Here is a 57671-nt window from a genome sequence, read left to right on the forward strand (position 1 = left end):
GGCCTCATATGGCCTTAAAATACAAAACGCCTGATGAAATTCATCAGGCGTTTTAGAAAAAAAGTGTCAACCTATATCAGGACAACACAAGAGTAAATATTATCGATGAAATGTTTCTCTGGGATTAAAAGACTCATCAATCTCTTTCATACGTTTCAAATGATTTTTATGTGCATTTCTAGCAATAAAAATAAAAATAATTACGATGATGGAAATAGAAACAAATAGAACGAGAGGTTCTTGCAATAAAGCACTTAATAGCCAGTCCATGGTATAAATTCCTTTTACTGTATTACCTAATTAGAATATTTCTGTAAGAAATTACTTAACCTAATGGTAAGGTAAATTATTTTATAGTGCAATTATTCTTCAAAATAAGTGCCCCAACCATCATAGTCAACGTTGCATTCTTTCGCTAACTCATACATCCGCTTTGTTTCGGCTTTAATCAAGTCAACATCTAACATTTGTTCGGTAATAATATCAAACGCAAATACTCTAGCACCATTTTCTAGTTCAGCTTCTTCAGGCTCCTCAACATCTAACCCTAGCTTAAATGCTGTAATTGCAGCTTTTTCTAATAACTCAAAATTTGCACTAGCGAAGTGATGCTCAATAGTATGATAAACTTCATCATTGGTACCGTCTTCAAGTAACTCAGTAATTAAATTATCGCAATGATTCATCCATTGCTGTAACTCTTCTGTCATTTTCATACCTATATACGATTTACTGTTGATTAAAAGCGTTTGCTTCTTCCGTTAATTGCTCAATTTTATTTTGCATTAATGTATGCATTTCATCAGCTTTTTTACGTAAGCCTTCGCGGCTATCTTCTTCAATTATTTGTGCAGGCAAAAACTCAATTATGACTTTCCCATTATCCCAACGATTTAAATTGATTGTTTTATGTTGGTTACTCGCACACACTGGTACTAACGGCACATTTGCTTGAGCTGCGGTACGAAAAGCACCTGTTTTAAAAGGTAAAAGCCCTCGGCCATTGCTGCGAGTTCCTTCTGGAAATAACCAAACTGATAACTTTTTAGACTTAATTTTATCAGCTGTCATGCCTATAGTACTTATAGCTTTGCTGCTATTATTTCTATCAATTAAGATATTTCCTGTTAGCCAATACATTTGCCCAAAAAAGGGGATCCATTTCAAACTTTTCTTCCCTACACTCACCGTACCAGCTTGTACGGCGTGGCTCATTGTAAAAATATCATAATTGTTTTGGTGATTGGCAATAAATACAACAGGTGTATTTTTCTCATCATAAGCATCTTTTCTAACTTCAACCGTTAAGCCAATAAGTCGACTTAATTTACTCAACGTCATTGCTGCATAATGCACATTGTCACGATGAAATGGTCTGAATAGACAAAAACAGCAAAACGCAATACTAATAAGTACAATAGCAATCGCTAAAAGAATAAGACGAACTAATGCTAACAAAAAAATCTCCAAAAGACCTGACAACACGCATTGAAAGGCGAGTATACAGAAAAATACCTTAATAGGGTAAAGCAATTCATTATTTTCACTGCCTAAACCCTGTTATAAATTTATTTATTAACATGAAACTTTAAAATAGAGTAAGTTTTCAATACATTAATTCATCTTATATTCACTTATAAATTAAATTAGAAAAAAAATTCCCACCTTAGCAATAATTCTTTAATTTTTAGCTATAGTTAATTAGGCAAAATAAATATAAAACTAAGTATAATTTTGGGAATAACATGAGAATACTACTTGCAATATTATTGATTGCCTTGTCTAGTTCTGCCCTTTCACTCGACTATTCAGTGATCGATAATGACAAAGCATTGATTGCCCAATCTCTGCTTATTGAACAAAAAATTTTTAATCAACAAAATAATGTAAAGTTTGGCAGTGTTGAACTTGCAACTACATATCAAAATCTAAATAATATTAACACTACCCCTTCTGTTGTTCCTTTAGATGCACTTGATAACTATTCTTTTATAGGTGAACTAACGCTACATAACAGCAGTCAATTACATATCAAAATGACAGCAAACTTCTCTGAGCGAGATGAGCTTAATGCAGATGTTCCTGTAAACAATATCTCTGCCCACATACAGCATCAGCAAAAAAGTAACCATTTAGGGTTAATTGGTAGTTATTCATTAACGGCATCTTGGCAGCTATCAGGTGGGGTTATACAGTCAGTACCAACTAATTCTAGTGAACTAATAAATCAAAGCGATACCATTAATAGTATCGCTTTGATAAGCACTAGTTATTCTTTTTAACACAACTTGATCACTCAACATTAAGCATATAACCCTGTCCCCATACGGTCTCTATATTTAAGTTCCTTAACCCTTTCATAGACAGTTTTTCCCTTAATTGAGACATTCTCACATCAACCGTTCGCTCAACACCATTGTATTCTCTTCCTAGCAAACGAGAATAAATCATATCTCGGGATAAAATATTACCAACATTTTGCATTAATAATTTAAGCAAATTAAACTCAAAACCACTCAGTTTAACTCGGTTGTTATTAACAAGACATTGTTGCGATTTTGGCTGTATGGTTAAAGCACCTATCGTTAATGGCACCATATCATCAGAAATAAAACTATCCTGAATACGTCGAGTTAATGCATTGATCTTCGCAGTAAAAATGGTAGAAGATATAGGTTTTTGTACATAGTCATCTATACCCAAACGAAATGCTTGTAGCTGCTCTTCTTCATCACTTTTTACTGTAAGAACAATCAATGGTCCACTATAAAAACTACGTAGCTCTTTAATTGTTGCTAATCGACTTGTTTCAATCGCATCTAAATCCATAATGATCATTTGTGGCGATTCTTCAAGAATAAGATCCTTGTAATAAGGTGTCACACTACTGTTAACTAACTCAAAGCCTAATAAGTTTTTGTTAACTAGGTTAAATAAGTAAGAACCATTCTCAATTAATAGGATTTTATTTTCATTGAAAACATGGGTCAAAGTATGATTTTGGTATTCATTGTCAACTAAATTAGTATTTACTACCATAACAACTCTCCTTATTTGATAGGACCAATAATTACTCTATTGATACCTATCGTTAACTTTCTAATTAAATAGTAAGGCAAAGTGTTAAAAGACATTGTAATAGCTTGTAACGTCTCTGTAACACTTAGTAATAGTCTGATATTTAAATATAAAAATAGAGAAGAGTTGCTCTTAAACGTTTGGTTCACCCCTTGAGAGCAGTTTTAAAAATCACACGAGCATTAACATGAACACTTTATTGTGAATACACTAATATAGGGTGAGGATTAACTTTTAAAGCAATTTTTTCTTTAATCGTTAACAACTGTTGACTATAAAAGCTCACTTTATCTTTGGCAGTATCGTTTGGTGATAAACTCGCTAAAGTATAGTGATATCCCTGCTCTGTGACACTAATATGTTCAACACAAGCATTAGCAGGATTATCTTCGTTAATTTCCAAATACTGTGGCTTAATTAACATCACAAGTTTTTGACTAGACCCATCAACAGATTGCTGCTTCTTCTTGACTAAATCATACTCAGTATCCGTTAAAGTAAGTAAACCAAATGCCGTGTCTAATTCATTTTTTTTCAACTCACAACTTAGCCATGTGCCTAATTGGAGAAAATCAGCCACTTGCCAACTATTGGGCTGTTGGCAAATCGCAGTGGGTGAATCTAACTGTAATATTTTTCCATGAGCCATAACAGCCATTTTATCGGCAAAAGTAAATACTTCATCTTTATTATGGGTGACAAAAATGGCAGTGATATTCAATTGCTTGAGTAGTTGTCTAATTTCAAGCATCAGCTCATTTCGTAATCGAGCATCAATATTTGAGAAAGGTTCATCTAACAATAATAGCTTAGGTTGTGGCGCCAAAGCACGAGCTATAGCAACCCTTTGTTGCTGACCACCTGAAAGCTGATGAATATACTTATCTTTGTGCTCAGATAACTTCAACAAAGCCAATAAGCTATCAATACGTGCTTCTTGCTCAGATAATGAGTAATCACTAATACCGAAAGCAATATTTTGCTTTACTGATAAATGTGGAAATAACGCATAATCTTGAAAAATCATCCCTACGTGACGATCTTGGGCAGGTATAAACTGTTCACTATCACTTATTAGTCGATTATCTAATTGAATACTTCCTGCACACGGTTTGGCAAAGCCAGCAATGGCATTGAGTAAAGTTGTTTTACCACAACCACTTGCCCCAACGAGACCTAAAATTTCACCTGCTGATAGATTAAGATCAAGTTGCTGTAAAATAAGCTTACTTTGTAACTTCACTGAAAGCTGATTTATTTCTAGCAAGGATGTCATTAATGTTCTCTTTTTCTGTTCAGTAGAATAATCGGGAGTAAACCAAATAATACAATTAAAATGGCACCTAATGCACCCTGCTCTAACATTTCATCAGAAATTAATTGGTATATTTGGCTACTCAATGTTTCAAAATTAAATGGGCGTAACAACAGTACTGCTGACAGCTCTTTCATAGACTCAACAAAGACCAACAACCAGGCGACAAAAACAGCAGGTTTTAGTATTGGTAAATGCACCCGTGTAATTGTTTTAGTTAATCCCATACCTAACGTTGCCGGGGCATAATCTAGAGATTGAGGAATTTGTTTAATGCCACTTGCGATTGTACCATTGGCAATGGCTGAAAAGCGCACCACAAAAGCAAATATCATCGCAAAAATAGTACCTGATAAGATTAACCCAGGTTGTTGCCATGCCAAAAACTCAGCTACATCATTCAACCAATGATCAAACGGACCAAAGGTTGATAACATTGCCATTGCTAGCACAGTGCCAGGAATAGCATAACCAAAACCAGAAATTTGTTGCGGAACATGCCTAAATTTATGACCATGAAGCCTTTGATACAAGCCAAGCACTAGTGCAATAATTACGGCAACTGTCGCCGCTATTACCGAGACTTTTACGCTATTTACCCCTGTATCTAATAATCTTGTAAGCTGCTCTACATTACTGTATTCAATGGCCATTGCTATTAACAGGGCAAAGGGTAATGCAAAACCTAGGATAACTAGAGCCCAACAAAAAATAGAAGCCAGTAGCTGTTGAATGCTTGATAATTGAATTAAATCTTTTTGCATATTAGGTCTCGCACTTTGGTGGCGTAAGCCTGCTCGACCGCGCTGCTCTAATACAATAACAAAGAGAATTAATAACATGAGAACACTTGCTAACGCATTGGCTGCGGCCATGTCTCCGTAACCTAACCAAGTATCATAAATAGCTGTAGTTAAAGTATTTACTGAAAAGTACTGTACAGTTGCAAAATCTGCCAAAGTTTCCATTAAGACTAAGCTCGCTGATACAGCAATTGCGGGTCTTGCTAACGGCAAAGCAACTCTAAAAAGTGTTTGTTTTACGTTAAGCCCCAAGAGCCTGCTCGCCCGCATTAAATTTTGATCTTGTTGCTCAAAAGCACCACGCGTTAGCATGTATATGTAAGGATATAATACTAAAGAGAGCATTATGGCTGCACCAAACAAGGTACGTATATCAAAAAACCAATAATCATTAGGACTTTGCCAATTAAACCACTCCCTTAAAGTTCGTTGAACAGGGCCAGCATAATCAAATAAATCGGTGTAAAGGTAAGCAACTAAATAGGCTGGCATGGCTAATGGAAGTAATAGTAGCCACCTAAGATGTTGCTTAAATAGAATGTTGGTTTGGCTTATTAATACTGCGCTACTCACGCCAAAAAACAGCGAAAGCAAAACGACAAAAACACCAAGCAAGATGGTGTTCTTTAAATAACTAGGAAGTACCGTTTGCCATAAATGGCCAAACAACTGAGTCGATGCATCAATACCATCAACTAGCATAATTAGCACTGGTATTATCATGACCAGTGCTATGAAGTAACTAAGAAATGTCCATTTTCTTTGATTAAACAGTGCTATCACAAATCAAATTTTGCTTTATCTAACAATATCAGCGCAGCTTTACGGTTTTTTGCAATTTCTTCAAGCGCTAAATCATCAGCTTTGAACTTACCCCATGATGCGACTAAGTCTGATACAGGTACGCCTTCACGAACAGGATATTCCATATTCGTTTGAGCATAAAGTGCCTGTGCAGGCTCTGACACTAAAAACTCCATTAAGGCTTTGGCATTTGCTTTATTTGGAGCATATTTTGCCATGGCAACACCTGAAATATTGACGTGTGCACCACGGTTATTTTGATTTGGGAAATTAATGTAAACGGCATCAGCCCATACTTTCTGTTTTTCATCTTTGAGCATTTTGCCAAAGTAATAACTATTACCTAAAGAGATGTCACACAAATTTTGATGAATAGCCTGAACTTGACCTCTATCGTTTCCTTGAGGTTTTCTCGCTAAGTTTTGCTTAACTTTCTTTAACCAATCTAATGTGTATGCCTCACCGTGTTCACTAATCATCGAGGCAATTAAACCTACTGTATACGAGTGTTTCCCACTACGAGTACAAACACGACCACGATATTTCTCATCTGCTAAATCTTCATAGTTAATATCAATTTTGCCAAGGCGTTTAGCCGAATAAATATTTCGAACACGCGTAGTTAATGCAAACCAAGTATTATCATTTGCGTGATATTGCGCAGGAATAGCTTCCTGTAAAACGGATGAATTTACTATTTGTACTAAATTTTTATCTCTAAGTTCAACTAACCGACTAATATCTGTAGTTAACAATACATCAGCAGGACTGTACTTACCTTCTCTTGCTAAACGCTCTGCCATACCTTTTTTAGCAAAAACAACATTTACCTTAATGCCTGTTTGCTCAGTAAATTGATCAAACAATGGCTTAACTAAAAAGGGCTGGCGATAAGAATATACATTGACTTCTTCTGATGCTGAAGTCAAAAAGCTAGAGACTAATAATAAGCCAACAAGAGCAAATTTAAGCATTGAGTTTTTCCACAAAGTATTGTTAAAAAAGGAGGCAAATTGTGACAAGGGCTACGCACAGTGTCAAGTTGTTTGAGAATAATTCTCATTATTGATATAAATCAAATAAACATCACTAAAATACACCAACAGCACCACTGAGTAACAACCAACAGGCAAAGAAAAGCTTTAATTTAGTTGCTGATAAATGAGTAACAATTGTTTTAGCAAATATTCCGCCCAGTACAGCAGCAGGACCAGCAAAGAGCACCACTTGCCAATAGATTTTACCTTGCAAGTGAAATACAGCAAACCACACAGAAATTGCTGAAATAATCACGGCACAAGCAACAGCCATATTTATATCAAACCGACGTATAATCAAATAAATAGCAACAATTTCACCAACACCTACACTTAGCCAAGCGGTAATTGCGCCCCCAAAAAAACCAATAAGCAATAAAGCTAAAAAGTCATACCACATCAGCTGACTTCTTTCCCTTGCACCTTTAAAGAAAAAGATAGTAACAATGATAAACAGGCCAAGTAACAATGAAAACCAACTAAAGCTAACTGTTAACGACGCAGGCGAAGGCAATGAGAAATATAAGGCCAGACTAATGGCTAAAACTGAAGTAATACTCGTTAAAGCAATTATGCGTTTAAAGCCCTGCCATAAACGTAAATCAGTTTTTTCTGTATGATAATGGTGATACCAAGTCATCGCTCCTGCAGTCATACCAAAGCATTGAATAGCAAAACTTGTCGCAACAGACTGAGCTTCAGTAAAGTTTAATTGGTTAAACATGGGGATAAAGATAACCCCACCACCTGCACCGGTAGAATTGGCAAAGATTGCCCCAACTACACCCAGCAAACTAAATAAGACATAGTCATACAGTTGCTGACAACTAAAAGGCGAGTTTATAAGAAGTCCAAGCCAGCAACAAAGAAAGAGAAAGATAAATAATGGGTTAACTAGTAGCGACGTGCGGTTATTCATATTGTGAATTAATCCGCTGAAACAAAACCTGCTTGAGATTCGATCAAAGTTTGAGCTTGTGCTGATAAAGTCGCTTTTGAAAGGTAACTTCGACTGATATTTTTCCCAACTGAGAAAAATATCACATAGCCAAGTTCTGTTGCCTTTATTTGGTTTACATCTAACCAAAGTATTTTTCGCTTATCATAAAACGATTCGGTTAATACGCCATCATCATCAATAGTTATTGTCACTTCACTATTCGCTGCTTTACTTAGCATTTGTCTAAACACCCACCAAGGCTGGTGATAATAAATACTTAATGATTCAAGTAAACCAAGGGAAATTACAAACCAAGCAGCATAGCCATTAACAGGCGTAAAGAGTAAAATAAATAAACCAAAAACGGTTAATATATTCGCTTTAAAATATGTCTTACGGTTATGTTCAACCGTGCTAGATTGAGTATAACACTCAGTAAAGTGCGCTTTATCTAAAACAAAAGAAGAAGTAAATGAATGCGTGTCAGCCATAACAGCCCATATATTTAATGATATTAGAATAATGCGGCATATTATCAGAACAATAATACTAAAGTAACAATAATTGCAGCAACAACAAGGAAAGTTATTTCATCATAACCATGGTAAGACACATATTTAAATGCTCAATTAAGGCACAAAATTGACGGTAATCTTCGCTAGAAACTGTTTTACCCTTTTCAAGGAATTGACCGCAAATAATACCAATAACTTTATTTGAGATTTTGACTGGTGCTAAAGCCATTGAGCCATCATTCATAAACTTTGCCAGCTCAGCAGTTATAAGCTCACGCCAGTGCACGTGTTTCATATCATTAATGAGTGCAGGTTGTTTCTCGTTAATGACCTTTGCCAGTACATTATCACTTAAGGTTAAATTCATTTTCACTTTAAATGAATCTTTATTACCTTGTTCATCGTAGACAAATCGAGATTTAACAGCTGTTTTATTATCGACTAACATTAAAAATGAACTTCGTTCAAAAATAAAAGCTTTACTTATATCGACTAACGCTAACTGCAAGTACTCATTAAAGTCTTTACTAACACCAATTAGCTGCGTTAATTGCATAAATGCATTGAGTAACTCTTTTTCCTTGGTAACTGTAGTAGTTTGCTGTAATGAGGCTTGTATTGAGGCAAACTCTTTACCCGTAGGCAGATCCTTTATTCTTTCAGAAAGAATGTCAGCACCATATGAAGATAATAATTTACATGCATATTCACGAGTATGTTCAATTCTTGCTTTTAATTGACGAACAGAAATGTCCATTATACTGGCAATTTCCTGCAATAAATGGTTGAAAGCTTCCTCATCACCGCCGGGTGATGCAATTATACTGCTTAATTGATCAGCAAAATATATAATCCGAATTTCATCTGTTCTGTTTTCAGGTTGATCCAATGCTTTCACAAGAATATCACTTAAATTCCAAGTGGAAGCCAGCCCTTTACTCAACTCGATAAAAGTTGTACCTAAGTGATTTTGACAATATAAATTAAACTCTTTAGGCGGTAAATTTTCTTGCGCTGCCAACTTAGATGCTTCGCTTCCTCCTACACTCCAAAAGGCAGTTTCACCTATGCGATAAAGCATAGCCGCTAAATAAACTTCTTCTTGAAGTTCATCACTGTAGCCAGGTACCATCATTTTTGCCAACATGCCTGCATAAAATGAGTTCGCCATGGATTGCGACAATTCATTATAAACATGGATATCTAAGCTTTTACTGGCCAGTAAACTATCGACAAGTTTAGCGGTTAAACAAATATTCTTTACTGATTGAATACCTAACACAACAGTCGCTCTAGAGACTGTTGTCACCTTATTTACACCAAGATGTTGAATTCCATTGGCAATTTTCAATATGCATGAGGACAGCGCTTGATCATGCAAAATTGCTTTACTTAATTTAGGCAATGACGATTTATCATCATTAGAGAATTTATCTAATAATTGAGCGGTAGAAGTAATGGCTGGAAGTTCACTGTGTGCAATTAACTCCACCCATTGTTGAGTGTTTTTTTTATCTTTAGCTGTCATTTTTCTTATTTCATTTAGCTTCAATTGTACAAAATCAGTAACTCAACACCTTGTAACTTAATTAATTCATGTACTTGTCAAATTCACTTAAAGTCTAGCGCTATTTAGTAAATATTACCTGAAATAAATCATAAAAATTCAATAATTTAAATTTAAAAGACTTGAATGGGCTCATTAGAAGTTAAAAATAATATCAAAAAATTAAAGACAACAAATGACAACGCTGTCATTTGTTGGTAAAGTGATTTAATAACTGGGTTTTATTTAGTATTTCAGATTTAATCTATAATTTAAAATGAGCTGTTTGTTAATAACAGTACGAGCTCAATCAGTTTAAAGGAACATATATGCAAGTTATAATTTTTGATGACGCTCAACAAGTGGCAGATAATGCAGCCCAATGGGTTGCTGAGTTAATTACTAAAAAAACTAACCCCGTTTTAGGGTTAGCAACGGGTAGTACGCCAATTAGTCTTTATCAACAATTAGTACTGAAATATCAAGCTGGTGAAATTAGCTTTAAAAATACCACCAGCTTTAATTTAGATGAATATCTAGGCATTGATGAAGATAATAGTCAAAGCTATCGTCACTTCATGAACGAAAACTTGTTTAATCATGTTGATATAAATAAAGCTAAAACTTTTCTTCCTACCTGCTCTCAAGGTGAAAACCCAAGAGAACAAGGCTTAAGATATGAAGAAATGATCAACAATGCAGGTGGAATAGACTTACAAATACTCGGTATAGGAGCCAATGGCCATATTGGATTTAATGAGCCAACATCAAGTTTAGCATCGCGAACAAGAATCAAAACTCTAACTCAACAAACGTTGTCTGATAATAGTAGATTATTCAGCCCTGATGAATTTCAACCAACACTGGCTATGACCATGGGAATTGCAACGATACTTGATGCTCGCTATGTGTTGCTAATGGCAACAGGTGAAAACAAAGCGAAAGCGGTAAAGGATATGGTTACTGGTGCTTTATCTGCTGTGTGCCCCGCTTCAGCGCTACAAATGCATGAAAATGCCATCGTAGTACTTGATAAAGCAGCGGCAAGTCAACTCGATGATAAGGAATATTACCTCTGGGCTGACAAACAAAATAACAAAATTAATGAAGAGTTTGGTTTATACCATAACTACTAAAAGTCACTGTAGTTTGCATCATATATTACATTTGTCTTTGGTTTAGCTAAACCTCTGTTAGTTAAGCCAAAGCATAAAACTTTCCAAGAAATTAACTGTGTTTTTTACATAAAAAAGCTATATAAATGAGGTAGGCATAGCAAATCATTTATATCTTGACGCAATTCATCATCACTTAGTCGCCCTTAAAACGCAGTCATATTGCATTTAAACTCACCTTCATGATAAGTTATCAGCAAAGTATACAATATACGCGCATGATAATAGCTTTATTGTATTGTTTTATCTAACCCATACTGTCACAGGAGAATAATAATGAATAAGAATAAAGTGACCATAGGTATTGTTGCAGCAATTGCCGTTAGCGCCATTGCCTTTCAGCAACTTAGTAGTAACCCCGAGCCAGAAATCAAAGCTGCTGAACAAATCGCTATTAATGCGCTTGTAAGCAAACCCGCGCCAAGCCAAAAAGTTATTGATAATTCGCCTCCTGCGCCTAAACCAGCTCCACAACCACAACATAATAACATCTCTGCAGAGAGTAATGATGAAGTAACGATAGTATCGCACTCTTCAGATCCCCGTAAAACTGTCACTGCCCGTAAAGAAGAAAGTGCTGTAGATCATCAAGACCCCAGAAGTCAGGCGCGTCCCCATGGTCATGAGCATAGTCATGACATAAACACAGCATCTCAGCCTCCAGGAGTACCTAACAAACCGGTCCCCAAGAAAACTCCAAGAAATCAACCGCCAGCTGGCTAACAAGCGTTAATCTCAACTTATATTAAGTTATTTTATCACTTTTCAACTCAGTACTGATATGGATGTTAGTACTAATTCCTATTCGAAACTCATGCATTTGTTCTTTTAAAACTAAAATAAATTTATAAAAATATTTCCATATTAATCTACTGTTTTAAATACAAATTACCCCAAATATTAACCATTTCTCAGAAAGTACGAAAAAATTCTTATTTATTATCACCTTGGAACTGTATACAAAATATAATATAACTAAATAGGCTCATATAGCGACATCAATGCGCAACAAGAGACGGATGTACGGGTTAGCGGCAGTTTGAACCATAAAAAAAATAAGATGTTCAAAATGCAACACGGACGATTCACCTAATCACTTGTACCTAACGAGTATAATAATAATATGAAAATATCAACTAAGAAAACGTTGTTAGCTAGCGCTATCTGCTTTTCATTGCAGATCAGCACCTCCCAAGCAGCACAAATGTGCGGAAGTAAAACCTTAGAGCGACAAACAGAAGTACCTGCCAACCAAACCCATTGCATTACTGATTACGGCCATTACTTATATGTTAATATTCCCTTTGACAATAGTGACGTTACTATCACCACATCAGGCGGGACATTCAGTGGTACAGATGCAGATATTAAGCTCTACGAAGGAGATTGGTGGAGTGGTACTGTTGAAGCTAGCAGCATAACAGCTGGCACTAACGAAGAATCACTTTCTTTTGTCTCGCGCGCTGGAGATCGATATTTCAAGATTGACGGAAACATCCAAGAGACTAGTTTAATCGTTACTGTAACTGGCGGTGATATACCACCACCTATGGGTGATTACATTGTTTACCCTACTAGCATAAGCGTTTCAGTACCTGATGCGAGTATTACTTCAAAAGCTCAATACGGCTCGACAATCGCGACAATATTAGCCGCAAGTTACAGTGACTTTGCAGACATTGCTGGTGCAGCCAATGATCCAATAACTGATGTCACAAGAGCAATCCATTTCTTAGCTAAGGCTGATGATTTAACAGATCCTGATTTAAACCAATTATTATATTTTTTAGGTTCTTATAAATATTACGCAGAGCAAATGACTGCCTCGGAAGCCTCTGCATTAAGTACTGCTTTACTTGCAGTAACTCAGATGACTGACTTTATTTCACCAGCAGGGACTGTTATTCAAGAAGGCTATGCTAAAGCGCTCAATAACTTTGAGCGCTATGAAGGCGCAATTTATTACAAAGACCATTTACCGCATTTATTAGCAACGCTGCAATACTTTTCACTGCAGAGTAACCCTTTTGGTATCAGTAATGCCGGTGATTCAACCATGGCAATACTCCTAGCTCTAGGCTCAGCATCATACTATGGTGATTCTGAAACCAAAGCCGCTTTTAATGACAACATGCTCGATGTGCTTTCTGTGCTGCGATCTTTTGCTTTCTTAGGCGAAACATCACTTGATACGCGCTGGAGTGCTGAATCTGACATCAAGTGGATTTTGCCACACAGCTTTAACGCCATGGGTAAAATTTCTTCCATTGCCACAGAAGAGGCACAAGGTCGATTTGACAGTACAGTTTTAGAAGTACGCGGCAAAGTTATTAATACTATTTCTGTTGAAACTACGGAAACAATCATCACTAAAAACTACCTTGAAAGTGCAGGTCGTGCCTGTGAAGAAGGCGATGCTCTGTTTGGTAGCTGTGTTATTCCACCAAAAGAAGAAGATATTCTTACCGTAAGTCATGATTGTTCAGCGAATATCACCATAAGAGCACAAAGCTCAATTAGCCAAGCAACCTTAGATCAATCTTGTGCTGACATGGCACTTCAAGCAACAGAATTCCACGCTTTCTTTAATACTGCTGGTAATCCTGTGTCTGGCGACAAAAATACTCACATTGAAGTGGTCGCGTTTGCAAGCCCTGAAGATTATGAAAAATATGCAGGTGAGTTTTTCGGGATTAGTACTGATAATGGAGGTATGTACTTAGAAGGTACTCCTGAGAATGACGGAAACCAAGCACGTTTCATCGCCATGCAATGTCCTGATTCATGGGTAGGCGGTTCATGTCAGTACGAAGATCAAATTTATAACCTACGCCACGAATACGTTCACTACTTAGACGGTCGTTTTATTAAAGCTGGCTCATATGGTGACTTTGATTACAACGTATCATGGTCAGAAGGTATGGCTGAATATATGGCCATGGGCACTGAACACACTCGTACGTTTAACACCTTAAAAGGTGAAACCATTCCACCATTATATAATTTATTGTTCATGAGTTATGAATACGATAATTTATATCCATGGGGTTATTTCGCTATGCGCTACTTAGGTGAAGAGCATAAAGGCGAAATCAATACCTTAGTCTCAGCACTACGAGCTGGCGATAATAATGCTTATGTCGAAGCGCTAAAAGGTGTGGCACAGCGAACAGAAGATGGTTTTGAAGCTTATATGTTGGCAAATTCAGAAACAGTTGCACCAGCCGCCGCTGCGATGCCTGAGCAAAATACCATTGGTAGTTGTGACTTAGAGCAACAATATGTTCGTCGTATTGATGCTAACAAAACTGACTTTACTTTTACCAATACAACAGATACACCGGTATCTTTATTTTGGGTAAACAGTACAACAGGCGAAACAAATTTCGGCAATAAATATGACACCCTAAATCAAGGTGACACCTATACATCTAGTTCTTGGAGTGTTGGTGATCGCATGATGTTATCTGATAACAATATGAACTGTTTAGGTGTTGCGGTTATGGCTGAAAATAGTAATACCTTTACTATTGAAGCAGACTTAGTTAAGGATGTTGTAGCAGAAGAAATCCCCGCCTTAAATCAACTGGGAAGTTGTGCTTTGGCTCAACCTCATTTGATTATGGATGAATCACATGAATTCACCATTACCAACACATCGGATACTGCTGTTCGCTTATTCAGAATAGACAACACCAAAGGTACAATTATCACCACAAGCGGTGCCAATGAATTTACACATGGTTACGGTGTGCTTAAACCTGGTGCTAGTTACACGAATGATGTTTGGTACGGTGACCGTCGCTTAATGGTGACTGACAGCAACTTAAATTGTTTAAGTGTGGGTGTTTTAAATAACCCTGTAGCTAACTTCACGGTTGACCAAGCGATTGTCGCAAGCGCTGCAGAGCCAGAGATGATCCCTGCAGCGAATACAATTGGCAGCTGTGATTTAATGGCCAAACATTTAACAGGGCCATTTGAAGCTGACTTCTCATTTGTTAACAATAGTGATAATCCTGTTCGCATACACCGCATTGATGCTGAAACAGGTGAATTAAGTGAAAGCTTTGGCTTTACTACCTTAGCTAAAGGTGAAACTTACGATAGTACTTCAACCTGGAAATGGTTTGGAAATCGTCGAGCGGCCATTACTGATGAAAACAACCAATGCTTAGGTGTTGCAGTGATGACTGAAGAAGACACTAGCAACGACTATATTATTACCAATGATATTGGCGGTGGAACGCAAGAGCCAGTAGATAGTGATGGTGATGGTGTTATCGACAGCGAAGATGCTTTCCCGAACGATCCAACAGAAACAAAAGATTCTGATGGTGATGGAACAGGCGATAATAGCGATGCATTCCCTAATGATGCTAGTGAAACCACAGACTCTGATGGTGACGGTGTAGGTAATAATGGCGACGCATTCCCTAACGATCCTTCTGAAACCAAAGATACCGATGGTGACGGAACGGGTGATAACAGTGATGCTTTCCCAACTGATGCATCTGAAACAACAGACTCTGATGGAGATGGAACAGGTGATAATAGCGATGCATTTCCTAATGATGCAAGCGAAACCACCGATTCTGACGGTGACGGCACAGGCGATAACAGCGATGCCTTCCCTAACGACTCAACAGAAACAAAAGATTCTGATGGAGATGGAACAGGCGATAACAGCGATGCATTCCCTAACGATCCAACAGAAACAAAAGACTCTGATGGTGACGGCATAGGTGACAATGCAGATCCAACACCATTTGGTGAAGTAGATTCTGACGGCGATGGATATGTTGACTCAATCGATGCATTCCCAAATGATCCTACTGAATGGGCTGACACGGATTCAGATGGCACCGGGGATAACAGTGATGCATTCCCAACAGATGCGACTGAAACTAAAGATTCTGATGCTGATGGTGTAGGCGACAATGCTGATGCCTTCCCTAATGATGCAACAGAAACTACTGATTCAGATGGTGACGGTGTCGGTGACAATGCAGATGCCTTCCCAAATGATGCTAGCGAGACCACCGATTCAGATGGCGATGGTTATGGCGATAACAGCGATGTTTTCCCTAACGATTCAACAGAATGGGCTGACTCAGATAATGACGGCATGGGTGACAACTCTGACCCTTACCCGAACGACCCAAATAATGGCGGTGGTGTAACGGTTCCTGATTGTGGTGCAGCCACTATTACCGGTGGCAAGTTAACATTAGATAACAACGAATGTGTTGCTGGTGGTCGTGGTTCTTACTATGTATGGGTAGAGGAAGATAATACTAAGCTATACATTAGCACAGCTGGTGGTAATGGTGATGTTGGTATTTACTTCAATGCTGATACTTGGGCAACAACGAGTAACGCTCAAGCTGCTAGCTCGGCAAATGGTACTACTCACGTGTTAGAGGTAACAACCAATAGAGGTTGGAGGTATATCACCTTAAATACTAATAGCAACTACGACAATGTGACATTAGCTGTAAGTTTGACCAACCCAGATGTTACTGAGCCAGTAGATCCTATTGACCCAGTTGACCCGCCTGTAACTGATATTACCAATGCCTGTGTCACATTAGCCCCTAATGACTACACGGCGATAGAATCTGGTAATGCTCTATGTACAGACAACGGTCGTAATAGTTACTACATATACCTAGACGATTCAGTAACAAGTATTGATATTAATACCGCGCACGGTACAGGTGAAGCCGAATTATATGTTGGTAACACATGGGCTAATGCTTCAACGCATACCCATAAGTCAACAACAGCAGGTACAACCTTACAAAGTATTACTGTTAACAACCCACCAATAGGTTGGTTCTATATAGGAGTAGAGAACACAGGCAACGACGTCGCAGTACAAGTCGATGTGAAATAGTTATTACAATAATAACAATGTAATTTAGTTAAAAGTATCTTCCCTTACACAAAGATGTTTAACTAACTTTTAGCGGGTCATTTGACCCGCTTTTTTTATTTTAATGAGAAGCAACTCTCTTGATTAATGTGCTTCGTATGAGAGAATGGAAACATTCATCGACGAGACCCACCTTATAAAAAACAAAAAGGAATAAGCATGTCAATCGACACCGGGAACCAAAACGCACGTAGAAATTTATTAAAAGGTATTGTAGCAAGCACAGCTGCTATCGCCGCAGCGCCAGTCATGGCTAATAATAACCATGCTCACCACCATCATATGCCGAGTAAATTAAATAAAGCATTAATTGCTATTTCAAATGAATGTGCTCAACATGGGGATGAATGTATCGCTCATTGTATGCAAATGTTTAAAATGGGTGATACTACGTTAGCAAAATGCGCTGAAACCGTAAATGAAATGATCATTATGTGTCGTGCCTTAGCAAAAATGGCCAGCTACCAATCAACACAAGTAAATGCATTAGCAAAAATTGTCATAGATGTTTGTCAGGTATGTGCTGATGAATGTGGTAAACATACTAAACATAAAGAATGTAAAGCTTGTGAACAATCTTGCCTAGAGTGTATCGAAGAATGTAAAAAACTTTTTAGTTAACATCATCAAATTCACAAATATAGTACACTGTACAAACCGCTAGATTCATGGTTCAAATTCGTGACTTAGCGGTTTGTTTTTATAATCAGCGGTGTAATAGATTGACTGATTATTAGAGAAAACTATCTAATGAATATAATCCCACTCAGTAACCTAGCCATTTCTTTCATTCCAGTGATATTGGTTATCGTGATTATGTTTCATTGGTCTTTGAAGATTACTGACTCAATTATTGCCATGGCGCGTATGGTTATTCAGTTATTAGCCATAGGATATGCATTAAATTGGATTTTCGCCGTTGAAACACCGCTAATAATTTTACTGCTATTAACTTTTATGTTGATCGTTGCAAGTTCCATTGCCTTAAGACCCATTAGCGATAAAAATACCTCAACATTCTTCCAAACATTTATCGCAATCACACTTGGTAGCGGTTTAACACTAGCATTCATTATTCTATTTGTATTAGAAACAAACCCTTGGTACAAAGCTGATACCATCATCCCGCTTGCAGGCATGATTTTCGCTAGTGCAATGAATACTGTCAGTATTACAGCTGAACGATTTAGCACGGAATTATCTCACTCAGCTTCAGTTATTAAGGCAAGAGAACAGGCATTTAAAGCAGGGCTAATTCCTTTATTTAATACTTTGCTGGCTGTGGGTTTAGTAACCTTGCCAGGCATGATGACAGGACAAATCTTTTCTGGTGTATCACCTCTTGTCGCGGTGAGGTATCAAATTGTTGTGATGTGCATGATCACCGGTGGTGCGGGCATCTCATCTGCTATTTTTTTACTGTTAGCTTGTAAACAATATCTTGCTAAAAACGATAACTAAGTCCTTCATCCATAGATGGCAAGGCAAACTAATTTAACGCTGTAGTAAGGAAAATAGACTGCTAGAAAGCAAGTTGTTATCCCGAACTGAGGTTAACTAATTAATGGACGATAGCGACTGATTTTATTTGAGCCCAACAGCGCATACCTTCCTTTAATCCTAAGTTTGCTAAAGACTTCCCTGTGAGACGAGCAATAATAAATTCATCTCCTACTTTCAAACGTACTAAAGCGATTGGAGAGTTTTCTTCTTGAATAATATCCTCTACTTTACCTGCAAGACGATTAGCAATACTGGAGTCTTCATGATTTGATAGTGCTAAGCTCACATCTTTTGCTAATATACGCACTCTGACTTCTTCACTAATCTTCTCATCATTATCACTCAGCCATAACTCACCGCCCGTAAAACCAACTTTCATCAAGTGCCATTGTCGATCTTTTTCCAAAACGGCAGCTTTAATAATAACCCCAGTACCTTGCTCAAAATAGCTACTATATTCCAATGTTGAAAAAACTTGCGTTAACTCTCCCTGAGCCTTTACTTTCCCTGCCTCTAATACCACAACATGATCGGCAAGACGTGCAACCTCATCTAAAGAATGACTAACATACAATATTGGAATATCGAAATTCTCATGTAAGCGTTCAAGGTATGGCAGTATCTCTCTTTTTCTCGCCGTATCTAATGAAGCGAGTGGCTCATCCATTAATAAAATTTTTGGTTGAACCAATAAAGCCCTAGCGATCGCTACACGTTGACGCTCACCACCAGAAAGCTCATTAGGGTAACGTGTAAGTTGTGATTTAATCCCCAAAACTGAGATGATTCTATCGAAGTTATCTTGACTGACAGTGTGTTCAGCTCGCTTCATGGCGAATAATAAGTTTTCATGAGCTGATAAATGATCAAACAAACTAGCTTCTTGAAACACGTAGCCTATTGGCCGTTTATAGGTTTTCAAACAGTAGTTATCATTTTGCCAAACTTGCCCAGAAACCTCCAAGTGCCCATGTACTGAATCCTCTAAGCCAGCAATACATCTAAGTAGCGTAGTCTTACCTGAGCCAGAATGACCAAAAATAGCCGTTACCCCTTTGCTGGGTATATCAATTTTTACGTCTAGTGAAAAATCACTTTTTACAGATGAACGATAAGCGACTTTAAAACAGGCTTTGATCATGTTACTTGGTGTTCCTGATAGATTTGAATATTATTTCACTCTCTTTATAGCACCATGACGATTTAACAGGCATTTTAACCTTAATGGCATAGTTACTTAACAGACAAAGCATGAACTTTTCCCTTTCGCTGAAAGCCATATAAAGCCAGTAATACGATAAATGAAAACAAAATCATCAATGCAGATAATGCATGTGCCTGCCCATATTCCATGGCCTCGACATGCTCATAAATTTGTACTGAAACCACTTGAGTTTCACCTGGGATATTTCCACCAATCATTAATACCACACCAAACTCCCCTACGGTATGAGCAAAGCCTAAAATTGCTGCAGTTATAAAACCAGGCTTGGCTAGAGGCAAAACAACATTAAAAAACGTATCCCATGGCCCTGCTCTTAACGTAGCAGCAACCTCTAAAGGTCTATCTCCCAAGGATTCTATTGCATTTTGAATAGGTTGAATGACAAATGGCATCGAATAAAAGATTGATGCAATAACTAAGCCCCAAAAGGTAAAAGGTAAAGTACCTAAGCCCAAGCTTTGAGTAAATTGTCCAACCGCACCATTGGGGCCCATTGCAATTAATAAATAAAAACCAATGACCGTTGGAGGTAAAACTAAAGGTAAAGCCACTACTGCGGCAATAGGCCCTTTCCAACGAGAGCTTGTTCTTGCTAGCCACCACGCAATAGGTGTTCCTATTATCAACAACAACAAGGTAACAGTACTCGCCAGTTTAATTGTTAACCAAATTGCTGCCATGTCAGCTTGAGAAAAGCTCATATTACCATATTCCAACGTTTGTACACACTCGATAAATAGACCAAGATTTCATCACTTAATGCTCATAATGAGAAGTAGTATAACCAAACGACGTCATGATGTTTTTAACTTCTGTCGAACGCATAAAAGCAATAAAATCTTGAGATACTTGATTATTTTTAGCTCGTTTTAGTATTGCTGCATCTTGTTTTATTGGCTGATAGTATGAATGGGGAATTACCCAGCTTGAACCTGATGAAATCACACCATTGTTCATTACTTGCGATAAAGCAACAAACCCTATTTCAGCATTACCTGTTTTGGCAAATTGAAATGCTTGGGCAATATTTTCAGCAATGACTTGTTTTGTTCTAACTTGCTCACTCAAAGATATATTCGCTAATACTTCTTGAGCTGCTCTACCATATGGCGCTAACTTAGGATTTGCCATAGCAAGTTTATTAAAATGTCCTTCAGCTAAAAAGGCAGCGCCATCCACAAAATAATCCTCTGTGGGAGACCACAAAACCAGCGCACCAATTGCATAAGTAAAGCGACTATTTTTTACGGTTAAGTTAGCTTTTTCCAAAGCCGTAATTTTTACTTGATCTGCTGAGAAGAAGATATGGTAAGGTGCGCCATGGCTAATTTGTGCAAAAAACTTACCCGAAGATCCAAAAGACATAACCACTTTATGACCGCTCTTTTTTTCAAAAACTTTTACGATTTTTTTCATCGGCATAATAAAGTTCGAAGCAACAGCAATATTAATTTGCTCGGCTCTAACGGGTAAAAACAGTAAGGTAAAAATAATTGCGACTAAACTACGCATAATAGACATCTAGTAAATGAAAATATAAAAAGTACACAGTAGCTATATAATAATTAAGCACTAATACGGCACGGTAAAATTATCGCTCTATACTAGGTTATCAATATAAACAGTACAAGTTTGAATAAGTTAACTTTCGCTAAAATTCCCCTATACTTATTCTAGTTCAGTGTATTTCAAAGACAGTTTAGACCAAATGATATTTTTATAAGGTAAGTACCCTTGATAAAACTCACTCTAACCTTTACCCTGCGCCACTTTAATTCCCTTATCTAATTTAGTGAAAGCCATGCCTGCTAGTATTGCCTTGATCATTGCCACCTTTTTGTGGGGTAGCTCATTTATCGCACTAAAATATGCAATCAATATATACGATCCATCTTTTGTTATTTTCTTTAGAATGCTGATCACACTTATTCTTTGTATCACTTTATGGCGTTGGGTGAAGAAGTTTACTTACCAACAGGGTGACTGGAAATACTTACTCAGTATGTCTATCGCTGAGCCATGCTTATACTACTTGTTTGAAGGCAATGCAATGAAGTACACCTCAGCTTCCCAAGCAGGTGTCTTAGTCTCATGTTTTCCTTTATTGGTCGCCATCGTTGCATATTTAATGTTAAAAGAAAAAGTCACTAAACGAATAGCCATTGGTTTTAGTTTCTGTATTGGTGGTGGCGTGTTATTAACCTTAGTATCTGAAACCTCAAGTCAAGCACCAAACCCTGCTCTTGGGAATTTTCTAGAGTTTTTAGCCATGGTCTGCGCGGCTTATTACGCCGTGAGTGTTAAACATTTATCACAACGTTATTCACCGCTGTCATTGATTGCTCTGCAAGGCCTAGCAGGCTCAATATTTTTTGCTCCCTTTTTACTCTTTATTGAAATTCCCCCGGTTCATGATATTACTGCCCTTATTGGCATTTTTTACTTAGGTGCTTTTGTCACAATAGGTGCCTATGGCATGTATAACTATGCCATCACTAAAGTTTCTGTGCTTACAGCAGCGGCATTTACCAATTTAATCCCCATTTTCACGTTATTATTATCAGCCATAATTTTAGGCGAGAGTCTAACAGTGCATCAATGGGGATGTATTTTATTAGTTTTCATTGGGGTATATATCAGCCAAAAGAAAACCCGAAAATCGCTACTGAGCTAAAAATAGCCATGTTATAATCCACGCAATTTTTCACCATTTACTCCAGCAACAAGAGCCTCTTATGTTAGATAAGTTTTTCCAATTAACTTCACATAAAACAACAGTAAAGCAAGAAGTTATAGCAGGTGTTACCACCTTCTTAACTATGGCTTACATTATATTTGTTAATCCCGCCATGCTAGCAGATGCTGGCATGGATCACGGTGCGGTTTTTGTCGCAACCTGTATTGCCGCTGCCATTGGTTGTTTTATTATGGGGTTCATTGCTAATTATCCTATTGCATTAGCGCCAGGTATGGGCTTAAACGCCTTTTTCACTTATACCGTAGTGCTTGATATGGGCTATAGTTGGCAAGTAGCCTTAGGTGGGGTATTTATTTCAGGTATTGTCTTTATTCTTCTAAGTTTATTTAGCATCAGAGAATGGATAATCAACAGCATTCCCCATGCACTTCGCTCTGGCATAGCTGCAGGCATTGGCTTATTTTTAGCGCTAATAGCGCTTAAAAATGCCGGCATTGTTGTTGATAGCCCAGCAACTTTAGTTACTTTAGGTGATATAACCGCAATAGAACCTATCTTAGCGGCTATTGGCTTGTTCGTTATTGTTGGCCTTGCTAGTAAAGGTATCAATGGTTCAGTCATGCTTTCTATTATCATTATTACGTTATTGGCACTTTTACTCGGTAAGGTTGAATATCAAGGCATTGTTTCTATGCCACCTTCAGTAATGCCAACCTTTATGCAGTTAGATATTGCAGGCGCACTTGAAGTAGGTATGTTAAGTGTTATTTTTGCCTTCTTATTTGTTGATTTATTTGATACTTCAGGAACGCTTATCGCTGTAGCACAACGCGGTAAATTACTGGCTAAAGACGGTTCATTTCCACGCCTAGGTAAAGCCCTACTAGCAGACTCTACTGCCACGGTTGCTGGCAGTATGCTAGGTACATCAACAACAACAAGTTATGTTGAAAGCACTGCTGGTGTTGCTGCTGGTGGTCGTACGGGGTTAACTGCCGTGGTGGTTGGCTCATTATTCTTATTAGCGATTTTATTTTCACCACTAGCAGCTATGGTACCGGCTTACGCAACTGCTGGGCCTTTATTTTACGTAGCTGTGTTAATGATGTCAGGTTTAGTCAATATTGATTGGGACGACTTACTCGATGCTGTACCTGTAGCCATTATTTGTATCACTATGCCATTAACTTTTTCAATTGCTCATGGTATTGCTTTTGGCTTTATTAGCTATGTTGCAGTACGCTTATTTAGTGGCAAGGTAAAAACCTTAAATATTAGCGTGGTCATTCTTGCCTTATTGTTTATCGGCAAATTTGCTTTTTATGGATAAATATAATGATTAATAAAAATTGTACAAAGCTATTATCACTTACTCTTTTATGCTCTATAACAACAGCCAATGCTGAAACATATTGGAGTGACAACAGTTTATCATATTTAAAAAATTTACAAGATTTTGAAGTGCTTACCAATGACGATATTAACGTGTTCACTTTTGAGCATGTCTCTGGACATAACTGGGGCGATGTATTTTTCTTCGTTGATAGAATCAATGGAAAAGCTGACAATAACAACCCAAAGCATAAAGAAACTTACAGTGAGTTTTCACCAAGATTAAGTTTAAGTTACCTCACAGGAAATGACGTATCGTTTGGGATTATTAAAGACGTATTTATTGCTGGTACCTATGAGTACTCTAGTGGCACCTCTGGTGACTTCGGTTTTGGCTTTGATAATTATCTATACGGTATTGGTGCCTCATGGAATTTATTTGATAAGGGCTTCTTTAACACAAACCTTTATTACGCCAACAATGAAAAAATAGACAACGATCAACAGCTCACCGTATCGTGGGGCTATCCCATGGAGTTTGGTAAGCACCATATTATGTTTGATGGATACATAGATTGGTCAACATCAGCTGACGATCATGAAGCTGATTTTCACTTTAACCCACAACTTAAGCTTGATGTCGGTAATTATTTTGGTAACCCCAAAAAACTAGAAGTGGGTATTGAGTATAGCTTCTGGCGTAATAAGTTTGGAATTGCTGGGCTTGATGATGAAAGCACCGTGAGCTTTTTAATTAAAGCACATTTATAGACTGCTAATTTTTACTTCTATATTAGATGTTTGCATAATGTAAGCATCTAATTCTATTTCCTTCCCATCTATCGCTAATGTAATCAATTTTTTATATATAGCCAATTCCTCTCTTTTAGTGATCGTATAAGATATACAGAGCAGCTCTGTAATGATAAAGTCCCCATAAATAAATCGTGTTTACACTTTTCTTCACAGGATAATTATGACTTCAATTGATTCTATTTCGGCTGAATACGTAAAACTTTCTTTAGGCATTGGACAGCATTGTCCTAATTATGTTGATGCATATTACGGCCCTAAAGCGTGGCAAGAAGAGCTAATTAAGCAAACACTACCACAGCTAAAAGATAAAGCTACTTTACTTATTAATAGCATAAACAGCTTAGATAATATTACAGAATCTGAGAGTAAAATTAGGCTAGACTATTTAAAAGCACATATCAGTGCCTGCAATGTGTATATTGATATTTTAATGGGAAATACACTCGATTTTTATAGCGAGTGTGAAGCATTATATGATGCAAAACCACCTAAATATGATGAGCAGCACTTCGATAAAATTTTGGCAGAATTAGATAAGTTGGTACCTGGTTCAGGAGATCTCGCTACACGATTTGTTAATTACAGAGAGAATTTTGTTATTAACAAAGACAAGTTAGATGCTGTTTTTGAAGCGGCAATTGCAGAAGCACGAAGCAGAACCTTAAAACATATTTCACTACCTAAAAGCGAAAATTTTACTGTTGAGTTAGTTCAAGAGCAGGTTTGGACGGCCTATAACTGGTTTAAGGGAAATAGCTACAGCCTTATTCAACTTAATACAGACATTAACATCTACATAGAGCGAGCCATCGACTTAGCTGCCCATGAAGGTTATCCGGGCCACCATGTCTTTAACGCATTGATGGAAAAACACTTAGTTAATCAACGCAACTGGGTAGAGTACTCCATTTATAATTTATTTGGTCCAACATCATTACTTGCCGAAGGTAGTGCTAATTATGGCATTGAAGTGGCCTTTCCTTGGGAAGAACGAATAGCGTTTGAGCGTGATGTGCTTTTCCCAATAGCAGGCATAGATCCCAACGCAAGTGAACTCTACTACAAAATCCTAAAACTCATGGCAAAGCTTGCCTACGCTGATAATATGGTGGCACAACGTTATTGTGATAACGAAATAGACAAAAACCAAGCCATTGCATTATTAATGAAGTACAGCTTATGTACCGAGGCTAGAGCAACACAACGCTTAAGCTTTTATCAGCAAAATCGCTCATATGTTATTACCTACAATTATGGACAAGATTTAGTACATGACTATTTAGCAAAAAAAGTTTCTTCTGATTCTGCGCAAGAGCTATGGCATGAGTTCACGGTATTATTGGCTAGACCAAAAACTGCATCAATGATGCAAGCTGAACTTTAGTTAGTAACAGATACTTTGCATTAGAACATCATAATCATAAAAACCAGCTTATTTGCTGGTTTTTATATTCAAAGGTTCAACAATAATTAAATCTTAAAACGCCCTACTAAATCTTTAAGCCTATCTGTTTTAGTTTCTAGAGCTGAACTAATTGCCATTAAGCTTTGCGCTTCATCACTGGTATCTGTACCCAGTTGATTAACATGTTGCATCATCTCTCGAATATTCTGCGCAACATTATCTTGTTCACTCGTAATATTAACAATTTCTTGCATATCATCTCGATTTGTTTCAACAACTGAAGCAATCTCGGTAAGTTGAGTATGTACAGTTTTACTGTTATCCATATATTGATTCACTTGCTCACGTGTATTACTCATACTATCTTCAGCGGCATGCGCTTTCGCTTGCAAATCTTCAATATTTTGCTGAATACTTGTTGTTGATTCTTGTGTGCGTTGAGCTAACTGACGAACTTCGTCAGCTACTACCGCAAATCCTCTGCCATGCTCACCAGCCCGTGCTGATTCAATAGCAGCATTTAAGGCTAATAAGTTAGTTTGATCGGCAATGTTTTTAATCACATCCATCACTTCACCAATTGATTGACTGCTCGCTCGTAGTTCTTCAATGGTATGTACTGCGCTATCAAAGTTGGCGTTGAGTTTTACCAGTCCATCCATAGAGCTAGCAAGTACATCTTGTCCTTTTTGTGAGGTTTGACTGGCAATATGCGCGGTTTCTCGTGCGGTAGAAATTCGCTCTTTTATAGTATGAGCATTTTCGGCCATGCTTGAAACGGTCTCTGTGGCTAAGTGTAATTCTTGCTCAGCATCACTGGTTTTGCTGACCGTAATTTCACTCACTTTAGCAACTTTCACCGTAGTGTCTCTTAACTCTTCACTCGTTTGCTGCACACGAGAAACAATATTTTGGATTTGTTCTATAAAACGATTAAATGCATCAGAAAGTTGACCAACTTCATCATCACTTTTAATTTTAATTCGCTGTGATAAATCGCCTGCACCACCTGCAATCTCAACTAAAGCTTGTTTTACCGATAACAATGGTTGAAGCAACTTAGCCGTTGAAAACCAGAGTACCAGCAAGGTAATTAGAAGAATGCCTAAACTTACGAGTATCGCTGATATCATCGCCTCATCTACCGGCGCATCCACATAATCTTGCGGTACCATAACGGCAAGTTTCCACTTCAAGTTTAACTTATCTACAACAACATCACGATATTGCACATGATATTGCTCGTTGTTCCAAACAACTTTTGCTGTGCCTTTAGCCCTGCTAAGCATTTGCTCGTTCAAGTCAGAGAAACCATTATGTTGATTATTGTTTTCTAAGTTGGCTAACTTTATGTTGGTTGTTTTTCGTTCAGCAATATTTACGTCTGCTAACTTCTCAGAGTTAAAGACAATCATATCGCCATTATTATCAATCAAAAATGCTTGGCCTACCCCATTAAAGTTAATTTTTGATACGATTTCATCTATTGCTTGTAAGTAAAGATCAACACCGCCAGCCCCAATAAATTCATTACTGAAATTCACAATAGGGAAATTAATAGCGACATAGAAAGATTCAATTTGTGGTTCATAAGTCACACCACTAACATTCCAAGCATTAGTATCTCTAACTTCTTGCCACCACGGACGGGTCAGTACGTTATAGCCTGTCAATCCAGATACGCCGCCTTGATCAAAATATTCCCCCGTATATTTAGAGCCAAAAAAAACAGAGGCGATATCTTCTCTCCCCTCCATTTCTCGAGAAAAAACCTTCATCAAGCGTTTGTATTCAGGCGTGTCTAAATTTTGACCTCTGTCTCGATGTTGTTCAAACCAATCAATTAGCCAAGTGTTTCTAAAAATAACTTCAGCACGCGTGATATGTGTTTTGAAATAACTTTCAATATCAGAAGCATAAAGCTCAATGGATTTTTCTATATCACTGTCTAAGCGCTCACTGGTATTTTCGCTAACTTTAGAAACTAGGATATAAGTGGTGATTAACAGAATAACAAAAATGGCTGAGGCCGTGGCGCCGACAAGTTTTGCCGTAACAGAATTTTTTAATTTCATGAAAAACCTTAACATATTAATACTACTAATGTTTATGCTCATCATGTCCATTGAAGCTTAAGTTTCTAGCCATCAAAGATAAGCGATAATCGACTCCTTTCGCTTACAAATTAAAACTATAATAGCAACAAATATACAATATAATAAAGAGATATATAACAATAGATATTTACTTTGAGCTGTAAATTTTATAGAAAGTGTACTTAGTGCGCTGATGACATTAAAGAAATTTAAATACAAAAAAAACGCATAACTATCAATTTAAGTTAATATATATTAACTCATTATCACTCTCATATTGGGTATTATTTAGCGCCAATTATCGGTTTAAGTTGTAGGTTATTGTATCGTGACATATAGTTATATAAGCTTTTAAGCTAAATAACATGTGAGAAATATCTCAAGCACTATATTTCATCTATGGTATCGATTGAATTGAAATTGATTAAAATAAAAAACCTATTTCCTCACGTATGCATCTTTATTTGTGCATTATCCCTTTTTATCGCCAACAACACTCTCGCCAATGTCAATAACTTAGTGTTAGACCAGTTAACCGTTAAAGATGGACTTTCTCAAGTTTCTATTACTTACATCAATCAAGATGACGACGGTTTTATTTGGATTTCAACAGAAGCCGGGATTGAAATTTATGATGGTTACAGCTTCACCAAAATTGAAGGACCAGAAAGTGATTTTTCCAATTACAGTGCAGGCAAAACATATCAATCTAAAAATGGATTAATATGGATGATGCTATACGGAAAAGGCTTATACTCCTTTGATAAAAAAAAGGATAGTTTTGAATTAGTTTTAAATAATAATCAGTTATCTTCTGAAGATTGGCTTATCGACTATGTAGTTATTAATGAACAGGTCTGGATTGCAACAAGTAAAGAGCTCGGTGTAATTGATTTAAAAACGAAGCAATATACTAAAAAACTTGATTTAACTAAATACCTTAAAAGTACAACTTATGTTCAACAAATTATTTACCATAACGCGAATATTTATTTTGCGAGCAGGGACAATGTACAGGTATATAACCCCGCACAAGATAAGGTTGTAACACTTCCTGAACTCACTAAAGAAAATGTTGATAAGCACAATTTTGTCCCCTTACAAGCTAACAAAACATATAAGCTAGCGATAATAAATAATCGACTATATCGTGGTTCTAATGACGGTTTGTTCTCAATGGATATTACATTAGTTGACAGTCTTTTCAATTCCGATTCTGCGGGCTCTGCTGCCTTAGCAATTAAATACAGAATGGACATTGAACACATCTCGGTATGGAGTTTTTTTAATAGCAGTGACTTATTAGTTATTGGCGGAACAAAAGGGCTTTATCAGTTCAATACAAAAACCACAAAAGGAAAGTTTTTATTTGGTTTCGATGAGTACGATCCTTCATTTGCTAACAATACAATTTCTTCACTTATGGTTGATAAAGATGGCTTTTATTGGTTAGTTAGTTTTAGTCAAGGTATCTTAAAGTGGAACCCTAGCTTAGAGATTATTGAAAATTACGGATATTATAAAGGCCGAGCAGACAGTTTAACCAACAACAGTGTTACCGCGATTTTAGAAGATAAAAATGATGCTGATATTTTTTGGGTGGCAACACCGAACGGTCTTAATAAGCTTGATAGAAAAACAAGGACTGTTGAGAAGTTTCTATTTATAGAGAACCCCAATACTACTTTCATTCAGAGTAACATACTCTCTTTGCATCATGGTAATAACAATACAATATGGCTAAATACCATTATGGGGCTTCAGTTATTTGATATTAAAACCAAATCTATTATTCCTACCCCATTTAAAGATGAAACACTTAAAAAAATTCAAGGTGACTACCCTGTTTATCATACTCAAGGGGATTCATTATTTTTTGCGCAAACAGGCACCTTAATCAAGCTAAATACTGTCACTGAAGAAATCGTTGATCTCAGTGAAGACATCGCCAAGCAAGGAATTAAAGACATTTGGTATTTTTTTGAAGATAAAAGTTCAGTAAATAAAATTTGGTTGAGCACAACGAAAGCATTATGGCTATATGATATTGAGCAAAATCAATTCACGCGATTTTATGAAAGTACTGATATGAATGGCAACGAATGGGCATTTATTGATAGTTTTATTATTGATAAAGAAAATGACCGTTTATGGTTGGCCCACACTTCTCAAGGCATTATTGCAGTTTCGTTAAAAACAAATAAAGTAGTTCACCAATTTAATGCGGAAAATAGCATTATAGACAATAACTTATACGGATTGTATCAAGATAAGCAAGGAGATTTATGGGTATCAACACATGATGGTATTTACACAATCAATACTAAAACATTACATATTCGTAAGTTTGATATTCATCATGGATTTACTGGTATGGAATTTAATGCTGCAGCCCATAAACAAATATCGTCAGGTGAAATTCTATATGGAGCTATGACGGGTGTATCGATTTTTGATCCAATAGAACTAAAAACAAAAGAACAAAAACAATCACTGAATGTTTTTATAACTAATGTAGAACTGCTCTCTCGTCAGCTCGATGAGGCATATATTTTTAACTCAAATAATATTATTGACCTTGCCTATGATGATGTTGGTATTCGAGTAGATTTCACCACATTTAATTTTTCTAAAAGCGACAACATTTTGTTTGAATATTCGTTGATGGGCAAAAGCAAAGTTGATTACCCTCCCACTTATAAAAACCATATAATATTCCCTAGTTTATCCTCAGGAAGACACACGCTTTCAATAAGGGCTAAATCTCCCATTACTGGTGAATACTCTAAAGAAACCCTTGTTAGATTCAATGTTTCTTACGCTCCTTGGCGCTCCCCTAGCGCGATTTTTATTTACCTAACCATCGCCATTGTAACGACAACTGTGTGGTTACGAAGAAGACAAAAACAACGTGACGAATTACTAGCTGCTCATGAGCAAGTTAAATTTAGAGAAAATCGGCTGCAACTTGCATTAAAAGGCAGTAATAGTGACGTTTGGGATTGGCACGCAAATAATAATACATTTACGGCAAAAAGATTAGAACACGCTACCACCTTCAATGAAAATGCATTTGAATTATCTTTCGATGACTTTTTTAATCTGATCCATCCTGATGATCAGTTAACTTTTAAAACAGCTTGGTTACAATTTTTGACTAATACCAAACCAGAAGATACGTTCTCTTTAACTTATCGATTAAAAGGTGAAGACGATAATTGGCTCTGGTATAAAGATTTAGGAAAAGTCGTTGAAAAAGATGAGCAAAACACCCCGCTACGAGTGACAGGCTCTTATACCAACATCACGCAGTCAAAAGTTGATGAAGAAAGAGCTCAGTATTACGGTGAAGCATTTAAGCAAACTAAGGACTGGGTGTTAATCATTAACCAAGACTTCAGCAAGATAACATCGAATCAAGCAATAAGAAAAGTATTTGGTTGGCAAAAAGAAGAATTAGACTTTGAAGAGTCCACCTTTGGCTTAAATAAGCAAAGAATAAAATACTATATGGATATTGTGACAAATTTAGGCGTTGATGATTATTGGCGAGGAGAGGAACTTATCAAGGCCTCTTCTGGTGAGAAACTTCACGTACTTATCAAAATAAATGTAGGAATAAATAAACATGGCGGCTTGCATTATATTGTCGTGATGACAGACATTACTGCACAAAAACAAGCAGAAAAGGAATTACGTTACATGGCCAACTATGACCATTTAACGGGGTTACCCAATCGCAGTTTACTGATTGAGCGTATTGAACATGCTATAGAGTCAACGGCAAGAATCGATTCGTCACTAGCAGTACTTTTCGTTGATTTGGATCGATTCAAACAAATCAATGACACTCTGGGACATGATTATGGCGATTTGTTATTAAATGAAGTATCAACACGTTTTAATTCAATTTTGCGACAAGATGACACCTTAGCACGCCTAGGCGGGGATGAATTTGTCATTTTATTAGAGCAATATAAATCGACTAACAGCTTGTCGGGCATCGCTCAAAAACTTATTAACGTAGCCGAACAACCTATTAAGTTAAAAGATACTACTGTCAGTATTGGTGCAAGTATTGGCATTGCCGTTTACCCTGAGGATGGTAAGGATTCTTCTGAATTATTACGAAATAGTGATATTGCAATGTATAGCGCTAAGCAAGGTGGCCGTAATAACTATCAATTTTTTGAAACATCAATGAATGAAGCAGCGGCAAAACGCTTAATTCAAGAAACCAAGATAAAACAAGCAGTAAAAGACAAGGCATTTATCAACCACTACCAGCCTATTGTTGATGCCCACTTTGGCAAAGCAGTTGGTGTAGAAATGCTTATGCGCTGGCCCACCAATAATGGAATGATACCTCCTTTTGAGTTTATTCCTCTGGCTGAAGATTTAAATCTTATCATTTCAATGACTGAAACAGCATTAGAGCAAGCATTTAAAAATTTGACCGTTTGGCGTAAATATCGACCTGAATTTTACCTTTCCATCAATATTGCAGAGAGTCATTTCAGTAAAGGAGATTTAGTATTCCTAATCAGCTCTATGCTAGAAAAGTTTAACCTTCCTGCATCCGCTTTAAAGATTGAAATAACTGAATCTGCTTTTATTTCTACGCCCGATGTTGCGATTGAAAAAATGAAGCAACTTAAAGCCCTTGGTTTAACACTATCACTCGATGATTTTGGAACTGGCTTTTCTTCACTTTCTTATTTAAAGTCCTTTCCTTTAGATGTTATCAAGCTTGATCGTAGCTTTATTTCTAATATTGGTATTGAGAAAACTGACGAAGCTATCATAGAGGCGACAATTACCTTAGCTGATAACTTAGGAATGAGCTGCGTAGCTGAAGGAGCAGAAACGTCAGAACAAGTTGACTTTTTAGTTTCTCGTCAGTGCCATTATATTCAAGGCTTTTTCTACAGCAAACCATTAAGTGATAAGCACATAGAGAAATTGCTACAAGAAGATAGTGAAGATTATATATCCCAATACGACCTTTAAACCTGAACATTAAGTCTCACTCAAGCCAAACACGATTTAGCAAGTAAGCAGGTTAAATACCTCTTATATGAATAAGATCATCTGTAAATACTAAGTGAGTAATATTAGCTTGGCAGTCAAATATCAAATATAGAGCGAATATAAATTTAGATATACCATTTCAAAGAGCTAATTAGCTAAAATATCAAGCTTCAAATACAAAAAAACCTGCATATAAGCAGGTTTAATCTTAAATGGTACCGGAGGACGGACTTGAACCGTCACGCCCGAAGGCAACGGATTTTGAATCTAAAAATAGCAGTTCACATGGGTATATTAGGGTTTACTCTGGTTTAAATCAACAGTTTTATTGGGCTGTAGGGCTACTCTAGTCTAGGTGAATTTGCACATCTTTACCCATTTGCACATATTTGCACAGCTCTAATTACTCATTGTTAGTTCCTGACTTTTGGAGCTTGCAGCTATATTTCCCGTTTATATTGAAGGATGTGCTTGTTTATAATCTGAGTTATATCTTTCATGTCATTACATTCACTAGGTGTTATCCCGTGTGGAATTAATTGGTCTGTTCGAGGTAAAGTGTCATTTACAAATGCTTGAGCAATTTCAGCACACAAATCATGTAAATTAATATATGAATCTTGATAATAGTTCCAGACTGTCTTACCTCCTTTTATTTCAACTCTGCCAAGCCTATCAACTTCAATTGATTTAGGAGTATCGAAATACTTAATACATATTCCTTTTGAGCTAAATAGAAAATATAAAGTTGATTTAGTATTCGTATAAGCCAGCATGTAAGCAAACCCAGGCTCTTGAGGCATGTATTGTACAAACCCCAATTTTAGTAAGCGTTCAACAAGTGCTTTTCTTTTAATATTTCCCTGATGCTCAGGTACTTCCTCAACAGATAGGACTTCTATAGGACATTCGCCAACAGCTTTTTGCATTAATGATGTTGCTTCATTTTCAGGAAGTGACAGCAGATAATTTGTAAATAGTTCTTTAGGTGAGCGTGGATATTCTGTTCTATATAGTGGGGAACTTGCTTTTATAATCCCCCCTATAAGAAGGAACTCCATTAATCCGTCATGTTTTTTTGGCATCGGTGAAATCCTACGAAGCTGATTAATTCAGAATATACAATAAGAAGTACAGCTTCAATATTTTCATTTAACAAGTGAGTGGTGTTACCAACTAAAAGCAAAGCCCCTAATTATGTGTATAGTTGCTCATACTCCATTAGCCTTAAATTCCCTAAAGAGAAGCGCGACGTACATGGTTGTAAAATATTTATATATTCAAAGGTGCTCGCTTTAATTGCTCACGCGACTAACATTTTCCATAAAACACCAACTTTACTTTCAAAACCATATTCGGTTTGCCTCTCTGCTAAAAACTATTAATACATATATGAGTAACATTCAAAATCAATTACCTTATACTACTTGCAAGTAAGTCTATTTGACTAAGCGCATGTCGCATGCTGTAAACTTTCCAACCTTGTTTTGTTGCAGCTATAGCTTCAGGTTTATCGATAGCTATCCCAACTTTCTTTAGCGGCCAAGCTAATTCTAATTCTGCTACAACCTCTTGCTTATTAGTTTTAATTTCTTCACCAACCTCAGGTAAAGAAACATGATATTTTTCTAATAAGTCAATAACACCATGCATGCCTGGGTCTGCCAGGTCATAAACGTCTTGCCAGCTTTCTTTAACATTAAGACCCTGTGTTTTTCTCAATTGAGAAATAGCTTTGGTTTCTTCATGCTTGATAAACATATGTTGATGATGAGGTTGTTTACGGTGACAGTCACAACATAATGGTGTTAAGTTGGTGATACTGTTATCTGACTTAACGCCATTGATGTGATGCACATGCAGTAGCCTTTTGTGCTGACTAAGATCTAAGCCACATTGTTGACATTGATAGTTAAATTTTTCACGAACTTTTCTAGAGATATGGTCCCAATCTTTGCTATAACCTGTAGCAGAGTTATTCGCTACTCCTGTAGGCATAAACTTAAAGAATGAGCTGTAAGTATCAAAGAAGTCTGCAAGCTGAAAACCTTGTACAAATGTTCGTCTTGGCGCTCCCTTATTTAATGAAGCAAATTTTTGATAATTAATAGCTTCAAGGCAGTATTGACAAACATTTAGTTTTGTTTCACCTTCTATCAATTCACTTGTTCGGTTGTCCATGCCAGATACAGCAAATACCCCATCTAATTTATTTGTTACAACGTATCGATCAAAGCGACCTTTTTTTCGCATCCTATCGAGCATTTCACAGTCAGCCACATGAAATTTATTACCCTTTGAACCATCCTCCAAGACACCATAAATTTTGTTGTTATAGCTATGATCTTTAATGTATAGAAGAACCTGACGTCCTTGATAACTTGCAAGGCCTGTTTCAAATTCAATATCTTCAAAGTTGACTTCAAAGCCTTCGCCAAGCTGTTTATCGATTGGCTCAATAGGAATGACCTTATTTGATACTTCAAATTCAATGAGATCTGCTCCCATAGCTGTTACAGCTTGCTGGAGAGAAGAAAAGTCAACAGTTAACTTCATCTATAAGCCTTCAACAATTTTGCGGATTTGTATGTCTGCATTAGTAATCACGCGAAAAGACACTCGACGGGACTTTTGTTTATTTTCAGAACCGTCATCATTTAGTTTTAATCTTGAAGAAGCTAAGCCAACAGCAGCAAATGAAGACTTTATCCAGGCCCTTTGTGCATTAGTAAGCTTTGAAAGAAAATAAGAATAGTTAAGTACGCTACGTGTTCTATTTTGTGACAATGACATATTAAAGAAATATGCATCATCAGGGTGAGTACCACTCCCCCACTCTGAAGATGTATGGCCTTCAATTCTAACCTCATCAATGCTATTTCGATATTTATCTAATACTTGCAAATAGCGAGGAATAAAGTCTGCTAATATTTCTTCAAATTCAACTTTTAGTATGCTTTCACCACTAGCAAATAGCACTTCTGGGGAATCAAACTGAAATGATAATGTTTCTTTATCTATTGATGCTTGCCATGAAGTTAAGTCATTTTCAAACTCAGTATTTAAAGCATCAAATATTGCCACTTGGTTTTGCTGATAAGCTACAGCTACATCTTTTATTTTATCTCTTTCAATTGAAACATGGCGCATAAACGCAATGGCGATAAATAGAAATACCATCATCAGACCAGCCATCAAGTCTGAAACTGTTAACCAATGCTCGCCGTCTTCTTTTTGCTTTGAAGAACCAAATATGTTGTTTATAGAAGACATAGCTTATACCGCCTGCTTTACAACATTACTCATTTCTCGCACTAGGGCTTGATAATCTGAAGTGAATTTCGACGTAATTGACCCCAAGTTTTTTGCCAATACATTCATTGTACTATTTAGCTCTTGTTGTAGTGCTTGATCATTAAAACCTAATTGTTTTTCAACAGCGTCACCTGTTTTGGCAACTTGATCTTTTAGGCTTGCATCAATATTAGAAAATACTTTAGTCATATGCTGTGTTTGTGCCTCAAATACGTCCTCTAAGGAGGACTCCAAGCGTTTTTGCATATTTTCTATACTTTGTACAACACTATCACGGGCAGCTGAGGTATCTGAAGTAAGAGCATTATTGGCATCTGTTAACGTTTTAGCCATTACTTTTGAGTCATCTATTAAGCCATTCACCATATCTCGAACATTAATACTTAGTTCTTTTACGGTATGGTCTAACTCTTCTCTAATTTTCACTGTATTGTCACTTACTTCATGAGTAGTTGCTTGTAAGCTTTCATTAGTTAATTTAACTTGTGTCTCAAACTGCTCAGCTCCTCCAGAAATCACTTTTTCAACTTTAGCAGCACTATCTGCTAGTTTTTCACCTATTGTTTCCACACCTTCTTTGCTATTTGATACAAACTTATCGAGCAATTCATTCGATGCTGATATATGACTTTGAATATATTTATCGGACTCTGTTAATAAAGAGTTATAATGGGTACTAGCAGACTCTACTGATTCAGATATCATTTTAACGGTTTCATCAATTTGTTTTCTAATTTCAGGTACTGCTTCAACTGCTTTATCACGAATATCTTTGAATGCAGCTAAATGATTTTCAAGTTCCGACAATTGATGGTTATTCACTTCCATGATACTTTTCAAATCTGTCATAGTTTCTGGAATGGCTTTAGACTCATTGCTAATCGCCGTAACTGAAGCTTCTGTAGCTATGATAGAGCTTACTCCTAACTTATACTGGTCAGTCATTTCAGCAATTTGAACTTTGTAATTCTCCTGCCACACAACCAACTCCTTAACAGACTCGTTAAGTTGTTTGAAGTTTTCACCAAATTGTTCAGTAAGGTTATTGTTAAAATCAGTTATAACTTGTTTAAGGGCTTCAATTACAGTTTCCGTAGCTGACTTGGAAAGCATATCAGCAAAATCTTGCATTTTAATCCATAGTTTATCAGAAAAGCTGGTAAAGTATTCTCGCTGGTTAGAAAGTTGTTCATTAACCAGTTTAAGGGTTTCAGCAGTTTCTTGCTGAGATTTTATTGCTAATCTTTGATTATCATTGATATCGCCACGTAGAAGTTTTAGCTGACTCAATATTGAACCATCACTATCTCCACCTATTGCAGTAACTAGGCTTTCTATTGATTTTCCTTGATGATTAATAGCTCCTAAAATATCTTCGGGAGTTGCAGATGAGACTTCTTCGATATTTTTAGGTGCCGATACGGCCCCTGATGTTTGAAGAACTTTAAAAATAATTGAAAGTATAATGCCCACTAAGCTTGTTAAAAATGCTGTTTTCAAGCCATTTAAAAGCCCTTCAATACTACCGTCAATATTATTGGCATCAAACGCCATAAGGCCAATTACAATACCTGCGAAAGTACCAAAAATCCCCAATGAAGTTAACAGCGCGGGGGTATAAGACACATAGTCTGAAGCCTGGCCTCGTTTAAGGCTATATACAGCAAACGAGAATGAAATTACTATTATGATGCAAACAATAATTGTTAAGGAACTTGCTAAAATAGCTGCTTGCTCATTTTGTAAATTAATTAAATCCATTTTATTCCCTTTAGAGTAAGTTACAACAACCAAAATTAAATTGGCAAGGAAATAAATTTAGCATAAACAATTGTTACAATGTATAAAAATGCCGCAACATTGTTCTGCATCATGTTATTAATTGTTCTCTTCATAAACAATCTATATATTAACTTTGGAAACAAGTGGGCTTGAAAATTTAATTTTTTTATGAGGAAATAAATGAAATGAGTTCAGTTAACAAGAAAACTGCATAAGATGCCATTAATAAATTAGAACAAACAATGCAAGCAGTGGGTACTATTGAAAAACAAGAGTATTAGCAAAAAGTTGTTTAAACATGGGAGAAGTACTACAAATGCTATCAGATTTATTACCTAGTGAAGATGATTGGAAAAAAATTAAACAAGACCAGAAAGCAAGACATATAGATACAACTAATATATTACAAGACAAACTGAAAAAGATTGATGAAAAGGCTCATTCTATCGTAGACGAGTATAACTTTCAGAATGGTACTAACTTTGAATCAACAGAGGATATGTATAATCACTTTTCTAAATCAGTAGACGATTGTATAAAGTCTCTTAGAAAGTAGGTATATAATAAACTCTGTAACACATTTTGTGTAACTGCCAGTTTTAATCGGCTGAGTAGCTTCTCATTTTTCTTTTTATCATATAACACCTCAATAATTGGATTATATTCAATTATCAAAGTGTCCTGTTTAATTGCAGCAGATCATTAATTTAGTATATACAAAAAAAGTACAGCTTAAATATTTTCATTTAACAAATAGATTGTGTTATCAACTAAAAGTTCAGTCTCTAATTATGTGTTTAATTGCTCATATGAGCTACTACATTTAAAAAACACTATTCCTGTGCACTTTGTTGCAATGCCATATGATAGCAGACCTCATTGAGCCATCCATTTTTCCGAGCAGAGTTGTATGCACCTCCGCTACCTTTAGAAAAAGCACTTCGACTTTTGTACTTTAAGGCCTCTTTTACTACACGATCTTTTGTCCAATAAATCTTTCGCTTTGGCACTATCATGTGGTTACATATTTCATCAAGAATACCTTGCCTTTGAGCAGAAGCATGAGCTCGACATGATTTCCTTTTTGGAAATCATGTCGAGCTTGATATTTAAGCGCTTCTTTTCGGCAAAGTTCTTCAGTCCATTTTAAGCTCGAACTACCTAATCCTCCAATTCGACTCTTATCATTAAGTAATAAATAACTGTAGTGGTATAACAAATTTGGCCACCTAGTTAGAGGTGATATGATCACCTCATAAAGTTTATTAGGTGACAAAATGACAAGAACAGGCAAACGTAATTTCACGCCAGAATTTCGATTAGAAGCCGCTCAATTAGTTGTTGAACAAGGTTACTCCGTACGAGAAGCTGCTGAAGCGATGAGTGTTGGCAAATCCGCGATGGATAAGTGGGTTAGACAACTTAGAAACGAGCGCAAGGGTGTGATAAGCAAAGCAAGTCCTATGACGCCAGAGCAGCGTAAGATTAAAGAGCTTGAGAAAAAAATAAAACGTATTGAATTAGAAAAGGAAATTCTAAAAAAGGCCGAGTAGTAAGCAACTTAAAGAAATTGCGGCAATTAAACAAATTCATAGAGAAAGTAATGGCTCTGCTGGCTCACGAACCATATCAACCATAGCGATTGACCGTGGCTTTGATATATCGCGCTTCAGGGCTAAAGGTTATATGAAACGTTTGGGGTTGGTCAGTTGTCAGCAACCTAAACATCGATATAGGAAAGCGACTCAAGAGCATATAGCAATACCTAATCATCTCGATAGGCAGTTTGATGTTGTGAGTCCAAACCAAGTTTGGTGCGGTGATGTCACTTATATTTGGGTGGCAATCGTTGGGCTTATTTAGCTGTAGTCATTGATTTATTTGCGAGAAAGCCAATTGGCTGGGCAATGTCACTATCGCCAGATACAGCACTAACGAGCAAGGCCTTGAGTATGGCTTATGAAATGCGAGGTAAGCCTAAGGGAGTAATGTTCCATAGTGACCACGGTACGCATTACACGAGCCGTAATTACAGACAACTATTGTGGCGCTGCCAGATAAGGCAAAGTATGAGTCGCCGAGGAAACTGTTGGGACAATAGCCCAATGGAGCGATTCTTTAGAAGTTTGAAAACTGAATGGATACCAACAACAGGCTATCGTTCATTTACCGAAGCGAAGACTGAAATAACATACTATATCGTTGGTTATTACAGTAGTGTTAGACCACATCATTATAATGCAGGTTTAACACCGAATGAGTCAGAGAAAAGGTACTGGCTTGAATACAAATCCGTGGCCAATATTAGTTGACCACTACAAACCAACCATGTCTTTGGGCTGAGGCAAACGCAGATCTGCCCAATTGTTTGAATTCACTTCGTGTCTGATATTTTAGCGCCTCTTCAACACAGCGATCTTTATTCCAATACCCATTAGGTTTCTTTGTGATAGTCATACTGTTCCCAATAAACCCTCAATATTCAAACGCCTAATTAACAGCTTGTTAGACAGACTTTATAATTAGCATACAATTTTAATTTTTAACTTTATTTGCACCACATAAAGTTGTTGCCAACCCTCGGTTCAACTCTCTGCTACCGCTATTGGCGTAGCATGCTAAGGTTCTCTTTGCATCTACCGAGCCTGCAAATAATTCTACAGCGATTTCACGTGGAATTTCTTCATCTACTATAGATGCCCCAGCATAACACTTTGCGGGTTCGGGTGACCAAGCAGCAGAGCAAAGTTCAGTTGCGAGCCCAATTGTTATTTTCGGGTCTAAACGGGCAGCATCATTAAGGTAATCGTAGGGAGCATATGTGTCTTTAGCGAAAGAGGAATAAGTAAAGTAAAAAATACAAGGATTAATAAGTGTTTCATTTAATGCAACCTCCGAAAGTTTTATCTACGTAATATATAAATAACAGGCTTAAAGTTGTTGGCTATAATGGCGAGCGAAACGAAGGAAGTCAGCTATTATAAAACTCTTGTTTATTTTCTTGTTATTCATAGCCTGCTGTTAACTGTATTCAAAATGGCAAAATCTACAAACAATTGCTGCCGATTTAATAGTTTCGGCACATTTTATACAAGTTTTTGTATCTGATGTTTCTTTAAGTTCATATGTAACAGATAAAGTACCATCTGGTTTAACTATTAACATATAAATAAAAATCAAAATACCAATAAACACAAAACATAGTGCTAAAGCTATTAGGAATGAACCACAACCATATTGGCCTTGAGACCAATTTTGAGTTGTTGGGTAATAATTATTTTCTGCCATTTTTACAGAGTCAGCTTGAAATAACGAGTTAGCCTTATCTTGTTTACCTATATAACTCTTGGTAATAACTTTTTTTCTAGCTTGCTCTTTTCTCTTTTTCTCTTTTTCTGCTTTTTCTTTTTTCTCTAACTTAGCTTGAGCTGCACGTTCTTTCTTCTCTTGTTTATCTTTTATTTTTTGCTCTTCAAGATTTTTGGCCTCTATATCTTTTCGCTCTTTCTCTGCTTTTTTTTCAATGTATTTATCAGCTTTTGCGTATACAACTCCGCATTTGGGGCACTCATAATCCGGAGCAAAATCAGAATCCTGTCTTTGATAGTTACAGCTTTTACACGTTGGGTGCATACCAACCTCCTTGTTATGTATAACGCCTTACTAAAAGGCGAGTAGTTATTGGTTAAAATGTGTAGTGAAGTGGAATCGAGCCAACTGTTACGAATCCTACTTTAGTGATTTATTAAGTTTCTTTTCCCAAAAATCATAGGTGTCAGATTCGATATATCCCAAAGTATGAAGCCGAATCGCTAGACTTTGGTATTTATTATAATAAAACCCAACAACTAGATTATCTTTTGATATTCTCTTGTACTCGCTAATATATTCAGACATTCTCTTAAAATATAATGATGCTGCAGCTACAGCTTCAAATACCATTGCCTCTTTAACAATATTTTGTACTTCTTTTTTTTCAAAATAGTTATTTTTGAACTTTACCGCTTGTTGATAAGTTGTTTCAAAGTACAACATAGTCATTACCTGATAAAGGTCATATTGATGTCCTTCAATTTCAATACTAATGCTGTGATTCAATAATGACTCTTTAATTAAACTATCATATTTTTCGAGGCCACGGATTATTTCTTGCTTTTTAGTTTCTTCAGATAGCTGCTCTAGTTGCTCTCTTTGTAGTCTGATCGCCTTGAGAACACCAATATATGCAAACAGAGCAATACATGGGGCAACTGTTCCTGACAAATATGCTCCATAAGAGGAAATAAAGGCAATATTTGTTGGCATAACAGGAATATTTAGAAAAGGTGCTATAGCAAGAATACAGCACAACAAAACACATAAGGATAATATTATTCTACTCAACTTAACTCCTGACTCCTGACTCCGATAGAAATTTAACGTCTTACTAATGGCGCATAAAATTTAATTAAAAATACTGATATTAGGTCACAACTATCTAACCAATACAGTTTCCTTTAATGAAGTTCCAAATAGGTCTTCGTTCAATACAGAGTTGATCCTACACTCTGAAGACTTACCTCTAGATGTCTCATAATTTTCACCTTCCCAGTCTTCAACTACATCAATTTCATCATCTTCAAATGTAAGTCCCCACCAGTGCTTTACTCTTGAGTACTTATTGATGTAATAGCAGGTATATTGTTCTGTAAAATCTGGCAACCAATCATCCATGTTGCTGCTACTTTTACTCCTGTTCGTACCTGCTGAAGTAATAACAAGGTTTCGAGGGTCATTTGCAAAGATTAAACGCTTTAAAACAGGCCATTCATTAGCCCCACTATCCCAAGCTTCTTTTAGAGGAACAACATGGTCAATATCAATGAGACTAGGGTCGGTTAATTTCTTTCTGCTATAGTAGTCAACCCATTCTCCACTAAAAATTTTACAGTCATTGCCTTTGTCAGCCTTACGAACTACAACTTTTCTACCCTGAGAAACAAGCACATATTGGCGAGTATCTAAACGACAGGCGCTATATCTACCTTCAGCTCTTACCAACTGATTTATATCTTCTGGCATTAAAAACTGCTCTAACTTTGTTTTGTCATGCTTACCTGTAAACCGTAAACCAGTTACATTTTTGAAAGCAGGAATACCCCTTAAATCTCCTGTATAAAAATAATCAGGCTCTCTATCCCTCTTAAACTCTAAATAATAAACAGTGTATGGTACCCAGTGAGGAAAAGTCTTTCTAGAAAAGTCCTCAGCAAGTAGTGAGGTTGAAAACAGTATAGTTAAGGCTAATAGGCTGGATTTCATTAGATTCTCTTCAACTCCTTTAAAAGAGAATTTATTCTAATATAATCAACAACGTAAATACAACATTACCCTTTAGTAAATAGCCCTTTGTATTCATCATTATAACGACACCTTAGCTATAGTTCATTTAGCCCCCCCAGCCTTTGAGCTATGTCTACATTATTTGGGGAAGATCAGTGGACTATAAATTTAATCTTAGTGTTATAATTAGAGAATCTCGAAAAGAGTTAAATTTGACTCAAGAAGAGATAGCTCATTTTTGCTTCAATCAATCCTACCTAATACAATAAAATAGAAAGAGCTGAAATTTGAATAAAAAATAATTATCCACTTACCGATTTAATAGTGGTACATGCCTGTTCTAATTTGGCTGAGTCTACTACCTATGCGAGTCAGCGCCCCTGCATATGATAAAATTGAAGGGAAGAACCTATTAAGGGGCAGCTAAGTTTAACCAAGGTTACATAGAAGGCCTCTATTTTCATACTTTACAGCCATTTGTAACCTTGTAACTTAATTCCTTTATATCTAAATAAAAATTAAACACTAGATAAAAATACAAATCATAAAATAATATATCTAAACTCCTTGGTTACATAGTTACTTTGCTTTAAGCAATTCTTACAGCTTTAAATGGACCTTTAGATTTAACCCTATATGTTGCAAAACCTTTGCCATCTACACTCATTAAATCTCTAATTTCACTTTTCTTTTTCATAAGCATAGGTTTATTTGATTGGTCATAATTAGTATTCAAATAGTAATCAATAACTTTGGCTGGACTTTTTAGATATGTTTTTTCTTTATCCCTAACTATATTCGAACTAAAAGAAAGCAATGAGAAGTCTTTAATATCTTGTGCAATACTTGGTAACGATTCTGATAAAACTTCAAATTGCTTCCCGATTCCGTATTTATTATGCATTTCCACCAAGCTATCATCAGCCTTCAAAGCGCTTCCCTCTTTTCCTAATACAATAAATTCCTCTGTGATTCTATTAACTTCATGAGCAAAGTAGTTTCTGATACTTTCAAAATACTTTGACTTTCCAATCTCCTTAAATAAACTTCTCTTCGTAAGAGAACCCTTGCATCTAATATAATTAAATCTATTTGCAAACTGGTCTTCTATGCCTGCATCACCTACAAGAGAGCTTACATGTTCAGCACTAGTAAATATTTTGCTATATAGATTCACTTTAATTGCCAGCTGATTTTTAGGACTGATGGTCATTGTATTTTGCAATAACTTCATTTCTGATTTAACTGATTTAAACTCATCAACCACAAGTACACTCGCCCGCTTAAAGTCTGTCATTTGTCTACCAACAGGCGCACCCTCAAATATTTTTTCAATTTCTTTAGTCGACAATTCAACGCTAAGGTTAAAGCTATCTAACACAGCCAAGAGAAAGCCTTTACCAAAATCAGAATCGGCATGAATCCATAAATAACCTAACTTCCTATCGCTAGCAAAGCGGCAACTAGCTAGCCAAAATAATAGCTCCGTAAACATAGGAAAATGCTCTTTATAGTCAAGAACTACACTTTGCTCATACGATCCTACTAGCAGTTTTTTATGAGGAAATACAATTTGGGCATGTTCATCATGAATCTCTACACGACCTTGTTTAGCAAACATATCTACTTCCATGGCCATATTATTTTTTTGATTAAAGTAGCGGATATGTTTGGTAATCTCATCTGCGGGAATTCCTAAAACATATTTTAAATGTTTATTACCTTCCGACTTAGACAACCCCATATGCTTAATCGATTCTCGTAATAGCCCTGATGTGACTTCTATATTGAATGGAGAACCGAAGGTTTTAGTCAAAAATAACCACTTATCATTGTTCTTAGCTTCAATTAAGCTACCTTCTGAAGACAACAAGAAATAACTATTCTTTTGAGAACTATAAAAACAAGAATCTAGCATAAGCTGTATAATAGGTAAGTTAAGCCGTATATCTATATTCGATTCTTGCTTTACAGAATACATAACTCGTTCCGCTAAATTTTTTGTAGCTTCCTCAACATGTACTTCAATTGGTTTTAACCTAAGATTACGATTAGTCTCCCATCCACCAATCGGCTCTGGTAAGGGGTTAACCGCTTGCTCAGCAGTAAATGTACCAACAGCAGTTTTACAACCAGCAGCAGAGTTAGCATAGTAATAAGCACGTGATACTGTATCGTAGAAATTATGCTTTTCATGCTCTTGCCATACAGGTTGACAACGTGGGTTATAGTGTTCCCACATAATTGCTTGAGCAGTCTCAAGAGGTATACCGTGGTCATGCCCCCAACCTGCTACTTTAAATACAGTATGTGAGCCTGAACCTAGAATAGCTATCGGTGCAGTATTAATAAGCCAGTGTGTAAACTGATTAACGTATTTTTCATCATACTGATAACCTGAACCTTCCTGAATGCCTTTACGTTTAGTAAGCCAACCGTTCAACTCAGCATCTTGTTCAGCAGTTAACGGGAATGCAGCTTCAATATCACTAACAGTATATTTATGGTCATCATCAGTATTGTCATCAGTGATAGCATACTGAGCAGGTACAGCAGGGTTCTTATAGTGATTAAAACCAGCAATACGAACGACACGTGCAGGGTCTGTAACCTGATGGTCAGTATTATGATAAATCGCTATACGTTTCTGTAATGCTTTGAAGGTATCAGCATCGGTTATATCCGACACCAACCAGAAAGCATGACCGTGAGTATCGTCACGTTTCTGAATGAAGTGAGGTATTAGCCCCCACGTTGGTTCAGCCATACCGTCAAAGTCAGCAAACAAAGCGCGATAACCAGTGACATTGTGATTCTCACGACCTTTACCGTCAGTCTCATTGATACCTACATAGACACCACAATACTGCTGCTGTGACCACGTTAAGAACTCTAATGAGTCATCTAGTGTTGCAACCCAATGTTTAGCTAAATCAGGTGGTGCTACTTCGTTTTTCGGATCATGGAATACTTGCCATGTTACGGGATTAGCGCTATCCCCTGTCAGGAGTCGCAAAAATTCACGCACCTGTTCAATGTTATGTTGCATTGTAACCTCATAGATTATTTTTCTTATTCAAATACCCAAGCATAATTATGCCAATAGATGACAATGCGATATAAATATCAAACTCCTCTTTAGCAGGACTATAACTTGATAAGTGCTTTAGTTTCTTTTTTTGGGTAGGCTCTAATCTTACTGGTATTGCCCAATCTCGGGTTACAAGCAGCTGCTCATATAAAACTCCCATATAAGTGAATTGGGTCACTGCTAAATAAGCGGTTCTCTCAGGCCTCTGTTGAAACCACTTTTTAGATTCTTCAGGCGGATAACAAAATAAATCTTCGCAAGAGTCCATCAACTTGATATCCATTACCTTTCCCTTCTTTTAGCAGCTTCTTTTTGAAGAGGAAGCTCACCAGCCATCCAAAGCGCGAACATAGGTACATTTACATACAACCGCTTTCCAACAAGTCGACAGCAACTATTCAAAGCTGTATCTTCAGCTCTTTTCCATAGCAGTCGTTTGAATTGGGCTTTTGTAAATTGAGTATATTCTTTTGGAAGATCTGAGCTAGGTTTCCAGTTATTCAGGTCTGTAAATAGGTTAGTAAAGTTAATTTCTTGATAGGTCATTTTAGTCTCTCTCATTACGGTCGTATCCGATTGGATTGAGACTAAGCTTAAAAAGCATAGAGCTTTTATAATAGGACTATTATTTACAAATATAAGACTAGAATTTTTCTTCTATTATTGTTCTAACCTGAAATAATCTACATATAACCTTATATTTTGTAAACTCTTTGTTCCTAAATATGAGTTAAAAGCTTTTTCTCCTCTCAATTTCATTTTCTCCTTATGATTTCTAGCATTATTAGAACCTTTCTTTTCATTCAACTCTGGTACATCCCCTTTTTGGTATTGAGTCCATTTCGGAACATACCTTTTTTGATCTAATTGATGCTTTAATCCATCATGAAAAAACATTGAATAGTTTTTATTAAATCTTCCTTCTCGTAATAGTTGTGGATATTTTTTGTAAGTAGATTTTTTAGGATCAAATTCCTTCTCTTCCACAATGCTCTTTCCATCTATAGTTCTCACTTTAAACCAAGCTCTATAGTGCATTGCCTCTAGGTAATTTTGGTAAGGTATATTATTAAATACAACTGTTTTTACTGAGCGATAATTGTCCCAATATTCAGAGCTTTCGATTAGATTTTTCAATGGATAGATAAGCAGTAAGTGGCTATTTCCACTCCTTATTATACTTTCTATAGTAGACTGTTTTCTTTTAAGTTGCCTACACAGCAGTCTAGCCAAGTGAAACTTATGGTAATCGTAAAGAGCTTCTATATAGTCCTTACAGGGCAACCTATGATCTAACTTTTTATAATACAGGTTTGGTATATAAAGCCACCTACTCTGATAACAAAAGGCAATATAAGCGGGCTCTACTCTAAGGATGTCACTTTCAACCTGCCCTTCCTCAAGTACAATCTTTATTTCTTCATTATGTCCAAAAATTGCTTTGTATTGAAAATCTGGTATTTTTAGCCAAAATCTCATTCCTAATATTTCAAATAGACGCTGCTTATAACCTTCAATATACATTAGCTAATCCCTCCCATGACATCATTAATAACGTTAGCCTTATGACCAGTTGAAAGGTGAATGTACCTTTTGGTTACGTCTAATGTTTTATGCCCTAATATATCTGCTATTTGGCCTATTTGTATATTTGCCATAGCCAAGTAGCTTGCTGCGGTGTGTCGTAAATCATGAAACTTAAAGTTATCGATTTTTGCTTCTATTAAAGCAGAGCGCCAATGACAATCAAAATTTCGAAAGTACTCGTTCAACTTAGATGGGTGGTTAAAAATATACCCTCCACCAATTTCTCTATATTTAGATAACTCTTTTACTACATCAGTAGTTAGCGGTAAAACTCTTGGTTCACCATTTTTAGTAACATCAACAGTAGCAGTTCTAGCAGTAAAATTAATATCCGACCACCGAAGCTTAATTAAATCACCTCTTCTTGCACCAGTTGTTATAGCTAGTAAAACTAACAGATAAAGTTTATTCCAGTACGATTTCTTAACAGTATCTAAAAGGATGATGCGCTCTTCATCAGATAAGTATCTGCACCGAGCATTATTTTCTTTTTGCTGCCTAACTTGCCTGGCAGGGTTTATCGGTACATCGTACTCATCACCTAAATAGGTAAAAACAGCGCTAATTGCTGCCTTAAAACGGTTTAGGGTAGCTGGAGCATAACCTATTTCATTTAATTTATTCATCCCTTGCTTAATATGAAAACGGGTGAACTTACCAATACAAATATCACCATAATTTGAAGACCAGAAACTAAGCCTTTGCTTCATGCTGCTACATTTACCCGAGTACTGTTCTAAAAACTCTTTGTTTGCTTGAGAAATTGTGAGAGAGGAAAGTGTGCTATCAGTTAAGCTATCTGCTAGTTGATCATTAACTGTAAGCTGTGCAATATATAATTCAGCGTCTTTTTTCCGTGAAAATACCTTACCAATGCGCTTACCATTCTTCATGAATTGCACACGATAACGTTTACCAGATTTACGATGTAATACTTGGATAGATGCCATGTTATTTCCTTAGTGCACACATTTGCACATATTAAGTTAGAAATAACCGCAATTTTGAGAGACTAGATTTGTCACTTAATTTACTACATTCCCCGACCTATAAGGTTTGTAGTAATGGTACCGGAGGACGGACTTGAACCGTCACGCTCGAAAGCAACGGATTTTGAATCCGTCGTGTCTACCAATTCCACCACTCCGGCGACACAGTGACATCAGCAATAAACTGAAGTGCTGGCATTATACGAAATATTCCTAGCTAAGCAACTTATTTATCTTTGACTAAGCATTGAATGAACAATTTTCGTACATTAGTAATTACTGACAACTTAATTGCTTATTTTCGATGCGATTTAATAAATACATCAACTGCTTTATGTACTTGCTCTCTAATTTCTTCATCACTCGCTTGCTTATTAGGTAACAACAATAAGCTTGTGTACAAAGGACCTTTAGCCATTTCTAATAAGAACCTTGCAGCAAAATGACAATCATCTATCACTAGTTCATTAGATTCCGTTAATTCATTTAAGTAATTAACTAAAGGTTTAACTCCCATAATAGGACCACTTTGATAAATCATTTCTCCAAGTTCTGGATGTTTCACTGTTTGCTGAACGACCAACCGAAATAGTGAACGAATTGCAGGAGAGCACATACCTTTAACAAAACGAAAACACACATCATTCAAACTGTCTTCGGGTGATCTATCTCGATGTATTGTATTAAGTGTTTCTGTTTGAATATGCACTTGTCGTTGAATTACCGCAACAAGCAATCCCTTTTTATTACCAAATTCATTATAAATTGATCGGCGGGATCCCCCAGCTTCATTTATGATCATTTCTAATGACGTCTCATCAAAGCCTTGTTCAAAAAACAACTGTTGAGCAGCATCTAAAATAAGCTCGCCACGGCTACTAAGACTTTTGAATTGAGCTAAACCATCTATTTTACTGTTGTTTAAAGTCATAAGAATTAAAAATAGTTATTACAAACTGATTGACAATGGTACTACATAGTACCAAAATAAACGGTACTGTGTAGTACCAATTACAAAATTACAAAATTACACAAAAATATTTAAAAATACTAACCTTTACTATGTATTTTAAAACTAATTATTTGTGCCCTATTACCTAATCAAAGGAACAATTATGCGTTTCATTTTTGTATCATTTCTTCTTATCACCCTATTGGGCTGTAACGAGCCTGAAAAAACAACGGCTAACTCTATACGCCCTATAATGTGGACTGAAGTATCAAGTTCATCTTTAGATCAGGTAAGAACCCTTTCAGGTATTGTTGCTCCTGTAGAAGCCACTAAGCTTAGCTTTGAAGTCAATGGAAAAATTGAAAAGATTAATGTGCACTTAGGGGATGATGTAACAAAAGGACAAGCCCTTGCTCAACTTAACCAGCGTAGTTTTAAGCTAGGTTTACAGTCGGCAAAAGCAAAATATGAGCAATCTAAAGCCAGCTTCTCTGACGCGAGAAATAGCTATTTACGTTATGAGAAATTAATAAAACAAGGTGTAGTCTCACAATCAGGTTTCGATAATGCGAAAGCAAACTTTGATGCAAGTAAAAGTGCGGTAGACGTAGCAAAAGCCCAATTAGATATTGCCGCTAAAAACCTAGAAGACAGTACCTTACTTGCACCCTATAACGGCATTATTACCAAGCAATTATTCGAACCATCACAGCAAGTTGCTGCGGGACAATCAGTATTTGAAATCGAAGGAAAGCATGGTTTAGAAGTGAATGTTATGGTGCCTGAAACGTTGATTAGGGAATTAACAAGAGATACTTTACTCTCAATAAGCTTTCCAGTTATACCTTCTCTTAAAATGGAAGGTAAAATCACAGAAATTGGCACTCGTGCTGAATCAGCAAACGCCTTTCCTGTTACCGTTGTTTTACAATCAGACAACTCTCTATTACGTGCTGGCATGACAGCAGAAGTTAAATTTGCATTTGAAGGTGTAGGTCGTACTGGCCACACCGGAGCTGTAATGCGCATTCCGGTTACAGCTCTTAGAGCAGGAATTAACCAAAAAACTTATGTGTTTGTTTATGACACTGAGCAACAAGTAGTTATCAAAACTCAAGTACAAACAGAAAATGTATTAGAGAATGAGGTCTATATTTCTGCGGGTATAAACGAAGGGGATATTATTGCTACTGCTGGCGTCGCCTTTTTAAGGGATGGTCAAAAAGTTACCTTACTCGATACAAAAACACAGCGATTCAATTAAGTTAAAGGAGTAATCATTATGAATTTAACACAAATCGCTTTTACCTACCGCAAATCTGTATTCTTGATTTTAGCCATTTTATTACTTAATGGTATTTTTGCTTATTTCACCTTACCCGCTCAAGAAGATCCAACGATTACCATTCGTGAAGCTATTGTCAGTACTTCGTTTCCTGGCATGGCGCCCGATAGAGTTGAGCAACTTATTACCAAAAAAATTGAAGAGGAAATTCGTAAAGTTCCTGAGGTAAAAGAAATAAAATCAACATCTTCTACTGGCTTATCAATATTGCATGTCAAAATTTATGATCGTTACTTCAGTCTTGATGATATTTGGCAAGATGTACGTAACAAAGCCAATGCAGCCCACTTAAAAATGCCTTCAGGTACAAGACCCCCATTTGTTAACGATGAGTTTGGTGATGTTTCTGTTATTACGCTAGCATTAACGGCTAATGGTTTTGATTTAGGCGAAATGTACGATATTGCCCAACATATAAGAGATACTCTTTATAATGTTGAGGGCACGAAAAAAATTGAAATTTTAGGGCAAAAACAAGAGCGCATTTTTCTAGAAGTTTCTAACGCTAAACTTTCACAGCTTGGCATATCTCCTCATACTTTAATCAATGAATTACAAAGTCAAAATATAATTCGATCGGGTGGTCAAATAGATACAGGGCAGGCTAGTTTTATTGTAGAGCCGTCGGGTAACTTTAGCAGTAAAGCAGATATAGCCAATACCTACATAAATATACCCAACACTGAAGACTTTATCGCTTTAAAAGACATTGTCACTATTAAACGAGGTTTTATCGATCCACCAGATAAACTAGCTTACTTTAACGGTGAACCAGCAATATTTTTTGCTATTTCAATGTTGGAAAATTTTAATATTCTTGAGTACGCGCCTCGAATGAATGAAAAGCTTGCTGACATCGAGGCTACGTTGCCAATTGGTTACACTATAAATATAGCTACTTACCAAGCTGATCAAGTGGCAGCAACCATAGAAAATGTTTCTTTTAGTGTTTTACAAACCCTCTCTATTGTTTTAGTTGTCGTCATTTTATTCCTTGGCTTAAGAACGGGTCTTATCGTTGGCGCCATTGTACCTTTTGTAATGTTAACAACCTTAACTATCATGCAATTTGCCGATATGAAACTTGAGCGTATGAGTTTAGCGACGCTGATTATTTCACTTGGTTTATTAGTTGATAATGGCATCGTTATTGCCGAAGACTTTAAACGTCGATTAGAAGAAGGTACAGAGCGATTCAAAGCAATGACTCAAGGTTGCAGCGAATTGGCTATTCCGCTATTAACCTCTTCAGCAACGACTATTCTTGTGTTTTTACCCCTTATGCTAGCTGAGCATGTTGCAGGTGAATTTACTCGCTCAATTTCATTAGTCATACTAATTACGTTACTCACCAGTTGGGTACTTGCACTGTGCGTAACACCAGTTTTATGTTATTTCTTCATTAAATTGCCTGCACAAGGGCAAAAAGAGGAGAAAGCGAAGGACCAAGGAACGTTTAAACGCGCTTATGAACACTTTATTCATTGGGTTTTAAAGCATAGGCTTTTGTTCATCTGCATTATGATTGCTTTGTTTTTCGGTTCTATCTATTCAATGAAGTTCGTTGCAAAACAATTTTTCCCTGACTCTGACAGAACACAAATATTAGTAAATATTGACCTGCCCAATGGCACTTCGTCTCGCGAAACTGATAGGCAAATGAACGATATTTTTGCTTGGTTAAACTCACAAGAACAGTTCCACTTTATAACCAGTTATTCTGGTTATGTTGGCTTTAGTGGTCCTCGTTTTGTTTTATCCTTAAACCCAGAAGACCCTGCCGCGAATAAAGGCTTTATTGTACTTAATGTTAAAGAAGGCACTAATTTATCTGAAACTGTTTTAATGTTAGATGAACGTATAGAGCATACCTTCCCTAATGTTTCCGCAAGGGTGAAGAAGATGTTTTTAGGGCCTTCGGATTCCAGTACGATTAAAATTCAAGTAAAAGGGCCTGATAAAAATATTATTTATCAAAAAGCCCAACAAGTAATGGATGTACTTTACAGTATTGAAAATACCATGGATGTCCGCACCGATTGGGAAAATTTAATCACAAAAATTGATGTGCAAATTGATCAACATAGAGCAAAACGTGCAGGACTTAGTTCAGCTGATATTGCTCAAGCACTTGAAACCTATTTTTCTGGCACACAGATAACGGAATACCGTGAGGGTGATGAAATAATTCCAGTGGTATTACGAGCACCACATAGTGAGCGCCAAAGCCTTGATAGATTAAGAACACTGAATATTTACTCCAGCAAAACAGGTAAAACAGTACCATTATTTCAAGTGGCGAATTTAGCGCCTTATCACCAATTTTCGATGATACAGCATGAAGATTTATTCAGAACGATAAGTATCCAAGCTAGAAATACTGAAATGGCAGCTGAAGATTTGAAATTACTGATAGATGATAAAATTGAAGCATTAAAAACCGATTTACCTATCAACCACTCTATTGAATATGATGGTGTAATTAAGGAGTCTTTAGCCGCACAAAAAGCATTAAGTGCTAACATGCCTATTGTACTTGGCCTGATCATTATCATTTTAGTTGCACAGTTTAACTCTTTCAGAAAAGCTGCGGTAATCAGCTTAACCATACCCTTATCATTTATTGGGGCGGTGATTGGCTTATTAGTGATGCAAGCACCTTTTGGTTTTATGGTAACTCTTGGATTATATAGCTTAGCAGGCATCATTATTAATAATGCCATTGTACTTATTGGCCGTATAAAAATTGAAGTTGATGAGGGTAACTCTGAATACCAGGCGGTAATCAATGCTTGTTTAACTCGCTTAAGACCAATAACTATGGGTACTATCACCACGGTTATGGGTTTATTACCGCTAATTATCAGTAAAGATCCTTTGTTTTATGGCATGGCTAATGTTATCGCTTTTGGTTTAGCTATAGGAACAATATTAACCTTAGCGGTGGTTCCTGTTCTCTATTGCTCATTCTATAAAATATCTCGTAGTGAATAATGCTTAATTGCAATTAAACTTAACTAGGGGCTGTTTATCTTAGTTTAAAAATTTACTTCAGAAACAAAGCCATTTGATTTAGCAATCAAGTGGCTTTTTTATATTCATTAAATCAGTGGCGAAAATTTGCTGCGACAGTGATACTCAAGGTAAATTATTTTTGTTAAACTCTTGCCATCACTTAATGGTTTTATGCCTATACGCTAAAATCATCAGCTAACTAAAAAAACTGCTTATTTATGAATCATATAGACTTTACCTCTTTTCCTCGTGCAGGCTTTCGACGACGTTTCGGCTCTTGGGTATATGATGTGCTAATCGCCATTGCTGTCTATATGGTGGCGGGTGCTATGGGCTTTTTATTAATGTATATAGGGCACTATTTTGGTCTATTTAGTATGCAAGGTTACGATCATTTCGCCGATACAATAATGCACACCTTCTGGCTGAAATGGTCAAATGAGCTTTGGAAGGTTGCTTGGGTAAGTTATTTCTTTATTTACTTCTGGGCAAAAAGCGGCCAAACACTCGGCATGAAAGCATGGCGATTACGTTTACAAAATACCGATGGCACATTAATTAGTAAATCAACGGGTTTAAAGCGCCTTATTCCTACCTTACTGGGTTTAGGTAATATTTTGGTACTATTTGATAGAAAGAATAAATTAAGCTTACAAGATAGATTAACAAATACTGAGGTTGTCACTCTTTCATTAGACGCCAACAGAGGTAGGCTATAAAGTCTTTCGCTATATTTAAAGCTATTCAAAAGTAATGCTTCAAAAGAATAAAAGCCACTACATGTTCATACTGTAGTGGCTTTTTTAATATAGTGTTAAATTATTATTTGCAACTTAACGCAATAGATTACCATTAGGTGACTTTTTTATGCATAAAATACCATGCGGTACTAATAAAAATAACACTAGGCATCACCGCACCTAATATTGGGGGCAATTGATACACTAAACTAATAGAGCCAAGCACTTCGTTACAAATAAAAAACAAAATACCAGTAAAGACTCCCATCATAATACGAGCCCCCATAGACACAGAGCGTAGTGGGCCAAAAATAAAACTCAATGCCACAAGCAACATAACAGCCACTGTTAGTGGTTGCATCAGCTTACGCCAAAATGCCAATTGATAGCGGCTTGGATCTTGCTCATTGGCTTCTAAGTAATCTAAATAGTCCACTAAACCTCTGACCGATAATGATTCTGGCGTAACGGTCACTACACCTAATTTCTTAGGCGTCAGTGAAGACTGCCACACTTGTTGAGCAATATTCTCCGTAGTAATTTGTTCGCCGCTAAGATTTGTTTCCACCACATCCGTTAGCAACCATTGTTCACCTTGATAAATAGCACTTTGCGCAGATATCCAACTTTCAAGCTTAAGCTGTGTGTTAAAACGATATATTTGCACCTTCTTCAATTGGCCTTGTTCTAATACTTCACCAATATTGACAAAGTAATCACCATCTTTCGCCCACACTCCATTTTTGGCAGAGATTAAACTACCACCAGATATTGCTTGCGCTCTAATTTCTCTTGCTTTGGCTTCACCACTTGGTGCTAACCACTCGCCAACGGCCATACTCACGACTATTAATAAGATAGCCGTTTTCATCACTGATTTAATGATATCGAGTCGTGAAAGCCCAGCAGCCTGCATAACCACAAGTTCACTGTTGCTTGCTAACATACCTATACCAATTAATCCGCCGATTAACGCCGCCATAGGAAAAAATACTTCGACATCACGCGGAACAGCATAAAGCACATACAAAGCCGCATGCGCTAAATCATAGTTACCACGCCCGACTGCACGCATTTGCTCTACAAACTTAATAATACCGCTAACGCTAACAAAAACTGCCAATGTCAAAAAGGTGGTTGAGGCAATCACTCGGCCAATGTAAAGATCTAAAATTTTCATTAAGACTCCTTACTTTTTACGACAGCCTGAGTCGTTCTACGCTTAATTTTTGGTAATTTGGCTTTAATTATTCTGCCACTGGTTCGCTCTTTCATCAGCAAGGTAATACCTAAAAACAAGGCACTAAGGTGTATTGGCCACAAACCGATATAATTTGGAATAGCCTGTTTTTCAACACCTGAGCGCATGGCTGTTAATAATAAGAAATAGCCAAGAAATAGCATTAGTGCAGGCAACATTTTGGCAAACTTACCTTGTCTTGGGTTAACTACACTTAATGGCACAGCGATAAAGGTTAATATAATACAAGCCAATGGAAATGCGATACGCCACTGAATTGTAGCGCGATATTGTGCGTACAAATCAGGTTCAACTTGGTTAAATAGCTGGCTCGTTGGAAGAGCCGAGAGCTTTCTATATTGGTGCTCAACAGCTTGATCTTTAATTTCAATGTAATACTTTTCAAAAGCCACCGACTGAAATTCACCATTTTTAGCATCACTATGATAACGAGTACCATCACCTAGCACTAAGCGCTGTGCCCCTTTATCATCTTCAAAAACCTGACCTTTATCAGCATAAACTAAACTTGAATTAATAATATGTTCATCAACACTATTTTCGTCGGGTAATTGAGCAACAAACACTTTATTAAAACTATTATCTTTACGGCTTTTATCATGAATAAAGACCACAGCGTCTTTATTACCTGTTTGTTGAAACCTTCCAGCAACGAGCGCACTCAGACCAGAATCGGCAGCAAGCTCTTCTTTTACTTGATATTGATATTCAGAAGCCATTGGCGCTAAATATAAGGTGAACAGCCCAGTAAAAAGAGCCGTAATAAGCGCCAACACAAGTGTTACACGTACTACGTACCATTCACTAACACCGCAGGCATGAAGTACAGTCATTTCGCTATCGGCATAAATACGCCCGTAAGCAAGTAAAATACCTAGAAATAAGCTTAAGGGCAGCATCATGCCAGCTAAGTCAGGAACCTTCAGAGCAATAAAGGTCATAACCATCTGACCCGGTATGCTTCCCTCTGAAGCATCGCCAAGTACACGGACAAACTTCTGGCTAATAAATATTG

At 36.7% G+C, this 57671-nt stretch carries 45 protein-coding genes, 1 tRNA gene and 1 pseudogene (1 of these 47 running past the window's edge); 16 read left to right on the forward strand and 31 right to left on the reverse strand.

Annotated features, from left to right (window positions below; translation table 11 throughout):
• Positions 1-99: 99 nt before the first annotated feature.
• The 3 genes from EPA86_RS18165 to EPA86_RS01495 all read right to left on the reverse strand — a co-directional run bounded on the left by EPA86_RS18165 (position 100) and on the right by EPA86_RS01495 (position 1458).
• Complete coding sequence (locus EPA86_RS18165; RefSeq protein ID WP_170309534.1) at positions 100-270, reverse strand: hypothetical protein; 171 nt, start codon at positions 268-270, stop codon at positions 100-102.
• Between the two features lie 92 nt (positions 271-362).
• A complete protein-coding gene (gene rraB, locus EPA86_RS01490) occupies positions 363-710 on the reverse strand; it encodes a ribonuclease E inhibitor RraB (RefSeq protein ID WP_140601188.1) in 348 nt (115 codons plus the stop codon).
• A 19-nt stretch (positions 711-729) separates the two neighbouring features.
• Positions 730-1458, reverse strand: a complete 729-nt coding sequence (locus EPA86_RS01495) for a 1-acylglycerol-3-phosphate O-acyltransferase (protein WP_140601190.1) — start codon at positions 1456-1458, stop codon at positions 730-732.
• Between the two features lie 287 nt (positions 1459-1745).
• On the opposite strand from EPA86_RS01495, the gene EPA86_RS01500 reads away from it, so the two are divergent.
• The gene (locus tag EPA86_RS01500; protein WP_140601192.1) at positions 1746-2282 is read left to right on the forward strand and encodes a hypothetical protein; all 537 of its coding nucleotides are present in this window, start codon (positions 1746-1748) and stop codon (positions 2280-2282) included.
• Positions 2283-2292: 10 nt separating this feature from the next.
• Here the strand turns inward: EPA86_RS01500 and EPA86_RS01505 are convergent, their stop codons facing one another.
• The 7 genes from EPA86_RS01505 to EPA86_RS01535 all read right to left on the reverse strand — a co-directional run bounded on the left by EPA86_RS01505 (position 2293) and on the right by EPA86_RS01535 (position 10020).
• Positions 2293-3039, reverse strand: a complete 747-nt coding sequence (locus tag EPA86_RS01505) for a response regulator transcription factor (RefSeq protein ID WP_140601194.1) — start codon at positions 3037-3039, stop codon at positions 2293-2295.
• A 235-nt stretch (positions 3040-3274) separates the two neighbouring features.
• On the reverse strand, positions 3275-4354 hold the full coding sequence (locus EPA86_RS01510; protein ID WP_140601196.1) for an ABC transporter ATP-binding protein: 1080 nt from the start codon (positions 4352-4354) through the stop codon (positions 3275-3277).
• Positions 4354-5919, reverse strand: a complete 1566-nt coding sequence (locus EPA86_RS01515; RefSeq protein ID WP_246058199.1) for an ABC transporter permease — start codon at positions 5917-5919, stop codon at positions 4354-4356. Before EPA86_RS01515 ends, EPA86_RS01510 begins: the two co-directional genes overlap by 1 nt.
• A 56-nt stretch (positions 5920-5975) precedes the next feature.
• Positions 5976-6974, reverse strand: coding sequence for an extracellular solute-binding protein (locus EPA86_RS01520; protein WP_140601200.1), 999 nt, complete (start codon positions 6972-6974; stop codon positions 5976-5978).
• A gap of 115 nt (positions 6975-7089) precedes the next feature.
• Positions 7090-7956 carry a sulfite exporter TauE/SafE family protein gene (locus EPA86_RS01525; protein WP_140601202.1) on the reverse strand — a complete coding sequence of 289 codons (867 nt, stop codon included), beginning with the start codon at positions 7954-7956 and terminating at the stop codon, positions 7090-7092.
• 8 nt (positions 7957-7964) lie between these two features.
• The gene (locus EPA86_RS01530) at positions 7965-8468 is read right to left on the reverse strand and encodes a YcxB family protein (protein WP_140601204.1); all 504 of its coding nucleotides are present in this window, start codon (positions 8466-8468) and stop codon (positions 7965-7967) included.
• A gap of 94 nt (positions 8469-8562) precedes the next feature.
• Positions 8563-10020, reverse strand: a complete 1458-nt coding sequence (locus tag EPA86_RS01535) for an HDOD domain-containing protein (RefSeq protein ID WP_140601206.1) — start codon at positions 10018-10020, stop codon at positions 8563-8565.
• Positions 10021-10367: 347 nt separating this feature from the next.
• Here EPA86_RS01535 and nagB point away from each other — a divergent pair, with 347 nt between their 5' ends.
• The 5 genes from nagB (at position 10368) to EPA86_RS01560 (ending at position 18612) form a co-directional block, all read left to right on the forward strand.
• Positions 10368-11174: a glucosamine-6-phosphate deaminase gene (gene nagB, locus EPA86_RS01540; protein ID WP_140601208.1), complete on the forward strand. Its 807-nt coding sequence runs from the start codon at positions 10368-10370 to the stop codon at positions 11172-11174.
• A 315-nt stretch (positions 11175-11489) separates the two neighbouring features.
• Complete coding sequence (locus EPA86_RS01545) at positions 11490-11936, forward strand: hypothetical protein (RefSeq protein ID WP_140601210.1); 447 nt, start codon at positions 11490-11492, stop codon at positions 11934-11936.
• 400 nt (positions 11937-12336) lie between these two features.
• Entirely contained in the window at positions 12337-17112 is a 4776-nt protein-coding gene (locus EPA86_RS01550) for a collagenase (protein ID WP_211664887.1), read from the forward strand.
• Between the two features lie 198 nt (positions 17113-17310).
• Positions 17311-17772: a four-helix bundle copper-binding protein gene (locus tag EPA86_RS01555; RefSeq protein WP_140601212.1), complete on the forward strand. Its 462-nt coding sequence runs from the start codon at positions 17311-17313 to the stop codon at positions 17770-17772.
• 129 nt (positions 17773-17901) lie between these two features.
• Positions 17902-18612, forward strand: a complete 711-nt coding sequence (locus EPA86_RS01560) for an ABC transporter permease (protein WP_140601214.1) — start codon at positions 17902-17904, stop codon at positions 18610-18612.
• 100 nt (positions 18613-18712) lie between these two features.
• On the opposite strand, the gene modC is transcribed toward EPA86_RS01560, so the two are convergent.
• The 3 genes from modC to modA form a co-directional block, all read right to left on the reverse strand.
• Positions 18713-19795, reverse strand: coding sequence for a molybdenum ABC transporter ATP-binding protein (gene modC, locus EPA86_RS01565; protein ID WP_140601216.1), 1083 nt, complete (start codon positions 19793-19795; stop codon positions 18713-18715).
• A 92-nt stretch (positions 19796-19887) separates the two neighbouring features.
• Positions 19888-20580, reverse strand: coding sequence for a molybdate ABC transporter permease subunit (modB, locus tag EPA86_RS01570; protein ID WP_140601218.1), 693 nt, complete (start codon positions 20578-20580; stop codon positions 19888-19890).
• A gap of 55 nt (positions 20581-20635) precedes the next feature.
• Positions 20636-21391: a molybdate ABC transporter substrate-binding protein gene (modA, locus tag EPA86_RS01575; RefSeq protein ID WP_140601220.1), complete on the reverse strand. Its 756-nt coding sequence runs from the start codon at positions 21389-21391 to the stop codon at positions 20636-20638.
• 289 nt (positions 21392-21680) lie between these two features.
• Between modA and EPA86_RS01580 the strand changes: the two genes are divergently transcribed.
• The 4 genes from EPA86_RS01580 to EPA86_RS01595 all read left to right on the forward strand — a co-directional run bounded on the left by EPA86_RS01580 (position 21681) and on the right by EPA86_RS01595 (position 26109).
• Complete coding sequence (locus tag EPA86_RS01580; RefSeq protein ID WP_140601222.1) at positions 21681-22553, forward strand: DMT family transporter; 873 nt, start codon at positions 21681-21683, stop codon at positions 22551-22553.
• A 61-nt stretch (positions 22554-22614) separates the two neighbouring features.
• Positions 22615-23907, forward strand: a complete 1293-nt coding sequence (locus tag EPA86_RS01585) for an NCS2 family permease (RefSeq protein WP_140601224.1) — start codon at positions 22615-22617, stop codon at positions 23905-23907.
• A 5-nt stretch (positions 23908-23912) separates the two neighbouring features.
• Positions 23913-24680, forward strand: coding sequence for an outer membrane protein OmpK (locus EPA86_RS01590; protein WP_140601226.1), 768 nt, complete (start codon positions 23913-23915; stop codon positions 24678-24680).
• Between the two features lie 205 nt (positions 24681-24885).
• Entirely contained in the window at positions 24886-26109 is a 1224-nt protein-coding gene (locus EPA86_RS01595; protein WP_140601228.1) for a DUF885 domain-containing protein, read from the forward strand.
• Between the two features lie 86 nt (positions 26110-26195).
• On the opposite strand, the gene EPA86_RS01600 is transcribed toward EPA86_RS01595, so the two are convergent.
• Entirely contained in the window at positions 26196-28205 is a 2010-nt protein-coding gene (locus EPA86_RS01600) for a methyl-accepting chemotaxis protein (RefSeq protein WP_170309535.1), read from the reverse strand.
• 441 nt (positions 28206-28646) lie between these two features.
• Here EPA86_RS01600 and EPA86_RS01605 point away from each other — a divergent pair, with 441 nt between their 5' ends.
• Positions 28647-33236 carry an EAL domain-containing protein gene (locus tag EPA86_RS01605; RefSeq protein WP_170309536.1) on the forward strand — a complete coding sequence of 1530 codons (4590 nt, stop codon included), beginning with the start codon at positions 28647-28649 and terminating at the stop codon, positions 33234-33236.
• Between the two features lie 461 nt (positions 33237-33697).
• Here EPA86_RS01605 and EPA86_RS01610 read toward each other — a convergent pair whose 3' ends face one another.
• From EPA86_RS01610 to EPA86_RS01625, 4 genes are all read right to left on the reverse strand, one after another.
• Positions 33698-34342: a hypothetical protein gene (locus EPA86_RS01610; RefSeq protein WP_140601234.1), complete on the reverse strand. Its 645-nt coding sequence runs from the start codon at positions 34340-34342 to the stop codon at positions 33698-33700.
• Between the two features lie 328 nt (positions 34343-34670).
• On the reverse strand, positions 34671-35813 hold the full coding sequence (locus EPA86_RS01615; protein ID WP_246058200.1) for an HNH endonuclease: 1143 nt from the start codon (positions 35811-35813) through the stop codon (positions 34671-34673).
• A complete protein-coding gene (locus EPA86_RS01620) occupies positions 35814-36530 on the reverse strand; it encodes an OmpA/MotB family protein (RefSeq protein WP_246058201.1) in 717 nt (238 codons plus the stop codon).
• Positions 36531-36533: 3 nt separating this feature from the next.
• Positions 36534-38333 (reverse strand): hypothetical protein, encoded by a 1800-nt coding sequence (locus EPA86_RS01625; RefSeq protein WP_140601236.1) that lies wholly within the window; start codon positions 38331-38333, stop codon positions 36534-36536.
• Positions 38334-38652: 319 nt separating this feature from the next.
• Here EPA86_RS01625 and EPA86_RS01630 point away from each other — a divergent pair, with 319 nt between their 5' ends.
• Together EPA86_RS01630 and EPA86_RS01635 are read left to right on the forward strand one after the other, a co-directional pair.
• Positions 38653-38910 carry a hypothetical protein gene (locus tag EPA86_RS01630; RefSeq protein ID WP_140601238.1) on the forward strand — a complete coding sequence of 86 codons (258 nt, stop codon included), beginning with the start codon at positions 38653-38655 and terminating at the stop codon, positions 38908-38910.
• 721 nt (positions 38911-39631) lie between these two features.
• Positions 39632-40666 (forward strand): annotated as a pseudogene (locus EPA86_RS01635) (IS3 family transposase).
• Here the strand turns inward: EPA86_RS01635 and EPA86_RS18170 are convergent.
• The 11 genes from EPA86_RS18170 to EPA86_RS01685 all read right to left on the reverse strand — a co-directional run bounded on the left by EPA86_RS18170 (position 40659) and on the right by EPA86_RS01685 (position 50274).
• Positions 40659-40811, reverse strand: coding sequence for a hypothetical protein (locus EPA86_RS18170; RefSeq protein ID WP_170309537.1), 153 nt, complete (start codon positions 40809-40811; stop codon positions 40659-40661). The pseudogene EPA86_RS01635 and the gene EPA86_RS18170 sit on opposite strands and share 8 nt — an antisense overlap.
• A gap of 564 nt (positions 40812-41375) precedes the next feature.
• Complete coding sequence (locus EPA86_RS01640) at positions 41376-41987, reverse strand: hypothetical protein (RefSeq protein ID WP_140601240.1); 612 nt, start codon at positions 41985-41987, stop codon at positions 41376-41378.
• Between the two features lie 96 nt (positions 41988-42083).
• Complete coding sequence (locus EPA86_RS01645) at positions 42084-42737, reverse strand: hypothetical protein (RefSeq protein WP_140601242.1); 654 nt, start codon at positions 42735-42737, stop codon at positions 42084-42086.
• 90 nt (positions 42738-42827) lie between these two features.
• Entirely contained in the window at positions 42828-43655 is an 828-nt protein-coding gene (locus tag EPA86_RS01650) for an HNH endonuclease family protein (protein WP_140601244.1), read from the reverse strand.
• Between the two features lie 610 nt (positions 43656-44265).
• A complete protein-coding gene (locus tag EPA86_RS01655; protein ID WP_140601246.1) occupies positions 44266-46725 on the reverse strand; it encodes a hypothetical protein in 2460 nt (819 codons plus the stop codon).
• A gap of 7 nt (positions 46726-46732) precedes the next feature.
• Complete coding sequence (locus tag EPA86_RS01660) at positions 46733-47050, reverse strand: hypothetical protein (protein ID WP_140601247.1); 318 nt, start codon at positions 47048-47050, stop codon at positions 46733-46735.
• Positions 47050-47313 carry a hypothetical protein gene (locus tag EPA86_RS01665; protein WP_140601249.1) on the reverse strand — a complete coding sequence of 88 codons (264 nt, stop codon included), beginning with the start codon at positions 47311-47313 and terminating at the stop codon, positions 47050-47052. The genes EPA86_RS01660 and EPA86_RS01665 overlap by 1 nt, the downstream gene beginning before the upstream one ends.
• A gap of 114 nt (positions 47314-47427) precedes the next feature.
• Positions 47428-48291, reverse strand: a complete 864-nt coding sequence (locus EPA86_RS01670; RefSeq protein WP_140601251.1) for a hypothetical protein — start codon at positions 48289-48291, stop codon at positions 47428-47430.
• Complete coding sequence (locus EPA86_RS01675) at positions 48291-49304, reverse strand: tyrosine-type recombinase/integrase (protein WP_140601253.1); 1014 nt, start codon at positions 49302-49304, stop codon at positions 48291-48293. Before EPA86_RS01675 ends, EPA86_RS01670 begins: the two co-directional genes overlap by 1 nt.
• Before the next feature lie 115 nt (positions 49305-49419).
• Positions 49420-49504: transfer RNA gene (locus EPA86_RS01680), tRNA-Leu, on the reverse strand.
• Positions 49505-49638: 134 nt separating this feature from the next.
• Entirely contained in the window at positions 49639-50274 is a 636-nt protein-coding gene (locus EPA86_RS01685) for a TetR/AcrR family transcriptional regulator (protein WP_140601255.1), read from the reverse strand.
• 184 nt (positions 50275-50458) lie between these two features.
• On the opposite strand from EPA86_RS01685, the gene EPA86_RS01690 reads away from it, so the two are divergent.
• From EPA86_RS01690 to EPA86_RS01700, 3 genes are all read left to right on the forward strand, one after another.
• Positions 50459-51559, forward strand: coding sequence for an efflux RND transporter periplasmic adaptor subunit (locus EPA86_RS01690; protein WP_140601257.1), 1101 nt, complete (start codon positions 50459-50461; stop codon positions 51557-51559).
• A gap of 18 nt (positions 51560-51577) precedes the next feature.
• Entirely contained in the window at positions 51578-54634 is a 3057-nt protein-coding gene (locus EPA86_RS01695; RefSeq protein WP_140601259.1) for an efflux RND transporter permease subunit, read from the forward strand.
• 239 nt (positions 54635-54873) lie between these two features.
• Positions 54874-55374: an RDD family protein gene (locus EPA86_RS01700; RefSeq protein WP_140601261.1), complete on the forward strand. Its 501-nt coding sequence runs from the start codon at positions 54874-54876 to the stop codon at positions 55372-55374.
• A 133-nt stretch (positions 55375-55507) separates the two neighbouring features.
• On the opposite strand, the gene lptG is transcribed toward EPA86_RS01700, so the two are convergent.
• Both lptG and lptF read right to left on the reverse strand, forming a co-directional pair.
• The gene (gene lptG / locus EPA86_RS01705) at positions 55508-56575 is read right to left on the reverse strand and encodes an LPS export ABC transporter permease LptG (protein ID WP_140601263.1); all 1068 of its coding nucleotides are present in this window, start codon (positions 56573-56575) and stop codon (positions 55508-55510) included.
• On the reverse strand, positions 56575-57671 hold the 3' portion of the coding sequence (lptF, locus tag EPA86_RS01710; protein ID WP_140601265.1) for an LPS export ABC transporter permease LptF. It continues 70 nt past the right edge of the window; the window shows 1097 of its 1167 coding nt (coding positions 71-1167); its start codon lies off the right edge, out of view; its stop codon occupies positions 56575-56577. Before lptF ends, lptG begins: the two co-directional genes overlap by 1 nt.

Origin of the sequence: Litorilituus lipolyticus (assembly GCF_006439335.1) — a bacterium.
Taxonomy (GTDB): Bacteria; Pseudomonadota; Gammaproteobacteria; order Enterobacterales; family Alteromonadaceae; genus Colwellia; species Colwellia lipolytica.

What these genes read in the sequence shown, in the direction of transcription:
- EPA86_RS18165 (WP_170309534.1), bottom strand. Translation starts at nt 270, where the DNA reads ATGGACTGGCTATTAAGTGCTTTATTGCAAGAACCTCTCGTTCTATTT.
- rraB (WP_140601188.1), bottom strand. Translation starts at nt 710, where the DNA reads ATGACAGAAGAGTTACAGCAATGGATGAATCATTGCGATAATTTAATT.
- EPA86_RS01500 (WP_140601192.1), top strand. Translation starts at nt 1,746, where the DNA reads ATGAGAATACTACTTGCAATATTATTGATTGCCTTGTCTAGTTCTGCC.
- EPA86_RS01505 (WP_140601194.1), bottom strand. Translation starts at nt 3,039, where the DNA reads ATGGTAGTAAATACTAATTTAGTTGACAATGAATACCAAAATCATACT.
- EPA86_RS01510 (WP_140601196.1), bottom strand. Translation starts at nt 4,354, where the DNA reads ATGACATCCTTGCTAGAAATAAATCAGCTTTCAGTGAAGTTACAAAGT.
- EPA86_RS01515 (WP_246058199.1), bottom strand. Translation starts at nt 5,919, where the DNA reads ATGATAATACCAGTGCTAATTATGCTAGTTGATGGTATTGATGCATCG.
- EPA86_RS01520 (WP_140601200.1), bottom strand. Translation starts at nt 6,974, where the DNA reads ATGCTTAAATTTGCTCTTGTTGGCTTATTATTAGTCTCTAGCTTTTTG.
- EPA86_RS01525 (WP_140601202.1), bottom strand. Translation starts at nt 7,956, where the DNA reads ATGAATAACCGCACGTCGCTACTAGTTAACCCATTATTTATCTTTCTC.
- EPA86_RS01530 (WP_140601204.1), bottom strand. Translation starts at nt 8,468, where the DNA reads ATGGCTGACACGCATTCATTTACTTCTTCTTTTGTTTTAGATAAAGCG.
- EPA86_RS01535 (WP_140601206.1), bottom strand. Translation starts at nt 10,020, where the DNA reads ATGACAGCTAAAGATAAAAAAAACACTCAACAATGGGTGGAGTTAATT.
- nagB (WP_140601208.1), top strand. Translation starts at nt 10,368, where the DNA reads ATGCAAGTTATAATTTTTGATGACGCTCAACAAGTGGCAGATAATGCA.
- EPA86_RS01545 (WP_140601210.1), top strand. Translation starts at nt 11,490, where the DNA reads ATGAATAAGAATAAAGTGACCATAGGTATTGTTGCAGCAATTGCCGTT.
- EPA86_RS01550 (WP_211664887.1), top strand. Translation starts at nt 12,337, where the DNA reads ATGAAAATATCAACTAAGAAAACGTTGTTAGCTAGCGCTATCTGCTTT.
- EPA86_RS01555 (WP_140601212.1), top strand. Translation starts at nt 17,311, where the DNA reads ATGTCAATCGACACCGGGAACCAAAACGCACGTAGAAATTTATTAAAA.
- EPA86_RS01560 (WP_140601214.1), top strand. Translation starts at nt 17,902, where the DNA reads ATGAATATAATCCCACTCAGTAACCTAGCCATTTCTTTCATTCCAGTG.
- modC (WP_140601216.1), bottom strand. Translation starts at nt 19,795, where the DNA reads ATGATCAAAGCCTGTTTTAAAGTCGCTTATCGTTCATCTGTAAAAAGT.
- modB (WP_140601218.1), bottom strand. Translation starts at nt 20,580, where the DNA reads ATGAGCTTTTCTCAAGCTGACATGGCAGCAATTTGGTTAACAATTAAA.
- modA (WP_140601220.1), bottom strand. Translation starts at nt 21,391, where the DNA reads ATGCGTAGTTTAGTCGCAATTATTTTTACCTTACTGTTTTTACCCGTT.
- EPA86_RS01580 (WP_140601222.1), top strand. Translation starts at nt 21,681, where the DNA reads ATGCCTGCTAGTATTGCCTTGATCATTGCCACCTTTTTGTGGGGTAGC.
- EPA86_RS01585 (WP_140601224.1), top strand. Translation starts at nt 22,615, where the DNA reads ATGTTAGATAAGTTTTTCCAATTAACTTCACATAAAACAACAGTAAAG.
- EPA86_RS01590 (WP_140601226.1), top strand. Translation starts at nt 23,913, where the DNA reads ATGATTAATAAAAATTGTACAAAGCTATTATCACTTACTCTTTTATGC.
- EPA86_RS01595 (WP_140601228.1), top strand. Translation starts at nt 24,886, where the DNA reads ATGACTTCAATTGATTCTATTTCGGCTGAATACGTAAAACTTTCTTTA.
- EPA86_RS01600 (WP_170309535.1), bottom strand. Translation starts at nt 28,205, where the DNA reads ATGAAATTAAAAAATTCTGTTACGGCAAAACTTGTCGGCGCCACGGCC.
- EPA86_RS01610 (WP_140601234.1), bottom strand. Translation starts at nt 34,342, where the DNA reads ATGCCAAAAAAACATGACGGATTAATGGAGTTCCTTCTTATAGGGGGG.
- EPA86_RS01615 (WP_246058200.1), bottom strand. Translation starts at nt 35,813, where the DNA reads ATGAAGTTAACTGTTGACTTTTCTTCTCTCCAGCAAGCTGTAACAGCT.
- EPA86_RS01620 (WP_246058201.1), bottom strand. Translation starts at nt 36,530, where the DNA reads ATGTCTTCTATAAACAACATATTTGGTTCTTCAAAGCAAAAAGAAGAC.
- EPA86_RS01625 (WP_140601236.1), bottom strand. Translation starts at nt 38,333, where the DNA reads ATGGATTTAATTAATTTACAAAATGAGCAAGCAGCTATTTTAGCAAGT.
- EPA86_RS01630 (WP_140601238.1), top strand. Translation starts at nt 38,653, where the DNA reads ATGGGAGAAGTACTACAAATGCTATCAGATTTATTACCTAGTGAAGAT.
- EPA86_RS18170 (WP_170309537.1), bottom strand. Translation starts at nt 40,811, where the DNA reads ATGACTATCACAAAGAAACCTAATGGGTATTGGAATAAAGATCGCTGT.
- EPA86_RS01640 (WP_140601240.1), bottom strand. Translation starts at nt 41,987, where the DNA reads ATGCACCCAACGTGTAAAAGCTGTAACTATCAAAGACAGGATTCTGAT.
- EPA86_RS01650 (WP_140601244.1), bottom strand. Translation starts at nt 43,655, where the DNA reads ATGAAATCCAGCCTATTAGCCTTAACTATACTGTTTTCAACCTCACTA.
- EPA86_RS01655 (WP_140601246.1), bottom strand. Translation starts at nt 46,725, where the DNA reads ATGCAACATAACATTGAACAGGTGCGTGAATTTTTGCGACTCCTGACA.
- EPA86_RS01660 (WP_140601247.1), bottom strand. Translation starts at nt 47,050, where the DNA reads ATGGATATCAAGTTGATGGACTCTTGCGAAGATTTATTTTGTTATCCG.
- EPA86_RS01665 (WP_140601249.1), bottom strand. Translation starts at nt 47,313, where the DNA reads ATGACCTATCAAGAAATTAACTTTACTAACCTATTTACAGACCTGAAT.
- EPA86_RS01670 (WP_140601251.1), bottom strand. Translation starts at nt 48,291, where the DNA reads ATGTATATTGAAGGTTATAAGCAGCGTCTATTTGAAATATTAGGAATG.
- EPA86_RS01675 (WP_140601253.1), bottom strand. Translation starts at nt 49,304, where the DNA reads ATGGCATCTATCCAAGTATTACATCGTAAATCTGGTAAACGTTATCGT.
- EPA86_RS01685 (WP_140601255.1), bottom strand. Translation starts at nt 50,274, where the DNA reads ATGACTTTAAACAACAGTAAAATAGATGGTTTAGCTCAATTCAAAAGT.
- EPA86_RS01690 (WP_140601257.1), top strand. Translation starts at nt 50,459, where the DNA reads ATGCGTTTCATTTTTGTATCATTTCTTCTTATCACCCTATTGGGCTGT.
- EPA86_RS01695 (WP_140601259.1), top strand. Translation starts at nt 51,578, where the DNA reads ATGAATTTAACACAAATCGCTTTTACCTACCGCAAATCTGTATTCTTG.
- EPA86_RS01700 (WP_140601261.1), top strand. Translation starts at nt 54,874, where the DNA reads ATGAATCATATAGACTTTACCTCTTTTCCTCGTGCAGGCTTTCGACGA.
- lptG (WP_140601263.1), bottom strand. Translation starts at nt 56,575, where the DNA reads ATGAAAATTTTAGATCTTTACATTGGCCGAGTGATTGCCTCAACCACC.